Origin of the sequence: Lentibacillus salinarum, from assembly GCF_042679865.1 — a bacterium.
In the GTDB taxonomy this organism is placed as follows: domain Bacteria; phylum Bacillota; class Bacilli; order Bacillales; family Amphibacillaceae; genus Lentibacillus; species Lentibacillus salinarum.
In genome coordinates, this window is the sequence record NZ_JBHTNH010000024.1 from 57,672 (window position 1) to 115,342 (window position 57,671).

At 44.9% G+C, this 57,671-nt stretch carries 55 protein-coding genes and 1 other annotated feature (1 of these 56 only partly in view); of the genes, 15 read left to right on the forward strand and 40 right to left on the reverse strand.

The window, feature by feature from the left end; genetic code table 11:
* Positions 1-351: 351 nt before the first annotated feature.
* The 8 genes from coaE to citZ all read right to left on the reverse strand — a co-directional run bounded on the left by coaE (position 352) and on the right by citZ (position 10,477).
* Entirely contained in the window at positions 352-951 is a 600-nt protein-coding gene (gene coaE / locus ACFQ4A_RS11140; protein WP_382400570.1) for a dephospho-CoA kinase, read from the reverse strand.
* 9 nt (positions 952-960) lie between these two features.
* Positions 961-1,791 carry a DNA-formamidopyrimidine glycosylase gene (mutM, locus tag ACFQ4A_RS11145; protein ID WP_382400572.1) on the reverse strand — a complete coding sequence of 277 codons (831 nt, stop codon included), beginning with the start codon at positions 1,789-1,791 and terminating at the stop codon, positions 961-963.
* A gap of 12 nt (positions 1,792-1,803) precedes the next feature.
* Positions 1,804-4,443 carry a DNA polymerase I gene (polA, locus tag ACFQ4A_RS11150; protein ID WP_382400574.1) on the reverse strand — a complete coding sequence of 880 codons (2,640 nt, stop codon included), beginning with the start codon at positions 4,441-4,443 and terminating at the stop codon, positions 1,804-1,806.
* Positions 4,444-4,509: 66 nt separating this feature from the next.
* Positions 4,510-5,892, reverse strand: a complete 1,383-nt coding sequence (gene pnpS, locus ACFQ4A_RS11155) for a two-component system histidine kinase PnpS (RefSeq protein WP_382400729.1) — start codon at positions 5,890-5,892, stop codon at positions 4,510-4,512.
* Complete coding sequence (locus tag ACFQ4A_RS11160; RefSeq protein WP_382400576.1) at positions 5,892-6,584, reverse strand: response regulator transcription factor; 693 nt, start codon at positions 6,582-6,584, stop codon at positions 5,892-5,894. The genes pnpS and ACFQ4A_RS11160 overlap by 1 nt, the downstream gene beginning before the upstream one ends.
* 448 nt (positions 6,585-7,032) lie before the next feature.
* Positions 7,033-7,971 (reverse strand): malate dehydrogenase, encoded by a 939-nt coding sequence (gene mdh / locus ACFQ4A_RS11165; RefSeq protein WP_382400578.1) that lies wholly within the window; start codon positions 7,969-7,971, stop codon positions 7,033-7,035.
* A gap of 21 nt (positions 7,972-7,992) precedes the next feature.
* Positions 7,993-9,264 carry an NADP-dependent isocitrate dehydrogenase gene (icd, locus tag ACFQ4A_RS11170; protein ID WP_382400580.1) on the reverse strand — a complete coding sequence of 424 codons (1,272 nt, stop codon included), beginning with the start codon at positions 9,262-9,264 and terminating at the stop codon, positions 7,993-7,995.
* Between the two features lie 97 nt (positions 9,265-9,361).
* The gene (citZ, locus tag ACFQ4A_RS11175) at positions 9,362-10,477 is read right to left on the reverse strand and encodes a citrate synthase (RefSeq protein WP_382400582.1); all 1,116 of its coding nucleotides are present in this window, start codon (positions 10,475-10,477) and stop codon (positions 9,362-9,364) included.
* Positions 10,478-10,755: 278 nt separating this feature from the next.
* Between citZ and ytvI the strand changes: the two genes are divergently transcribed.
* Positions 10,756-11,865 carry a sporulation integral membrane protein YtvI gene (gene ytvI / locus ACFQ4A_RS11180; protein ID WP_382400584.1) on the forward strand — a complete coding sequence of 370 codons (1,110 nt, stop codon included), beginning with the start codon at positions 10,756-10,758 and terminating at the stop codon, positions 11,863-11,865.
* Between the two features lie 4 nt (positions 11,866-11,869).
* Here the strand turns inward: ytvI and ACFQ4A_RS11185 are convergent, their stop codons facing one another.
* From ACFQ4A_RS11185 to dnaE, 8 genes are all read right to left on the reverse strand, one after another.
* Positions 11,870-12,256: an FxsA family protein gene (locus tag ACFQ4A_RS11185; RefSeq protein ID WP_382400586.1), complete on the reverse strand. Its 387-nt coding sequence runs from the start codon at positions 12,254-12,256 to the stop codon at positions 11,870-11,872.
* A 101-nt stretch (positions 12,257-12,357) separates the two neighbouring features.
* A complete protein-coding gene (pyk, locus tag ACFQ4A_RS11190) occupies positions 12,358-14,118 on the reverse strand; it encodes a pyruvate kinase (RefSeq protein ID WP_382400588.1) in 1,761 nt (586 codons plus the stop codon).
* Between the two features lie 20 nt (positions 14,119-14,138).
* Positions 14,139-15,098 carry a 6-phosphofructokinase gene (gene pfkA / locus ACFQ4A_RS11195; RefSeq protein ID WP_382400590.1) on the reverse strand — a complete coding sequence of 320 codons (960 nt, stop codon included), beginning with the start codon at positions 15,096-15,098 and terminating at the stop codon, positions 14,139-14,141.
* 296 nt (positions 15,099-15,394) lie between these two features.
* Complete coding sequence (gene accA, locus ACFQ4A_RS11200) at positions 15,395-16,351, reverse strand: acetyl-CoA carboxylase carboxyl transferase subunit alpha (protein ID WP_382400592.1); 957 nt, start codon at positions 16,349-16,351, stop codon at positions 15,395-15,397.
* Positions 16,348-17,208, reverse strand: a complete 861-nt coding sequence (gene accD, locus ACFQ4A_RS11205; RefSeq protein WP_382400594.1) for an acetyl-CoA carboxylase, carboxyltransferase subunit beta — start codon at positions 17,206-17,208, stop codon at positions 16,348-16,350. Before accD ends, accA begins: the two co-directional genes overlap by 4 nt.
* A 97-nt stretch (positions 17,209-17,305) precedes the next feature.
* Positions 17,306-18,004, reverse strand: a complete 699-nt coding sequence (locus ACFQ4A_RS11210; RefSeq protein WP_382400596.1) for a FadR/GntR family transcriptional regulator — start codon at positions 18,002-18,004, stop codon at positions 17,306-17,308.
* A 50-nt stretch (positions 18,005-18,054) separates the two neighbouring features.
* The gene (locus tag ACFQ4A_RS11215) at positions 18,055-19,254 is read right to left on the reverse strand and encodes an NAD(P)-dependent malic enzyme (RefSeq protein WP_382400731.1); all 1,200 of its coding nucleotides are present in this window, start codon (positions 19,252-19,254) and stop codon (positions 18,055-18,057) included.
* A 255-nt stretch (positions 19,255-19,509) separates the two neighbouring features.
* A complete protein-coding gene (gene dnaE / locus ACFQ4A_RS11220) occupies positions 19,510-22,893 on the reverse strand; it encodes a DNA polymerase III subunit alpha (RefSeq protein WP_382400598.1) in 3,384 nt (1,127 codons plus the stop codon).
* A gap of 137 nt (positions 22,894-23,030) precedes the next feature.
* Between dnaE and ACFQ4A_RS11225 the strand changes: the two genes are divergently transcribed.
* From ACFQ4A_RS11225 to ACFQ4A_RS11235, 3 genes are all read left to right on the forward strand, one after another.
* Positions 23,031-23,363, forward strand: coding sequence for a YtrH family sporulation protein (locus tag ACFQ4A_RS11225; protein ID WP_382400600.1), 333 nt, complete (start codon positions 23,031-23,033; stop codon positions 23,361-23,363).
* On the forward strand, positions 23,363-23,863 hold the full coding sequence (gene ytrI, locus ACFQ4A_RS11230) for a sporulation membrane protein YtrI (protein WP_382400602.1): 501 nt from the start codon (positions 23,363-23,365) through the stop codon (positions 23,861-23,863). Before ACFQ4A_RS11225 ends, ytrI begins: the two co-directional genes overlap by 1 nt.
* Before the next feature lie 104 nt (positions 23,864-23,967).
* Positions 23,968-24,165, forward strand: coding sequence for a hypothetical protein (locus ACFQ4A_RS11235; RefSeq protein ID WP_382400604.1), 198 nt, complete (start codon positions 23,968-23,970; stop codon positions 24,163-24,165).
* A 77-nt stretch (positions 24,166-24,242) separates the two neighbouring features.
* Here ACFQ4A_RS11235 and ACFQ4A_RS11240 read toward each other — a convergent pair whose 3' ends face one another.
* Positions 24,243-25,190, reverse strand: a complete 948-nt coding sequence (locus ACFQ4A_RS11240) for a DHH family phosphoesterase (protein WP_382400606.1) — start codon at positions 25,188-25,190, stop codon at positions 24,243-24,245.
* Positions 25,191-25,283: 93 nt separating this feature from the next.
* On the opposite strand from ACFQ4A_RS11240, the gene ACFQ4A_RS11245 reads away from it, so the two are divergent.
* On the forward strand, positions 25,284-25,574 hold the full coding sequence (locus ACFQ4A_RS11245) for a YtpI family protein (protein ID WP_382400608.1): 291 nt from the start codon (positions 25,284-25,286) through the stop codon (positions 25,572-25,574).
* Between the two features lie 64 nt (positions 25,575-25,638).
* Here ACFQ4A_RS11245 and ACFQ4A_RS11250 read toward each other — a convergent pair whose 3' ends face one another.
* From ACFQ4A_RS11250 to ACFQ4A_RS11265, 4 genes are all read right to left on the reverse strand, one after another.
* The gene (locus ACFQ4A_RS11250) at positions 25,639-26,946 is read right to left on the reverse strand and encodes a DRTGG domain-containing protein (RefSeq protein WP_382400610.1); all 1,308 of its coding nucleotides are present in this window, start codon (positions 26,944-26,946) and stop codon (positions 25,639-25,641) included.
* A 78-nt stretch (positions 26,947-27,024) separates the two neighbouring features.
* A complete protein-coding gene (locus tag ACFQ4A_RS11255; RefSeq protein WP_382400612.1) occupies positions 27,025-27,246 on the reverse strand; it encodes a hypothetical protein in 222 nt (73 codons plus the stop codon).
* Positions 27,247-27,317: 71 nt separating this feature from the next.
* Positions 27,318-28,073: a prepilin peptidase gene (locus ACFQ4A_RS11260; RefSeq protein WP_382400614.1), complete on the reverse strand. Its 756-nt coding sequence runs from the start codon at positions 28,071-28,073 to the stop codon at positions 27,318-27,320.
* A 401-nt stretch (positions 28,074-28,474) separates the two neighbouring features.
* Positions 28,475-29,155, reverse strand: coding sequence for a metal-dependent hydrolase (locus ACFQ4A_RS11265; protein ID WP_382400616.1), 681 nt, complete (start codon positions 29,153-29,155; stop codon positions 28,475-28,477).
* A 178-nt stretch (positions 29,156-29,333) separates the two neighbouring features.
* Between ACFQ4A_RS11265 and ACFQ4A_RS11270 the strand changes: the two genes are divergently transcribed.
* On the forward strand, positions 29,334-30,431 hold the full coding sequence (locus tag ACFQ4A_RS11270) for a M24 family metallopeptidase (protein WP_382400618.1): 1,098 nt from the start codon (positions 29,334-29,336) through the stop codon (positions 30,429-30,431).
* Positions 30,432-30,523: 92 nt separating this feature from the next.
* On the opposite strand, the gene ald is transcribed toward ACFQ4A_RS11270, so the two are convergent.
* The 3 genes from ald to ACFQ4A_RS11285 form a co-directional block, all read right to left on the reverse strand.
* On the reverse strand, positions 30,524-31,642 hold the full coding sequence (gene ald, locus ACFQ4A_RS11275) for an alanine dehydrogenase (RefSeq protein ID WP_382400620.1): 1,119 nt from the start codon (positions 31,640-31,642) through the stop codon (positions 30,524-30,526).
* Between the two features lie 81 nt (positions 31,643-31,723).
* On the reverse strand, positions 31,724-32,482 hold the full coding sequence (locus tag ACFQ4A_RS11280) for an SDR family oxidoreductase (RefSeq protein WP_382400622.1): 759 nt from the start codon (positions 32,480-32,482) through the stop codon (positions 31,724-31,726).
* A gap of 118 nt (positions 32,483-32,600) precedes the next feature.
* Positions 32,601-32,753, reverse strand: coding sequence for a hypothetical protein (locus ACFQ4A_RS11285; protein WP_382400624.1), 153 nt, complete (start codon positions 32,751-32,753; stop codon positions 32,601-32,603).
* 131 nt (positions 32,754-32,884) lie between these two features.
* Here ACFQ4A_RS11285 and ACFQ4A_RS11290 point away from each other — a divergent pair, with 131 nt between their 5' ends.
* Positions 32,885-33,319, forward strand: a complete 435-nt coding sequence (locus ACFQ4A_RS11290; RefSeq protein ID WP_382400626.1) for a universal stress protein — start codon at positions 32,885-32,887, stop codon at positions 33,317-33,319.
* 88 nt (positions 33,320-33,407) lie between these two features.
* Here ACFQ4A_RS11290 and ACFQ4A_RS11295 read toward each other — a convergent pair whose 3' ends face one another.
* The 6 genes from ACFQ4A_RS11295 to ACFQ4A_RS11320 form a co-directional block, all read right to left on the reverse strand.
* Positions 33,408-33,923, reverse strand: coding sequence for a MogA/MoaB family molybdenum cofactor biosynthesis protein (locus tag ACFQ4A_RS11295; protein WP_382400628.1), 516 nt, complete (start codon positions 33,921-33,923; stop codon positions 33,408-33,410).
* Between the two features lie 12 nt (positions 33,924-33,935).
* The gene (locus ACFQ4A_RS11300; protein WP_382400630.1) at positions 33,936-35,123 is read right to left on the reverse strand and encodes an acetate kinase; all 1,188 of its coding nucleotides are present in this window, start codon (positions 35,121-35,123) and stop codon (positions 33,936-33,938) included.
* 24 nt (positions 35,124-35,147) lie between these two features.
* Positions 35,148-36,122, reverse strand: a complete 975-nt coding sequence (locus ACFQ4A_RS11305) for a class I SAM-dependent methyltransferase (RefSeq protein WP_382400632.1) — start codon at positions 36,120-36,122, stop codon at positions 35,148-35,150.
* A 117-nt stretch (positions 36,123-36,239) separates the two neighbouring features.
* On the reverse strand, positions 36,240-36,740 hold the full coding sequence (gene tpx / locus ACFQ4A_RS11310; protein WP_382400634.1) for a thiol peroxidase: 501 nt from the start codon (positions 36,738-36,740) through the stop codon (positions 36,240-36,242).
* A gap of 106 nt (positions 36,741-36,846) precedes the next feature.
* The gene (gene ytfJ / locus ACFQ4A_RS11315; protein WP_382400636.1) at positions 36,847-37,389 is read right to left on the reverse strand and encodes a GerW family sporulation protein; all 543 of its coding nucleotides are present in this window, start codon (positions 37,387-37,389) and stop codon (positions 36,847-36,849) included.
* Positions 37,390-37,401: 12 nt separating this feature from the next.
* Positions 37,402-37,977: a DUF2953 domain-containing protein gene (locus ACFQ4A_RS11320; RefSeq protein ID WP_382400638.1), complete on the reverse strand. Its 576-nt coding sequence runs from the start codon at positions 37,975-37,977 to the stop codon at positions 37,402-37,404.
* A 121-nt stretch (positions 37,978-38,098) separates the two neighbouring features.
* Here ACFQ4A_RS11320 and ACFQ4A_RS11325 point away from each other — a divergent pair, with 121 nt between their 5' ends.
* Positions 38,099-38,899, forward strand: coding sequence for an NAD kinase (locus tag ACFQ4A_RS11325; protein ID WP_382400640.1), 801 nt, complete (start codon positions 38,099-38,101; stop codon positions 38,897-38,899).
* A gap of 57 nt (positions 38,900-38,956) precedes the next feature.
* On the opposite strand, the gene ACFQ4A_RS11330 is transcribed toward ACFQ4A_RS11325, so the two are convergent.
* The 6 genes from ACFQ4A_RS11330 to refZ all read right to left on the reverse strand — a co-directional run bounded on the left by ACFQ4A_RS11330 (position 38,957) and on the right by refZ (position 44,564).
* A complete protein-coding gene (locus tag ACFQ4A_RS11330) occupies positions 38,957-39,160 on the reverse strand; it encodes a small, acid-soluble spore protein, alpha/beta type (protein ID WP_382400642.1) in 204 nt (67 codons plus the stop codon).
* A 78-nt stretch (positions 39,161-39,238) separates the two neighbouring features.
* Entirely contained in the window at positions 39,239-40,441 is a 1,203-nt protein-coding gene (thiI, locus tag ACFQ4A_RS11335; RefSeq protein WP_382400644.1) for a tRNA uracil 4-sulfurtransferase ThiI, read from the reverse strand.
* A 6-nt stretch (positions 40,442-40,447) separates the two neighbouring features.
* Positions 40,448-41,587 (reverse strand): cysteine desulfurase family protein, encoded by a 1,140-nt coding sequence (locus tag ACFQ4A_RS11340; RefSeq protein WP_382400646.1) that lies wholly within the window; start codon positions 41,585-41,587, stop codon positions 40,448-40,450.
* A gap of 162 nt (positions 41,588-41,749) precedes the next feature.
* Positions 41,750-42,028, reverse strand: a complete 279-nt coding sequence (locus ACFQ4A_RS11345; RefSeq protein ID WP_382400648.1) for a hypothetical protein — start codon at positions 42,026-42,028, stop codon at positions 41,750-41,752.
* Positions 42,029-42,041: 13 nt separating this feature from the next.
* Positions 42,042-43,736, reverse strand: coding sequence for a septation ring formation regulator EzrA (ezrA, locus tag ACFQ4A_RS11350; protein WP_382400650.1), 1,695 nt, complete (start codon positions 43,734-43,736; stop codon positions 42,042-42,044).
* 204 nt (positions 43,737-43,940) lie between these two features.
* Complete coding sequence (gene refZ, locus ACFQ4A_RS11355) at positions 43,941-44,564, reverse strand: forespore capture DNA-binding protein RefZ (protein WP_382400652.1); 624 nt, start codon at positions 44,562-44,564, stop codon at positions 43,941-43,943.
* Positions 44,565-44,685: 121 nt separating this feature from the next.
* Between refZ and ACFQ4A_RS11360 the strand changes: the two genes are divergently transcribed.
* The 3 genes from ACFQ4A_RS11360 (at position 44,686) to ACFQ4A_RS11370 (ending at position 48,125) form a co-directional block, all read left to right on the forward strand.
* Complete coding sequence (locus ACFQ4A_RS11360; protein ID WP_382400654.1) at positions 44,686-45,171, forward strand: GAF domain-containing protein; 486 nt, start codon at positions 44,686-44,688, stop codon at positions 45,169-45,171.
* A 403-nt stretch (positions 45,172-45,574) separates the two neighbouring features.
* Positions 45,575-46,177, forward strand: coding sequence for a 30S ribosomal protein S4 (gene rpsD / locus ACFQ4A_RS11365; protein WP_382400657.1), 603 nt, complete (start codon positions 45,575-45,577; stop codon positions 46,175-46,177).
* 508 nt (positions 46,178-46,685) lie between these two features.
* The gene (locus ACFQ4A_RS11370; RefSeq protein ID WP_382400659.1) at positions 46,686-48,125 is read left to right on the forward strand and encodes a carbon starvation CstA family protein; all 1,440 of its coding nucleotides are present in this window, start codon (positions 46,686-46,688) and stop codon (positions 48,123-48,125) included.
* Between the two features lie 200 nt (positions 48,126-48,325).
* Here ACFQ4A_RS11370 and tyrS read toward each other — a convergent pair whose 3' ends face one another.
* Complete coding sequence (gene tyrS, locus ACFQ4A_RS11375) at positions 48,326-49,597, reverse strand: tyrosine--tRNA ligase (RefSeq protein WP_382400661.1); 1,272 nt, start codon at positions 49,595-49,597, stop codon at positions 48,326-48,328.
* 66 nt (positions 49,598-49,663) lie between these two features.
* Positions 49,664-49,888: a binding site (T-box leader), on the reverse strand.
* 122 nt (positions 49,889-50,010) lie between these two features.
* Here tyrS and ACFQ4A_RS11380 point away from each other — a divergent pair.
* From ACFQ4A_RS11380 to ACFQ4A_RS11395, 4 genes are all read left to right on the forward strand, one after another.
* Positions 50,011-53,040 (forward strand): transglycosylase domain-containing protein, encoded by a 3,030-nt coding sequence (locus ACFQ4A_RS11380; RefSeq protein WP_382400663.1) that lies wholly within the window; start codon positions 50,011-50,013, stop codon positions 53,038-53,040.
* 148 nt (positions 53,041-53,188) lie between these two features.
* On the forward strand, positions 53,189-53,842 hold the full coding sequence (locus tag ACFQ4A_RS11385) for a GNAT family N-acetyltransferase (RefSeq protein WP_382400665.1): 654 nt from the start codon (positions 53,189-53,191) through the stop codon (positions 53,840-53,842).
* Positions 53,843-54,490 carry an acetoin utilization AcuB family protein gene (locus tag ACFQ4A_RS11390; RefSeq protein ID WP_382400667.1) on the forward strand — a complete coding sequence of 216 codons (648 nt, stop codon included), beginning with the start codon at positions 53,843-53,845 and terminating at the stop codon, positions 54,488-54,490. It begins immediately after the preceding gene.
* Entirely contained in the window at positions 54,487-55,653 is a 1,167-nt protein-coding gene (locus ACFQ4A_RS11395; RefSeq protein ID WP_382400669.1) for an acetoin utilization protein AcuC, read from the forward strand. Before ACFQ4A_RS11390 ends, ACFQ4A_RS11395 begins: the two co-directional genes overlap by 4 nt.
* Before the next feature lie 80 nt (positions 55,654-55,733).
* Here ACFQ4A_RS11395 and motS read toward each other — a convergent pair whose 3' ends face one another.
* From motS to ccpA, 3 genes are all read right to left on the reverse strand, one after another.
* A complete protein-coding gene (motS, locus tag ACFQ4A_RS11400; RefSeq protein ID WP_382400671.1) occupies positions 55,734-56,528 on the reverse strand; it encodes a flagellar motor protein MotS in 795 nt (264 codons plus the stop codon).
* Positions 56,518-57,336 (reverse strand): flagellar motor protein MotP, encoded by an 819-nt coding sequence (gene motP, locus ACFQ4A_RS11405; RefSeq protein ID WP_382400673.1) that lies wholly within the window; start codon positions 57,334-57,336, stop codon positions 56,518-56,520. Before motP ends, motS begins: the two co-directional genes overlap by 11 nt.
* Before the next feature lie 117 nt (positions 57,337-57,453).
* Positions 57,454-57,671 carry the 3' portion of a catabolite control protein A gene (gene ccpA, locus ACFQ4A_RS11410; RefSeq protein ID WP_382400675.1) on the reverse strand. The gene runs 778 nt beyond the window's last position, so only the last 218 of its 996 coding nucleotides appear in the window; the start codon falls outside the window, past its right edge; the stop codon is at positions 57,454-57,456.

A 57,671-nucleotide genomic window follows, 5' to 3' on the forward strand; every position in this document is an offset into this window, starting at 1 on the left:
TAAAATGAGAATGTGACATTTTTTATGGAAAAAATCTTCTATGATTTATAAGATGTGATATGAAACACATCGCTACAGGGGGGCGCAACCTTACGCATTGACCAAGGAACAGATTTGTCAAGGGGCATCGGAGCAGTGGGATTCTATGCAGGTAGGCAATCGCCTGGGAATCCCTTTCTATGAATCACGGGGATTTGTGTACCAGCATAGAAGGACTGCCGTGACGGAAACCGGCGAGGAGCAGGTATCACTGCGCTTTGTAAGGCAGCTTAGTTAATGGCTTCTCCTGATAATCTGACAATAATAAAAACGGCTAATCCAGAGGGATAATTTCTGAACCAGCCGTTTTATTTACACAACATCCCACTCCCGCAGCAACGATTCCAGCTGCTGATAGGCATCATGCTTTGACCCATTATTATCAATGACCGCATCAGCCAGTTCAGCTTTTTCTTTGACTGGCATCTGTGCGTGAATCCGCTGATAGGCCTCTTTTTCTGAATAACCGTCACGTTCCATAAGTCGACTCAGCTGCACTTGTTCATCAACGTAGACTACGACAGTCTTATCCACAAAGTTCGTTAGTTGACTTTCAAATAACAATGGAATGTCCAGTACAACGCTTTTGACACCAGATTCGACATAACCATTCCGTCGTTCAACCATTCTCTCGCGGACTGCAGGGTGCACAATGCTATTTAATGTCCTGCGTTTTTTGTCGTCTTCGAACACAACCGCCCCGAGTTTCTTCCGGTTGATTGATTGATCATCCCGCAAAATTGATTCACCGAATGTGTCAACAATCTGTTTGTACGCTTTTTCGCCGGGCATGACGACTTCTCGCGATATTTTATCCGCATCAATTACTGGGATACCGAAATCATCGAACATTAATGATACGGTGCTTTTACCGCTTGCAATGCTCCCGGTCAGTCCGATAACACGTGTCATTTACAATCCTCACTTCATTTTTTGACATGAAACACAAACGTGTGTCCCACGTCCGCCGATTTTCATTTTCACGACTGGTTTACCGCATTCTTTGCATGGTTCGTTTTCCTGTCCATAGACGAACAGCTCCTGTTGAAACATGCCCATATCACCCTGGGAGTTCACATACGAACGGATGGTAGTTCCTCCCAGGGCAACTGCCTCTCTCAATGTAACGATCGCGGCTTCCCAAATGGCTTCAGCTTCTTTTTTCTTCAGTTTGTTCGCCTTTTTTAATGGATGAGTTTTCGCTTTAAATAATGTTTCATCAACGTAAATGTTGCCAAGGCCGGCGACAACCGTCTGATCCAGCAGCACCGATTTGATCACACGATCGGTTTTTTTCAGCTTCTGATAGAGATAATCAACCGTGAATGCGTCGTCAAACGGGTCAGGGCCCAGTTGATTTAATGGTTTACGATTCAGTTCATTACCTTTTTCAAACACATGCATCGTGCCAAATTTACGCACGTCATTGTAACGAAGTTCTTCACCGTTACTGAACTTAAAAATGACGTGTGTATGTTTTTTGACCGGTTCTTCTGACGGATGGACATTGTACTTGCCTTCCATTCGCAAATGGGATACCAGGATAGCATCATCCAGTTCAAATAACAGGAATTTGCCTTTACGGTTGATGGCCTGAATCGTCTGTCCCGTTAAAAGGTGCTTAAACTGTTCTATATCATCCGGCCGTTTAATGATGTTTGGCCAAAATACTGATACGTCAATAATGGTTTTATCAAGTACAAATCGTTTGAGTGTGTTTTTTATCGTTTCAACTTCTGGCAGTTCCGGCATGTCATCTTCCCCTTACTTTGCATCAAACCAGCTGGCACCATATTCATAGTCGACTTTCAGTGGCACATCCAGATCCACGGTATTCTCCATCGTCGCTGGCACAATGTCTTTCAGCTGTTCGATTTCCTCTTTTGGTGCTTCCAGAATCAACTCGTCGTGAACCTGCAAAAGCATCCGTGCTTCTAGTTTTTCTTCCTTCAATGTTTCGTGTAAGTCGATCATGGCTTTTTTAATGATATCGGCGGCACTACCTTGAATCGGCGTATTCATCGCCGTTCGCTCAGCAAATGACCGCTGATTGAAATTCCGGCTTGTGATCTCCGGCAAGTAGCGCCTACGTTTCATTAATGTTGTCACATAGCCCTGATGCTTCGCTTCCTGAACAATATCATCCATATACGCTTTAACATCAGGATAACTTTCAAAATAACGTTCAATGAATTGTTTGGCTTCTTTACGTGTGATGCCGAGACTTTGCGATAGCCCGAAATCACTGATGCCATAAACAATCCCGAAGTTTACCGCCTTGGCCTGACGGCGCATATTGGCTGTGACATCGTCCCGGTCAACATGGAACACATCCATCGCTGTCCGGGTATGGATATCCAGATTGTTCGTAAATGCTTCCACCAGTTTTTCATCGCCCGCAATATGTGCGAGCACCCGCAACTCAATCTGTGAATAGTCTGCTGCAAACATGATCCAATCATTTTGCGACGGTACGAAAGCCTGGCGAATTTTGCGCCCTTCCTCAAGCCGTATCGGGATATTCTGTAAATTGGGTTCAACTGAGCTTAGCCGTCCGGTCTGAGTTAGTGCCTGATTAAAGCGTGTATGGATTTTATGTGTATCTTTGTCCACGACTTTCTGCAAACCGGCGATGTAGGTTGACTGCAGTTTGCCGAGCTGTCTGTACAACAGCAATTTCGGTATGATGTCATGCTCATTTTGCAGCTGCTCCAAAACACCTGCTGCTGTAGAATACCCGGTTTTCGTCTTTTTGATGACAGGCAGACCGAGCTTTTCGAACAAAATCGGGCCAAGCTGCTTCGGCGAATTTAAATTAAACGCCTCACCGGCCAATTCATATATTTCTTGCTCAAGATCATGCAGACGCTGCTTCAGATCGTCCCCCATTTCCTTAATGCGATCCATGTCAACCAGCACACCGGTATGCTCCATTTTGCCTAAAATGAGTGCAAGCGGCATTTCCAGTTCTTTGAGCAGTTCATATTGCTCATTCGTTTTCAGCTGCTCTTTCATTTTGTCTTTTATCTGAAAAAGGACGCTTGTTTTCCGGACAACATGTTCACTGAGACTATCTTGTTTCGGAACCTTCATTTTCGCCCCTTTTCCAAATATTTCTTCATCAAACAATACATCCGTCTCACCCATTCGATGGGCTATAGCCGGGATATCATGGTTGTTTTCGGCCGGATTGAGCAAATAGGAGCCCAGCAGCATGTCGAACGTGATGCCCTTGATGTGAATCCCCTGATTCAACAGAGCAACAAGTGTTTTCTTGGCATCAAACACAATTTTCGAGTTACTGCTGTCCGTCGCCCAAGTGGCAAATACTTCGGAAGCAACAGCTGTTTCTGTCGGAATGAAGTAGGCACTGGACTGATTAACCACACCGATCCCTTCAATTTTCCCATAATGGTAATTGTCATCAAGCATCTCCAGCACTAGTGCCGCTTCATCACCCAGCATATCTTCGGTTACCTCATTGGTGATGGTAAAATCGATATCGCTCAGTTCTTCACGCTCTCCAGTGGCTTCTTCCGCTTCATCACCAATCCGGTTCAGAAGGGACTGGAAGCCCAAATCCTTGAAAATGGCACTGACCTCTGTCTGCGGATACCCCGCATATGTCATGTCAGCCAGTGACACCTCAATCGGCGAATCACGGTCAATAATGACAAGTCGCTTGCTCATAAAGGCTTCTTCTTTATGGTTTTCTAGTTTCTCTTGTAGCTTTTTGCCGCTCACATCATCAAGATGTTCATACACATTATCAACGGTGTCAAATTGTTTCAGCAGTTTGGTGGCCGTTTTCTCACCAACACCCGGAACGCCGGGGATGTTGTCCGAGCTGTCACCCATTAATGCTTTCAGATCAATAATCTGTTCAGGCGCAATCGCCATTTTTTCCTGCATGAAAGCTGGTGTATAGGCTTCAATGTCACTGATGCCTTTTTTTGTCAAATTGACAGTAACCTTGTCCGACACAAGCTGAAGCAAGTCTTTATCACCGGAAATAACGGTGACGTCCCAATCTTTTTCCTGGGCCTGCCTCGAAAGGGTGCCAATGATATCGTCCGCCTCATATAAATCAAGCTGATAATGGGCGATCCGGAACGCATCGAGCACTTCTTTCAAAAGTGGAATCTGTTCTGATAATTCCGGCGGTGTCTTTTGCCGCCCGCCTTTATAGTCTTGGTAAGTTTCATGACGAAACGTCGTTTTACCGGCATCAAACGCGACGAGCATATGCGTCGGCTTTTCGTCCTCAAGAATTTTCAGCAGCATGTTCGTAAAGCCGTAAACGGCATTGGTGTAGACACCTTTATCATTATTCAATAATGGCAGGGCAAAAAAAGCCCGATAAATCACACTGTTTCCGTCAATCAGCACTAGCTTATCGCTCATAGCATGTTCCTCCGATCCTACCGTTATCATCATTATTTTAACATAGTATAACAAAAAGCACCCCCATTAAGAGAGTGCCGGATCGTATTTTGGCAAATAAACATGAAAGACAGACCCTTTTTCAGGTTCACTTTCCACGTTAATACAGCCGTCATGTACTTCAATAATATGTTTAACAATCGCCAGTCCTAATCCTGTACCACCAGTGTTGCGGCTGCGGGCCTTATCCACCCGGTAAAATCGTTCAAATATCCTTGGGACGGCTTTTTCCGGGATGCCGATGCCATTATCTGATACTTGAATGTGAACGGTGTCACCTTCATCTGTAATGGACAAATTCACATCGCCATCTTTTAAGGTGTAACTGATGGCGTTTGTCAGTAAGTTAATCATAACCTGTTTGATACGTTCGGCATCCGCTTGGATTGTTATGCTATCATCCACATGCGTCGTTAAAGTGATCCCTTTTTGTTCGGCCCGCTGATCAACGACCGGTAAGATTTCCTGGACTAGTTGAGTCATATCAACAACTGTCCGGGTTATTTCAAATTCATCTTTTTCCAGCTTGGACAATGTCAGTAAGTCCTCAATTAAGCCTTGCATACGGGTGCTCTCGTCATAAATGATCGTCAAAAACCTGTCAAGGGAGGCCGGGTCATTTTTAGCCCCGTTCTTCAGTGTTTCAGCAAACCCGGTAATGGAGGTGATCGGCGTTTTCAGTTCATGTGAGACGTTAGCCACAAAATCTTTACGCATCAGCTCAAGCTTTTTCAAATGCGTAATATCATACATTAACAGGACAGCACCTTTAAGTATATTCCGCTCATTAAATATCGGCGCACCGACGATTTCAATGTACTTTTTCTCCACGCCAATAATCTGGGTGAATGAATATGTCATATTTTTTTCATACAAAAACGTATCCTGAACGGTTTCATGGATGGTCTCATTGGCCAGCACATCATAATATAAAAAACCCTGATAGTCGTGCGCGTTTCCGCCAAACATCGTGAGAAATTTCCGATTGACCAAGTGGATATAGCCTTTTTCATCGACCAGCACCAAACCGCTTTGCGTATTATCAATTAATGTCGATAACTGTTCTTCCTGTACCTTCTCCTGGATTTGAAATTCACTGAGATTCCGGGCAAGGACATTTAGTTTATTATTCAGCTCACCTATGCTGCCGCCCGCCGAATGATGAACTCTTGCCCGATAATTTCCCTTGACCAGTTCATCAACGGTTTGTGATGTTTTTCTGATAGGCTTCATATATTTATCATAGACATGCAGCAAAATAATTAGCAGAATAACATATTCCACCACCAGAATCGAAATAAGAATAATATACTCATCCACTAATGTACTTAATGCAAATCCTGTTAAGGTCATGAGCAAAAACAGGCTGGCGTGATATGGTAATAATGGTTTTGTCAATAGTGGCTTCATCATGTTGGATGCTCCAATTTATAGCCAAGCCCCCTGACTGTTTTAATATAAGCCGGCTTTTTCGTATTTGGTTCTATTTTTTCACGCAGATGGCTGATATGGACATCCACAATCCGGGTATCCCCGGCAAAATCATAATGCCATACCGCGCTTAAAAGCTGATCTCTTGATAGAACTTTTCCTTTGTGCGAAGCAAGATAGTATAAGAGCTCAAATTCTTTCCGTGTGAATGTCAGGATTCCACCATTCATTTCAGCCTCATAGCGATCGGGATAGATCGTTAAATCAGCGATTTGCATTGACATGTTGGTCTGTGCCTCTGTCTTTTGGCTCCGCCGCAAAATTGCCTTAACCCGGGCAAGGACTTCTTTAGGGCTGAACGGTTTGGTCAAATAGTCATCGGCTCCAAGCTCCAGTCCCAAAATTTTATCAGACTCTTCATCTTTAGCTGTCAGCATTAATATCGGTGTATCAATTCGGATTGACCGGAGATGCCTGCACACGTCCATGCCGTCCATTTCCGGCAGCATCAGATCAAGAATGATCAAATCGTATGCCGTGCTTTCCGCTTTATCGACAGCCTCTGCCCCATCATATGCGCTATCCGTATGGAAACCAGCCTGCTCCAGATTGAAAGTTAACAGCGTCACGATCGACGTTTCATCATCCACTATCAAAATGCGCTTTCCCATTCACAACCCCCATTTCATGGAAATCTTTGCTGTCTTTATCTTACAATGTATGCTGGGAAATGTGAACAGAAGAAAGTGTAAAGATTCATTTACACTGTTTGATAACCGCGTTTATTTAATAGCCAAGTTTTCGCTTTTTGTCGAGCACAAGATCATACCTCGATTAATGTAAGCGCTTTATATATTATATCAGAAAATAAGCGCTGTTGCTAATCCATACGCAAAAAAACTGCATTACCATGTGCTTGATGCTGATATTCAACGGGACCACATGGGTATCATTCCGGCTCGGCAATATAAGAAAAACGCTGACGCGTCTTTTCAAATGCCAATCAGAAGTCGGATTGGAAGAAATCGACGAAGTAGCCGATTTCGGTATTAAAAACGTCGTCCAACATTCCATTTAAAAAAGCTTCTTTTCACCAACAGGTAAAAAGAAGCTTCTTGTTTATTCTAATATTTTCAGGACGTTTTTCACGGAATCGGCTGATTGATCCAATTGGGCTTTTTCATCCTCGGTCAGGTCAAGCTCAATGATTTCTTCCAGACCATTGCCGCCGATGACAGTCGGTACACCAAGATAAATATCATGATAACCATATTCACCTTCCAGATAGGCGATAGATGGAAGCACACGGCGCTGATCTTTCAAGATTGCTTCCGCCATAACGGTCAGTGAAGCAGCCGGTGCATAATAAGCACTACCGTTACCGAGCAGGCCAACGATTTCCCCGCCGCCTTTGCGGGTACGCTCAATGATCTCGTTAAGACGATCCCTGGAAATCAGCTTCTCAAGTGGGATGCCGCCTGCATACGAATAACGGATCAATGGCACCATATCATCGCCGTGGCCGCCGAGTACGAATCCGGTAATGTCCTTGACGGAAAGGTTTAGTTCCTCCGCTACGAACGTACGGAAACGGGCCGTATCTAGAACACCGGATTGGCCGATGACCCGTTCTTTAGGGAAACCGGATTCCTTGAACACAGAATAGGTCATGGCGTCAACCGGGTTGGTTAGAACGATGATCGTTGTCTCCGGTGAATATGTCACGATATCCCGGGTGACGGTTTTCATGATTTTTGCGTTTGTGTTAACAAGATCATCACGGCTCATGCCTGGCTTGCGGGCGATACCGGCTGTAATGATCACGAGGTCGGAATCTTTTGTGTCTTCATAATTGGCAGTGCCGACGATATTAGCATCAAAACCCTGGACAGGACTTGCCTCTTTCATATCCAATGCCTTGCCTTTTGTCGGGTTTTCCTTGTCCGGAACATCAACGAGGACGACATCCCCTAGTTCTTTTTGGGCGATCATTAAAGCAGCCGTCGCGCCAGTAAAACCGGAGCCAATAACGGATATCTTTTTACGTTTGCTACCCATGCCAATTCTCCTTCCGTGCGATTAGTCCATATTTTTAATAAGTTCATCACCGAATTCGCTTGTTTTCACCTCAGTGGCACCGTCCATCATGCGGGCAAAGTCATATGTGACCACTTTGGAAGCAATCGTTTTATCCATTGCTTTGGTGATCAGGTTGGCAGCTTCTCGCCATTCAAGATGTTCCAGCATCAGGACAGCAGAAAGAATGACCGAAGACGGGTTAACTTTATCCATACCGGCATATTTCGGTGCTGTGCCATGTGTTGCTTCAAAAATCGCATGGCCTGTATCATAGTTGATATTCGCTCCCGGTGCGATACCGATACCGCCGACCTGTGCTGCCAGTGCATCGGAAATATAGTCACCATTCAGGTTCATTGTCGCAACAACATCAAATTCTTTCGGACGGGTCAAAATCTGTTGCAGGAAGATATCGGCAATGGCATCCTTGACAAGAAGTTTGCCAGCAGCCACGGCTTCATCCTGTGCTTTATTGGCCGCTTCTTTGCCTTCTTTTTCAACGATACGGTCATATTCAGCCCATGTGAATACTTTGTCACCGTACTCCTGTTCAGCTACTTCATAGCCCCAATTCTTGAAGGAGCCTTCGGTGAATTTCATGATGTTACCTTTATGTACTAAAGTAACACTTTGACGACCTTCATTAAGTGCATAGTTGATTGCAGCTCGTACCAGACGTTTCGTTCCTTCCTCAGATACCGGTTTGACACCGATTCCGGATGTTTCAGGGAAACGAATATTATTGACGCCCATGTCATTTTGCAGGAAGTTGATGACTTTTTTAACATCGTCCGAACCTTCTTGCCATTCGATTCCGGCATAAATATCTTCTGTATTTTCACGGAAAATCGCCATATCCACATCTTCCGGACGCTTAACAGGGGACGGTACACCACTGAAGTAACGGACCGGTCGCAAGCACGTGAATAAATCCAATTCCTGGCGCAACGCAACATTCAGGGAACGAATTCCGCCACCAATTGGCGTTGTAAGAGGGCCTTTGATGGCAATTTTATATTCGTCGATTGTTTTTAGCGTGTCATCCGGAAGCCATTCACCGGTTTTGTCATAGGCTTTTTGCCCGGCATAGACTTCTGTCCATTCAATCTGCTTTTCACCATTATAGGCTTTTTCAACAGCTGCTTCGATTACCCGGCGTGCTGCAGCCCAAATATCCGGCCCGGTTCCATCACCTTCAATGAAAGGAACAATCGGATGATTTGGAACATTCATCCTACCGTTTTCGACAGTAATTTTTTCACCTTTTGTCATAAAAAAATACCTCCAATTCATCTTCATTCATAATCAGTTTATCATAAAGTGAAACTTCATTCAGCTGGGTGTACTTCCCCCACTGGGTGTACGATATTCAACGGTTTTCAATCGCTGTATATTCCCGCGTTTTCGGTCCGACATATTCGGCGCGCGGGCGGATGAGGCGGTTGTTATCATATTGTTCAAGGATATGTGCCAGCCAGCCGGATACACGGCTTGTTGCAAAGATTGGTGTGAACAGGTCATGATCAATGCCAAGACTGTGGTAAACAGAAGCTGAATAAAAATCCACATTGGCCGGCAGACCCTTTTCCTCTTTTATAAACGCTTCAATCTTCACGGACATATTATACCATTTTGACTGTCCGGTAATTTTCGTCAATTCTTTAGACATATCTCTCAGATATTTGGCACGCGGATCACCATTTTTGTAGACACGGTGCCCCATACCCATAATTTTTTCCTTGTTGGCAAATTTTTCTTTAATATACGGAATGGCATTTTCTTCGTCTCCAATTTCAGTAAGCATAGCCATTACCCGCTCATTCGCGCCACCGTGAAGTGGTCCTTTTAACGCACCGATTGCCGCGGTGACGCCGGAATAAATATCTGACAGTGTCGCAACACAAACACGTGCTGTAAATGTTGATGCGTTCAGCTCATGATCGGCATGAAGAATAAGTGCTTTGTTGATGGCTTCTTCTTCAATATCTTTCGGCTCCTCATCATTCAGCATATACAAGAAGTTAGCTGCAAACCCCAGGTTCCTTTTCGGTTTAACCGGTTCCTGACCTTTACGGATACGGGCAAACGCCGCTACAATCGTAGCAATTTTGGCCTGGAGCCGGACAGCTTTACGTTTATTAGCCACTTCATCCATCACGTCAGCTTCTTCATCATATAAGCCTAAAATAGATACAGCAGAGCGCAACGCCGCCATCGGATGGACAGTTGATAAATCATACGACCGTAAATGCTCGATAATGGCTTCGGGTAATTCCATATTGGCAGCCAAATCAGTCTTAAGTTCATCCAATTCTGATTGTGTCGGTAACTTTAAATTCCATAATAAATAAATGACTTCTTCAAAGCTGGAATTTTCCGCCAGCTCATCAATTGTATACCCGACGTAAGTCAGCTGGTCATCGATAATGGAACTGATGGATGATTGTGTTGCAACAATCCCTTCCAGCCCTTTTGCTGATGCCATAACAAACCCTCTCCTTTTCTATGAATTGTCCGTTAACTTAGGATTAAGTAATCAGTTATTACATTTGACAATATTTTTACAGATAACATTGCCATCCCCATCGCCAATTATAAAGTATATTTTGCCTAATGTGAATTGAAACCGATTAAAATCAACAACATTTTTGCTTGATTAACCCTCACGATGCATTTTCAAACCTAAAATAACTGTACTGAGTCTATTTTATCGTTGTCTATCATAAATAAGATAGTGCAGGATCATGATCAGGAGGGGTCCAATTGTACAAGCAAAGGGTGTACCAGATATTAAGATGCTGTGTTGTTATAACAGCTGCTATCGCTTCATACTTCCTTATATACTATGTTCTGCCATATGTTTACCCTTTTTTTCTGGCCGTCATTCTTTCATTTGTTTTGAATCCTGTCGTTACATTTTTGCAAAATACGCTGAAAATGCCGCGTGGTCTCGCTGTATTTAGTGTACTGTCAATGACCATTTCCGGCATTATCGGGTTAATCATCCTGTTCATTTCCGAACTGATTCATGGAACGGCCTATTTAGCCGATTTCATCCCGGCACATTTCCGCTCATTCGTATTTTTAGTGGAAGGGGTGATTAACGAACACCTCCTGCCACTATATCATAACCTTGCTTCTTTTTTTCATACGCTAAGCCCTGAGCAGCAGAACAGCATCAATGAAAGCATGCACCAGTTTATTCGCCAGTTTGCGTCTTTTGGTACGGATATGCTTAACTATCTGCTTCTACAGGTACAACAAACATTGACCATCCTACCAGGTTCCATCACGTTTTTTCTGTTTACGATTCTGGCAGCTTTTTTCATCATGAAAGATTGGAATCTGCTGGTTGAAAGCAGCAAAAAAATGATTCCAAAAACAGTGCTTGAGACAGGCAGCCGTGTTTGGAATCATTTACAAAAAGCATTTTCCGGCTATATAAAAGCACAGCTGCTGCTCATGTCCATAACTGCTGCAACCATTTTAACCGGCCTTGTGGTGCTGCAGATCAACCATGCGTTAACGATAACACTAATCGCCACATTAGCCGATCTATTGCCTTTCATTGGGACAGGCCTTATCTTTATTCCGTGGATCGTTTACCTGTTTTTGACAGCCGACTATTCCCTGACGATTGGTTTAGCGATTTTATATATGATTATCGTCATTCAGCGTCAATTACTGGAACCGAAACTTATCGCCAATGGTATAGGACTGTATCCACTCGTCACGTTGCTGGCCCTTTTTATTGGTATTCAAATATGGGGAGTGCTCGGGGTATTAATAGGGCCTTTTCTCATTATTATTGGAAATGCCCTTTATCAGGCGGGCGTTTTCCACCAGGCATGGCGGTTTATCAAAGGGGCCTGATTTATCATCTCCGATAAATAATGGTCCCTTTGGCCGCCCGGTCCCGCAGAAACCTTTCCAGCATTCGTTGAAAAGGACCACGGGTGAAGGGAAGTACTAACATAAAACCGGCTATATCGGTAACAAACCCTGGGGAAAACAGGAAAATCCCACCGACAAAAATGCAGATGCCATCAACTATGGCTCGACCCGGTGGCTGGCCATTGTTAACCGCCATCTGGGCTCTTCGCCACGCTTCGAAGCCTTCTTTCCGGGCAAGTGCTACGCCGGCAACCCCGGTGAAAATAATCAACGCCACGACCCACCATGGGCCAATGATGCCGCCAGCCCAGATGAATACGCCAATTTCAATTGCAGGTAGGATGATTAACGCCAGAAGTAACCACCGCATGTTTGCTCCCCCTTTTATCCGGTTTTGGAATCGGCTGTTCCGCCGGTCCCATCCCTTTTCACTTCTTTTTGACACATTGAAAAGCCCGTGGAAGCCAGATCTTATAATACCCTGGCATGTCCTTCGTAAATATCGCCTTTTGCACCGTCAATCGTAATATCTTCCCCGTCCTGAATTTTATCGAAAACATCTTTAACACCAACAATGACCGGTATGCCAAGACTCAATCCGACAACAGCAGCATGAGAGGTCAGACCACCTTCTACCGTCACGATTCCACCTGCTTTTTCGACGGCTTCCATCATATCACGGTCCGTTCCATAAGTGACCAGGATATCATTATCCGACACTTTTTCGATGGCTTCGGCCGCACTTCCAGCAATAACAGCTTTTCCGTAAGCACTGCCGCGTCCGATGCCCTGCCCTTTTGCCATGACATCACCAATCACGTGAATTTTCATTAAGTTGGTCGTGCCGCTTTCACCAATCGGAACGCCAGCGGTTATGATCACTCTGCTTCCCCGTTCGAATAGGTTGGTGCTCAGTCCCTGGTCAATCGCAATGTCCATCATGTCATCGGTGGAATCCGCTTTGCTGCCCATGACGGCATGAACTCCCCACACGAGTGCCAATTGGCGGTTGACACTTTCATGAAACGTAACGGCAATAATCGGGGCTTCCGGCCGATATTTTGTAATCATTCTGGCCGTATGACCGCTCTCCGTCGGGGTAATGATGGCGCTGACCGACAAATTCATGGCCGTATGTGTTACCGATTGGCTGATGGCGTCTGTAATTGTCATATCAACCGATTTGGACCGGTCTTCAAGAATCAGCTTATGATCCAGTGCGGTTTCCGCCTTTAACGCTATGCTGCTCATCGTCTGCACCGATTCAACCGGATAGTCGCCTGCAGCCGTTTCACCCGATAACATAATGGCATCTGTCCCGTCAAAAATCGCATTGGCCACGTCGGATGCCTCAGCCCTTGTTGGTCTCGGATTCCGCTGCATGGAATCAAGCATTTGGGTTGCTGTAATAACCGGTTTTCCGGCTGTGTTGCATTTGGCAATCAGCTCTTTCTGGACAAGCGGCACATCTTCTGCCGGCGTTTCCACACCAAGATCGCCACGTGCTACCATCAGGCCGTTGCTCACTTCCAGGATTGACTCAATATTATCAATCCCTTCCTGATTCTCGATTTTCGGAATAACTTTAATGTGTGTGGCATCATGTTCTTCAAGCAATTCCTGTATTTCCAGTATGTCTGATGGGCGGCGAACAAAAGATGCCGCAATAAAATCAACGCCCTGTTCAATGCCAAACTCGATATCCCGGGCATCCTTTCCAGTAATGCCGGGTAAATTGACACGGACATTCGGTACATTGACACCTTTCTTATTTTTGATGATACCTGAGTTCAATGCTTTTGTTTTCACTTCTTTACTTTCCTGGTCAACATCAAGTACTTCCAGTTCAATCAACCCGTCATCAAGCAATATCTTAGAACCGGTATGTACATCATCAGCCAACCCCTTATAAGTGACCGAGAAGCGTTCAGCTGTACCTTCCACATCATCCATCGTCACATGCACCGTGCTGTCTTTCTCAATCTCCGCCTTACCGTTTTGAAATGTTCCCGTCCTGATTTCCGGTCCTTTTGTATCAAGAAGAATCGCGATTGTTTTCCCTGTTTTAGCTGCTGCCTCCCGAATGTTTTGAATCCGGCTAGCATGTTCTGCAAAATCACCATGGGAAAAATTCAAACGAGCGACGTTCATGCCGGCCTCAATCAGCTTTGTCAATGTATCGACCGATTCCGATGCAGGCCCGATCGTGCACACAATTTTTGTTTTTCGCATTCCAGCGCCTCCTTTACAACTTATATCGACAGTTCCTTGGAAAGTTGATACATCTCCATATCAATCATGTGTTTTTCTGCTAAAACTTCCGATATATCATGGTGAACCAATCGATTATTTTGAATCCCTGCTATTCTTCCCGCCTCACCGCTCAAAAGCAGGTCAACGGCTTGTGCACCGAGACGGCTTGCCAGCACACGGTCAGATGCTGTTGGCGATCCGCCGCGCTGAATATGACCCAATACCGTCACGCGTGTCTCCAAATCAGCTGATTCCTTGATTTTTTCCGCATAGTCAAAGGCACTGCCGACACCTTCTGCGAGAATGATGATACTATGTTTCTTGCCGCGTTCCTGACCACGTCTGAGGCGGTTGATAACCTCCTGCAGCTCATCCTTTTTTTCAGGGATAAGAATGCTTTCCGCACCGTCAGCAAGTCCGGCCCAGAGTGCGAGATCACCTGCATCCCTGCCCATTACCTCAATGATAAATGTCCGTTCATGGGATGAAGCGGTATCGCGTATTTTGTCAATTGCCTCAATGACGGTATTCAGTGCCGTATCAAACCCGACGGTAAAATCAGTCCCAGCAATGTCATTGTCAATGGTTCCGGGGATGCCAATACATGGATAGCCTTTTTCGGTCAGTTTTTGGGCGCCGCGAAAACTCCCGTCACCGCCGATAACAATCAGACCTTCAATGCCATGCTTTTTCATCTGCTCAATTCCTTTGTTTTGCCCGTCATCCGTCTCGAATTCCTGGCACCTAGCAGAACGCAATATGGTCCCGCCGCGCTGAATGATATCGCCGACAGACCCAATATCCATCTTTTCAATATTGCCATCGATGAGACCCTGAAAGCCATTTTTAATCCCGTATATGTCGATCTGGTGATAAATTGCTTTTCTTACAACCGCTCGTATTGCGGCATTCATCCCCGGCGCATCACCGCCGCTTGTCAAAACGCCAATTTTATTCATACTGTCACCTCATGTCTTTCGTTCGTTGGCCTATAGAATATTTTAGCATTTCCAATAGGCATAAGTGCAACGAAGGCTTTAGCCACATAGACCTGGCGATAAGCCATCTTTTTTCTTAATCACTATATCCAAGATAATTGTAAACAGCAAAAATATCAATTATTTTACTATGTGGTTAAGGGTGGTCAAACCATTGCCGTAACAGAACGGAGCAATCAAGTCTGTTTTTCACCATACGTTTTGGACACGCACTTTAAGTGGAAAAGAGGTTGACGCATGTCAACCTCTTTAACCTGCTAAAGCTGTTTATACTCACCTATTTTTTGATATTTTTCCCATCTATTTTCAAGTAATTCACCTGGAGAAAAGTCTGTCAACTGTTGTAATGATTTCGCCAGAACGGCTTCAATGTATTCAGCCTGTACTGTGATATCACGATGGGCACCACCTCTGGGCTCCGGAATAATCTCGTCAACCACATCAAGCTCCTTTAAATCATACGACGTGATTTTCATGTTTTCCGCTGCCTGCTGTGCCAGGCCGGAATCCTTCCAAAGTAAAGCAGCTGCCCCTTCCGGTGAAATAACCGAGTACGTCGAATTCTCCAGCATATGGATATGGTCCCCGACACCCAATCCGAGGGCGCCGCCGCTTCCGCCTTCACCAATAACAATGCATATAATCGGGACCTTGAGACCGGCCATTTCCATCAGATTTCGCGCAATGGCTTCACTCTGACCGCGTTCTTCGGCGGCTTTCCCCGGGTAAGCACCTTTCGTATCAATAAAACTAATAATCGGCCGGTTAAACTTTTCAGCCTGATGCATATGTCGCAATGCTTTCCGGTACCCTTCCGGATGCGGCATACCGAAGTTGCGGCGAATATTTTCTTTTGTATCACGGCCGCGCTGATGACCAATCACTGTAATCGGCTTGCCCTGGTACAAAGCTACCCCTGATACAATCGCCTCGTCATCCCCATATAAACGGTCACCATGGAACTCAATAAAATTCGTGAATAATTCACCTATGTAATCCAACGTCGTCGGACGTTCCTGGTGCCGTGCCATCTGGACACGCTGCCATGGCTGCAGGTTACCGTAAATATCGTTTTCCAGCACTTCCAGACGCTTTTCCAGTGTGCTGATTTCTTTTGACAGGTCGATGTCACTATCAGTCGTAAAGGATTTCAGCTCAGCAATCTTTTCTCTGAGATTCACAATCGGTTTTTCAAAGTCCAGCGCATATTTCATACATTTTCCCCGCCTTTCCGGTGTATGGAAAGCAACGTTGTCAAAAGGGGCTTCATTTCATGACGGTGGACAACTTTGTCAAGCTGGCCGTGATTTAATAAAAATTCGGCTGTCTGGAAATCATCCGGCAACTTCTCATTAATCGTCTGTTCGATAATACGCTGTCCGGCAAAACCAATCAGGGCACCGGGTTCGGCAATATTATAATCCCCGATTGAGGCAAAACTGGCCGATACGCCACCTGTCGTCGGATGGGTCATAACCGAAATCATCAAACCGCCTGCTTCAGAAAAACGCTTGACAGCAACAGAGGTTTTCGCCATTTGCATGAGACTTAAAACGCCTTCCTGCATTCTCGCACCACCGGAAGCAGTAAAAATAATGAACGGTAGTGAGGCATCGTTGGCCCTCTCAATCGCACGGGCGATTTTTTCACCAACGGCTGACCCCATGCTTCCCATCCGAAAACCGGCATCCATGACCGTGAAAGCGGCGGGTTGTCCGTCAATTGATCCTTTACCGGTTACCACGCTTTCATTCAGACCGGTTTTATCACGATCTTTCGCAATTTTTTCCTCATATCCGGGGAATTCTAGCGGGTTGGTCGATGTCAGGTCACTGTCCCATTCCGTAAATGTCCCTTCATCAAGTATACTGTAAATTCGCTCCCAAGCTGTCAACGGATGGTGATAATCACAGTTTGGGCAGACGTTGTTGTTTTTGTTCATTTCTTTTCGATAATAGATTTTATGACAGTTCGTACACTTTTTCATTAAACCTTCCGGAATATCGAGCTTGCTTTGTTCGCTCGGAATGGTCGCATATTTCTTTTTCTTGCCAAAAAAATCCTTAAGCAAGGGAATTCCTCCTTTGGTCACAACAGGACGAGCAAAACACTTCGTTTACTATACTAAACAGCCAGCAAAAAGGATGTCACAAACTGTCAACCGACATTCATTTTTTTTCAGTTGGCAATCTATAAAATAATTCCTCTATCTTGTCATAATGTCGGGTTTGATAAAGTTTTATAAGTTCTAGATAGAATGATGGTTCATAGGCGAGACTGGAAATAGCATAGGAAAATTCATCCATTAGCTGCCAAACCTTCGCAAGTAACAAGTTTTCCGTTTTATAAAATAAATATTGGAAAAAAGCCGCATGTCTTTCATTGCTGCGTAATGTGGTGTCATGGATAATGCCATGCAATTGCTCAATATCCGCTTCATGAATATAATCATAAGCAATTCTGGCTGCCTCTTTTTCGATAATCTTTTTGGCAAACAACAGATCATGCCGTGTATTCGTCTCCTGCAGAATAAATGACGACAGCACCTCGACTGAGTGATACGGCCGGTACTGGCTTATAAATGTACCTTCTCCATGTCTTGTTTCAACTAATCCTAGCAACTCCATGGCCCTTAGTGCTTCACGGACGGAAGATCTTCCTGCCTGCAACGTTTCGGACAGCTCACGCTCAGACGGAATTTTATCGCCCGGCCTCAAATCATGCGCGTCAATATACTTGCGGAGTTCCTGTAAAACACCCTGATAAACCTTTTGCTTCGGTGACATGGACACAGCCGGCGTCACTCCTTTTAAAGGTTGTTCAAAAATACGAAAAAGCGCCCTCTCTTGAGAAGGTCGGATCGGCATTTAGCCGATCGGTCCTCCTGCAAATGTTTGACCAGTTTGATAACAGGGCATTATGCCTTATCTATATGTGTCAGCTTCCGTGTTTTCTCGGCTACGTCTTCCGGATTGACATCGATTCTTGCCACACCGGATTCCATGGCTGCCTGCGCAACACGTGATGCAACCAGTGGTGCAACTCTCGAATCAAAGGGCTCTGGTATAACATAATCCTCTGATAACATGTCTTCCGGTATCAGGGAGGCAATGGCTTCAGCTGCAGCCACTTTCATTTTTTCATTGATCCGGGTTGCCTGGACATCTAGCGCACCCCGGAAAATACCAGGAAATGCGAGGACATTATTAACCTGGTTCGGAAAATCGGAGCGGCCGGTGCCGATAACCTTTACACCAACTTCTTTGGCGTCATCCGGCATAATTTCGGGTTCGGGATTGGCCATAGCAAAAATAATCGGATCATCTTTCATTTTCCGGACCATATCCTGGGACAACAGCCCGCCAACCGATACACCGATGAACACATCTGCGTCTTCCAATATTTCTTCGAGCGAGCCTTCCTGCTTATCTTTGTTCGTCATTTTGGCGACTTCTTCCTTGACTTCATTCATGCCGTATGGTCGGGTTTCATAAATCGCACCTTTGGAATCGCACATGATCATGTCCCGCACACCAAAGTGATATAACAATTTAATAATAGCGATTCCCGCAGCGCCTGCTCCATTTGCGACGACTTTTATATCAGAAAATGACTTGCCTGCCAATTTCAGCGCATTGATCAGTCCAGCAACTGTCACAATGGCTGTTCCATGCTGATCATCGTGAAAAATTGGGATATTCGTTTCTTTTTTCAGCCGTTCTTCGATAATGAAGCAATTCGGTGCTGCAATATCCTCGAGGTTGACACCGCCAAAAGTCGGCTCCATCAGCTTCACGGTCTCAACGATTTTTTCAACCTCATGGGTGTCCAGACAAATCGGAAACGAATCCACGCCGGCAAAACTTTTGAACAGAACAGATTTTCCTTCCATGACAGGCATTGCCGCTTCAGCCCCAATATTGCCAAGACCAAGGACAGCAGATCCGTCACTTACAACCGCAACCATATTGCCTTTCATCGTGTAATCGTAAACGGCATCTTTATGGTCATAGATCTCCTTACACGGTTCGGCCACACCTGGCGAATAGGCTAAGCTTAAATCCCGTGCATTCCGAACGGGCACTTTCGCTTCGGTTGAAAGTTTACCTTTATTCATCTTATGAATGTGCAATGCTTCATCTCTTAAATTTGGCACATGGCTCACTCCTTTATAGGTTGTCCAAGACAGGCAGGATGTCATCCGCATCAAGCAAGTTATATAAAAAAACTCACTTTAAAACAGACAGGGTGGTCTGACCACTTAATGATTTCATTATAACAGATGACTTCCCTGTGTAAAGAAGAAAGAAAGCTTCTCATACACTTTCTTACCTCATCGTCTTTAACATCTTTAAACCATCACATCGTCTGTTCAGGGTCCTGGTGAATGGTTATGATCGCTGGCATTATCCAATACCACATTGTCCATTCCAAAACGGTTTTGCAACGATTCAAGACATGCCTTATCAGGCTGCAATAAATAAGCGTGGGATAATTGATAAGTAGTACGCTCATGCTGATTATAGATTATAACAGGTGTTCTGCCAGGATATTTGCCGGCTACCGTTCGAATGGCTGCTAACGCATTATTCCCATTATCTTCCGTTATTTTAATAAATAAACGCTGATTCTGATTGATTTTCCAATCCGCTTCCCTAAAAACATCCAAACGGGTTAAGATCCATTGCAATTGGTTATTCCGGCTTTCAACCGTACCGGCAAACGTCACGAGCATGTCTTCAGAAAGCCAACGATGAATCTCCCTGTACAGATCCGGAAAGACGACCGCCTCCATGTCGCCTGTCTCATCACCAATCGTCAAAAATGCCATCGGGTCCCCCCGTCTGGTACGGATTGGTTTGATGGTTTGAACGATTCCGGCACTTTTCACATTTCGTTTTCCGGTTAAATTTGGCGCATCTTCCATCGTGGTATAACCAGTTTTCTTCAATATAGCCCGGTATTGGGTAAACGGATGACTGGAAACATACAGGCCGAGCAGCTCCTTTTCATCACGCAGTTTCTTCATCAGACTGAACTCTTCTATCGCCACATAACGTTCTTCCAGATCAAGTTTGTCCTGAAATAGGCTTGATTGACCGCTGAATTCCTTGAACAGCTCGCCCTGTTCCATAGCCTGATCAAGTGATGCTAACAAACTGGCACGATTGGCATAAAGGTCATCAAAGGCACCAGCCATAATGAGCGTTTCCATTGTTCTGCGGTTGATTACTGTCAGCGACACACGCAAACAAAAATCAAACAAACTTTTAAAGACGCCTTCCCGCCGCACCTGGATAATTTCGTTAATCACCTGACGACCAATCCCTTTAATAGCCATAAAACCCATACGGATTTGCCGATTTTCCACGGAATATTTGCCAAAACTTTTGTTGATCGAGGGGGGGACCAATCCCAACCCCAATTCTGTTAATTCTTTGATATATAGCGTCAACTTATCCTGCTGCCCCCCTGCTGAACTCAGCAATTCCGCGAAAAAGGCAGCAGGATAATGGGTCTTCAAGTAGGCAAGCTGATAAGCGATTTTACTATAAGCAACCGCATGACTCCTATTAAACCCATAATTGGAAAATTTGACAATCCATTGAAATATTTCCTCGGCAATACGTTCACTGTAGCCATTAGCCAAACAGCCCTCAATAAAGGCAGCCTGTTGTTCATCCATCACTCGCTGGTCTTTTTTACTCACCGCCCGGCGCAAAATATCAGCCTGGCCCAGTGAAAACCCGGCGATTTGATGCGCGATTTGCATAATTTGTTCCTGATAAATCAGAACACCATATGTTTTCTTTAAAATCGGTTCCAGGTCAGGGTGCGGATAGTCGACCGCTTCTCTGCCATGTTTCCGATCAATGTAAACCGGTATATTTTCCATCGGGCCCGGCCGGAACAAAGCATTGACGGCCACGATATCTTCAAACGTTGTTGGCTTTAGTCGGTTCAGCAGTTGCTTCATGCCCTGAGACTCCAATTGAAAAACACCATTCGTCCTGCCTTTTTGCAGCAAATCATAAGTTGGGCCATCTTCATCCGGGATATCCGCTAACGTCATGGTGCGGTTTTCAGTATAACGGATGGTCTGCAGAATACGTTCCAAGAGTGTTAAATTGCGCAGTCCGAGAAAATCCATTTTCAACAAGCCGATTGCTTCAAGATCATTCATAGCAAACTGGGTCAAATGTGTTTCATGGGTCCCGACTGTTAACGGGACATGATTAACGAGCGGCTCTTCACTGATCACGACACCAGCGGCATGGGTAGACATATGTCTCGGAAGTCCCTCCAGTTTCGCTGCGACCGTAAATAACACCTTCAGTTTGTCCGATTGCCTGATATATTGCTGCAATTCGTCAGATTCCCTGATATATGACGCGATTGGCTGTTTCGCCTGGACAGGAATGTTTTTTAAAATAAAGGAAGCATCTTCCTGTTCAATAGCCATCGTTTTCATCAGTTCCCTTAGCAGCGATCTTGCCGCAAACGTACCAAACGTGATGATTTGTGCAACATGGTCCTCGCCATACGTTTCGCGAACATAATCGATTACCTCATCCCGTCTGTGATCCGAAAAGTCAATATCGATATCCGGCATCGTAATCCGCTCAGGGTTGAGGAAACGCTCAAACAGCAAATCATGTTCAACTGGATCAATTTCAGTTATCCCGAGTACGTACGCAACGAGCGATCCGGCAGCTGATCCACGCCCAGGGCCCACTAAAATATTCCGGTTTTTGGCATAAGCGATAAAATCCCAGACAATTAAAAAATAATCACTGAACTGCATCGACTGGATAATCTGCAGTTCATATTTAAGACGATCTTTAATTTCTTTAGTAAGCACAGCATATGTTTGTTTCGCGTTTTCCCAGCATATCATTTCAAGGTATGCAGACGCATCCATCTGTTTCGGGACAGGATAGGATGGAAGCATCGTCTGATCAAAATCCAAAGTAACATCACATGTGTCAGCAATCATTTCAGTTTCACGAATGGCAGCCGGCCAGTCGCCTTCATACAGCTGCTTCATCTCGTCAGCCGAGCGCAAGTGACGCTGTTTTACACTGGTATCTGTAATCCTCAATGGCCATTTTTTGTCATGTTTCATGGCACGTAAACAGTCATAGGCGATATCATCCTTTTCATCCAGATACCGGACATCGTTCAGCAATACAGCCTTGATCTGATACGTCTCCTGGAAAGCTTTTACGGCTTGATTGATAAACCGTTCATTTCGGAGACCATGATCCTGAACGCCAAGATAAAAATGATCCCTATCAAACATATGCCAGGTCGTATCTAGGTATTCTTTTACCCTATCAAATGATTCCGCAGGCAATATTGATCCCAGTTTCGAATCGGCGGTCACGACAATACATATCAAATCATCACTGTAGGATGCCATCTCTGAGTGACTGATACGGTCTTTTTGGGATAATTGGATGTGCGTGCTCAGCCTGATCAGATTCCGGTACCCGTGGTTATTTTTAGCCAGCAGAACACACGTATCCGATTCGTCGTCGTCGGTGGCCATCTTAACGTGCATCCCGATGATTGGCTTAATCCCATTCTGCTGACATGCTTTATAAAATGGGATAGCACCATATAATACATGTTCATCCGTGAGTGCCAGCGCATTGAATTGCCGTTCCCGTGCTTTGGAAGCCAGTTTATCAATGGTAATCGTGCTGTTCATAAAACTGTACCCGCTGCGAACCAGTAAATGGGTAAATGACATGCTATCCCCCCTCTCTTAAGTATCTTTATTATAGCTATTCCTATAAAAAGCTGCATGTTAGCCATTTTCCGCGTCCTGGCATATCTTGTCCAGCCGCATCATAAAATGAATCAGTATATTGACAAGGAGCCTAGATGATGGAGGAACGGTTTATAGCTCAACTCATTCATTGTTTTTTTATTGCCTTCGGTGTCATTATTGGCGGTGCCATTATCGGTAGTATCGGGGCGTTTGCCACCGGAGACGCGCCATTTACCCAAATCACCCGGATTGCAGACAGGTTACGAATTTGGGCAATTGTCGCCGCGATTGGCGGAACGTTTGATGCTATCGCCAATTTTGAAAAAGGTGTTTTGGACGGCTCAACCTTTGACCTGTTTAAACAAATCATGCTCATTTTGGCAGCCATGGGTGGTGTTAAAGCTGGGATAACCATTCTCAGCTGGCTGATTCAGGAGAGTGTTGGCTGATGCATATCCCACCATATCATAAAAAAGCCACATGGCAGCGCTTTTTGGTTGGGACATTTATCGGTGCTGTCATTGCTTATTGTTTATTTGTCTATATGCACGGAACAATGTATGGACAGCTTCTGGAGGAAAACCGTGATTTGAAATCAGAGGTGTCGGAATTAAAAAATCAAAACGAAGCACTGCTCGAAGATAATGAAAGCCTCGATGAACAATCAAAAGAGCCGATCAAAGTGGAAACGATCGAAATCACCATCACCAATGAAGAAGACCTGCCGGATAAACTCATTATACATGACCTTGAAGAATTAATGAAGGAAGAAATCGAGCATATCATCGGCAAAGACCTTTCCATCATTTCGGAAAGTGATGGCCTATTGGAAGCCACAATCCAAAATAAAGTCTTTAAAGTTGATGATTTTGAATTCCAGTTCACTGTTGAAAAACTATACTTGACACCAACGGTAAAAATTTCAGTAGAAGCCAATATAGCAGATTAATGTGACCATTTCATGAAACATGAATAATATAATAGCAATCCATTTACTTATCGACTATAATAAAATGAGCGTTTAGCTTATTTTCTAAAAGGAGTTGGATTAATATGCTTATCATCAATGAGCGACGGTTACGCGATGACAAAATTGCCCAGCTAAAAAACGGATACACAGCTTATGCTGAATCTGCCGAGCTAATCCGACTAATTCGACGCGGGATTGAGCGGGAAAATCTCCACGTACATTATGACCAGACAAATGCAGGGTGCTGGTTTATCCCGGCCCTCGTCCGAAAAAGCTCCTAGACTAGTCAGTCCTTCTCAGTAAACAGCTTTCCACTATTATGCAGAGCTATCTCCACTTTGGAAATAGCTCTTTACGTCTATCCTTTATAAAAGCTGCAGGCGGCATCCAGATCTTTCACCACAGCATCCGTTTCATCCCATGTGGCCACAGTTGCGCCGGACGCCATCGGATGCCCGCCGCCATTGTACTTGGCAGCAATCTCATTAATGACCGGGCCTTTTGAACGGAGGCGCACCCTGATCAAATTGTCTTCCTCAATAAACAGCACCCATGCTTTTATTCCTGCTATATCACCCAGAACTCCGACAAGCTGACCGGTCTCCATCGGACTGACACCATATTCATCCAGAATAGCTTTTGTCAATTTAACCGAGCTCAAGCCGGATTCAGAAAGCTCGAAATGCTGCAGGATATAGCCCCTTAGTCTGGCAATATTGTGTCTGATACGGTATATGCCGTCATAAAGATTGGGGCGGTCAAAGTCATATGTCACCAGTTCCGCAGCATGCTGAAATGTTTTTTTGGTTGTACCTGGGAATAAAAACCTTCCTGTGTCGCCGACAATACCAGCATAAATCAGGCGGGCCGCTTCATCGTTTAATGTAAAGCCATCATCCCGGGCAGTCAGATAGAAGTCATAAATCATTTCACTGGTCGAACTGGCCGCTGTATCCACCCATGTCACATCACCGTAATCGTCCACGACCGGGTGATGATCAATTTTAATCAGTTTATCGCCCAAATCATAGCGCTGGTCACTGATACGGGCAGCATTAGCCGTATCGCAAACAATGACAAGGGCGTTTTCATATGTATGATCAGGAATGTGATCCATCTTTGCCAAAAACGCTAGTGCCGGATCTTCCTCACCAGCTATGTACACGTTTTTTTCAGGGAAAGATTTGGCAATCATTTCCTTAAGGCCAGCCTGGGAACCGTACGCATCCGGATCAGGCCTTACATGCCGGTGAATGATAATTGTTTCATATGCTTTGATTGCTTCACTGATTGCTTGTATAGCCATTGTATTCTCCTAACTTTGTCACATATTTATACTTTCTTTCAACGTCAAAACAAGCTACAATAGTATCGACTTATGGTTACAGGAGCAGATGTTATGATTATTTTTCCAATTATTATTGTGCTTTCACTCGTTTTCTGGGTTTATTACAAAGTCGCTATCTTGAAAAGTGACGATGGGCTGACACAAGCTTATTTTAACGCAAAATCACGTGTTTGTCTTGGAAGTTTCATTTTCTTTTTTGCCATTAATCAGTATATATTCTACCAGACTAAGCTGGCATTATTAATCGGCGTTGTACTTCTACTTTTTGGGGTAATTCATGTGTACACGGGGATGAAAGAAGTAGGCCACTACCGGCGAGAGTGGCAGCGCCTGAATGCATAGCAGAGGTCAGAGGTCGGATGTCTGAAATGGTTGGAATCGGCAGGTAGCCGATTCCTCTCATATATCAGCGGTCGATTAATTGGGCCATCAGGAGACCTTTACCGACCATTTTCTTTCCACTGAACACTTCGACATCCATTTTAGCGTAAATCCGGCCGGCTTCAAGTATGTTCGGTTTAATCAGCAGCTGACTCTCAATAGAAACCGGCTTCAAGAAGTAAACGGTCAAATTTTCCACGACAAGGTCACCTTTTTTATAATAACGCAAGAGCCGACTACCGGCTTCAGTCATGAGTGCCGTAAACACACCATTGGAAAGCGTGCCGAGCTGGTTGGTCATTTGCGGTGTCACAAGGGCTTGAAAAACAGTCTGATCTTCTTCCACGGGAAGCAGATTGCTTGCCACAATATCATCGATTGTTTCCCCGATTTGCGGCTGCCGCTGAATTTGTTGTAAAGCTTTCAAAACATCCTGACGGGAAACAACTCCTTTCAGTCTGTTTGAAGGATCAACTACCGGCACGACTTCAATTCCTTCCCACACCATCATATGCGCAACATAAGCCAGCGACGTTTTCTCTTGGGCGGCGTTCGGGTTTTTGGTCATAATTTTATCAACACGCAAATTTTTATCTTTACCGATAATGTCTTTTGAGGTGATCATCCCGGCCACCCGCGCTTTGTCATCAACAACCGGGTACCGTGTATGTGCTGATTGCTCGTTTAATGTATACCAGCGTTCCAGTGTATCTTTCGTATATAGAAATAATGATTGATCGTACGGCGTATAGATGTCCCCGACAAAGACAATTTCCTTCTTAATCAGCTGGTCGTAAATGGCCCGATTGATCATGGCAGCCACAGTAAACGTATCATAGCTTGTTGACATGACCGGCAATTGTTTCTGATCCGCAAGTTGTTTAATATCCGCATTCGTATCAAATCCGCCCGTGATTAAAACAGCAGCGCCTTCATTTAATGCCAGCTCGTGTGCCTGTACCCGGTTACCCACAATTAATAGTGAGCCTGCTTCAGTATAGCGCATCATGGCATCCAGCTGCATCGCTCCGATAACAAATTTATTTAATGTTTTATGCAGTCCCTGACGGCCGCCTAGCACTTGTCCATCCACAATTTTAATAACCTCGGCAAACGTCAAGCGTTCAAAATTATCTTTCTTTTTCCGTTCAATCCGGATTGTCCCGACACGCTCGATTGTACTGACAATCCCCTGGTTTTCAGCTTCTTTAATCGCCCGGTAGGCGGTACCTTCACTGACATTCAGGGCTTTTGCGATCTGTCTGACAGAAATTTTATGGCCGATTTCCAGTGATAAAATATGCTGTAAAATTTGTTCATGTTTTGTTGCCATTTGGATCACCGACTTTCAACTGTACTAGTCTTTATACTTGCCTTTTATTATACAGTTGATACAGCCAAACGACAATGGTTACGCCCTTTCCTGGACTCGTTCTCTTTCCTGTTCCATTACCGGAGGCTCAGTCATTTGCAAAAGTGTTGCAAAGTTGGCTCCAACAACGAGTAGAAAGAATCCGAGCCATAATCCCCAAAATAAAATCGCTTCTTGAGTGACCACTTCGGGAATAACCGGCCAGGCAATATAAAGAAAGAATCCGGCTAACAGTAAACGCAATATTGCATAATGGCGCAAGTATATCGCCTCCTTTCATAGTAATCTATGATAGGAAAAGAAAGAGAAGAACTTGGGTTGTCGTATTCTTTTTAAAACAGGTTATGAAAATACCAGTTTAATAAAAAATCTCCCTGAAAGTAAGCGATTACCGCTGCAATAACAATATATGGACCGAATGGAACCGGCTGTTTTCGGTCAATCACCTCCAGCAAAAGCAATATGAGCCCGATAATTGCACCAATCACACAGGAAAGAAACAACGTCAGTAATGTTTTTTCAAACCCCAATACAATGCCTAATAGACCGAACAGTTTCATATCTCCTGCACCCATCCCACCACGGCTTATCACAATGATTATCGCAATAATCATGACGCCAGCCAGCATGCCGGTAATAGAAGACCACCATGGATCAAGTGGCCGAATGATACGAGCAATGACAAACAATGGAAAAAAGAATAGTAAGATGCGATTCGGAATAAGCATGAATTTGATATCCGAAACGAAGATAATGACGAGCAACGACACGAATAGCCAAGCCGTTACCAGTTCCAAGTCAAGCCCTGTCTTAACGTAACATAAGGCAAATATTAAGCCAGTTCCCAGCTCAACACTGGGGTATAAAGGTGATATAGTCATTTTGCAATTATGACATTTGCCCTGCTGAAAAATATAGGACAAAACCGGAATAAGTTCATACCACGACAGTTGTTGTTTACATTTCGGACAAATGGACCGGTTATACGTGAAGGATTGTTTGTGAGGGACCCGTAATCCAATGACATTGAAAAATGAGCCAAAAATCAAGCCCAGAAGGAAAAATAGAAGTGGGAATAAGTTATCCATGACTGCGCTCCTTAAAAAGAAATAAAGTAAACGGGACATAAGGGTCAACACCAAAATCAATGGTTGAAATATATGGATAAATATATTATAGACAACTAGCTAGCGGAGGGAAAACACGGAGACTCCTGTGGGAAAGCGCAGAGTAGACCTGAGCAGAAAAAAGCGAACTTCTTTTTTCGAGGAGGCTGAGCTCGGGGCCCACGGAAAGCGTAGTGTTTTTCCGTAGCGGTTGCCTTTATCAATTTAAATCCAGTTTGTCAAACATAGATTTTGGTGAAGAGCCGGAAATAAAAGGTAATCGTTGTGTTTTGGCTTATAATAACATGTATTGACAAGCATGGGTGATGTATTATTCAGATAATTTATATTAAGAAAACGTGAGCAAATGATCACTTTTTGGCTTACAAATCCACTGAGTCCCCGATTTTCATGGCAAGGCCTTTACCGGTTTTCACATTGGCGGCAAATTGATCCGCATCCTGTTCAATCACCGGGAATGTATTGTAATGCACAGGGACAACCGTTTTGGCACTGATCCAATCCGCTGCAATCAGGGCATCGTCAGGACCCATTGTGAAATTGTCACCAATCGGTACAAATGCGATGTCAATATCATTCATCTCACCGATCAACTTAAGATCACTGAACAAGCCAGTGTCACCAACATGGTAGATGGTTTTGCCACCAATCGTCAGCAGGATTCCGCCTGGCATACCTGTGTAAATAATGGTGCCGTCTTCTTCTGTGTAGGAGGAGCCGTGAAACGCTTGGGTGAATTTTACCTTTCCAAAATCAAATTCATGTGCCCCACCAATATGCATTGGGTGCGTGTTTAACCCTTTACCGCCTAAGTAATTAGCCAGTTCATTCGGTGCTACAACGAGCGCATCGTTCCGTTTGGCAATTTCCACCGTATCCCCGACATGGTCGTTATGCCCATGTGTCAGCAGGATGACATCTGTTTCGACTAACCCTGCATCAAGATCACACGCATCATTTTCTGAAATGAACGGGTCAATTAAGATCGTATGCTTATCTGTTTTGACATATACAACAGAATGGCCGTGATAAGATACTTGCATGAATATCGCTCCTTTTTACTGAAAATTGTCTGCACTCTCTATATTCGATAGAGGCCCTTGAAAATCCTTTCCCGTTTGTCTCGATTTTCATACATGCGGACGAACAAATGAGTGTGCCTGACAACTTCTTCCCCCATGTCTGTTATAATGAACCTATTATATAAAATGAGGTGTTACCATGACAGAAAGGCTCGACGCGCTGCTTGAAGAACTTGATAAACATCATCTTGACAGCTTGCTCATAACATCACCAGCTAATTTTTATTACTTGAGCAACTATTATACCGATCCGCACGAGCGTCTGATTGCTGTCTATGTCAGCCGGACGCACGATCCGTTAATGATCGTTCCCGCCATGGAAAAAGAAGATGCCAAAAATGCCGGATGGCAACATGCGATCATTACCTACCATGATCACGAAAACCCGTGGGAATTATTTCACCAGTTTTTAAAACGCCAAAGCCGTATGCCGCAATCCATCGCCCTTGAACGGAATCACATAACACTGGAGCGGTTTGAAAGCGCCCAGACCGTCTTTCCGGACGCTGTATTCAGCGATGCGCAGGAAATTCTGGCTGATTTACGCGTGATTAAAAGTAAACAGGAATATACCCTGCTTAAAGAAGCTGCGGAACTGGCTGATTTTGGTATTAAAACAGGTGTCAACGCTATCGCGGAAGGTGTCAGTGAGCTGGACATCATTGCCAAAATTGAATATGAACTGAAAAAACAGGGCGTCCGGCAAATGGCCTTTGCCACGATGGCCTTGTCAGGTGTCAAGACGGCATCGCCGCACGGGACACCTTCCATGAAACAAATCGAAACAGGTGACCTTGTTCTGTTTGACCTAGGTGTCATTTATGAAGGCTATTGTTCTGACATAACCCGAACCGTTGCGTACAAATCCATAACGCCTGAGCAAAAAACGATTTATCAGACGGTCCAGGAGGCGGAAACGAAAGCAATCGCGACTTCCAGGCAGAATACAGCTGTTAGGGACATTGACCTGACAGCGCGCCGACATATTGAACAAGCAGGGTTCGGTGATTATTTCACTCACCGGATCGGGCACGGGTTGGGCATCGAGACACATGAATATCCTTCAATGCACAACCGAAACGAGTTGCCGCTTCAGCCTGGGATGTGTTACACGATTGAACCGGGGATCTACGTGCCAGGAAAAGGTGGCGTGCGGATTGAAGATATGGTTTTCATGACACGTGAAGGTGCTGAAACATTAACCACTTTTTCGAAAGACCTACAAATTGTGGATTAATTCAGCCGCATGCCCCGGCTATCAACCGCGCAGGAACGTTTTCAGCCAAATGATTATAAAAGCGGCACCTGATTCAGGTACCGCTTTTACGATTATTCATCCAGTAAGTTATGCACGCTTGCAAAATCTAGACCATGGGCTTCGGCAACCGCTTTGTGTGTAACATAGCCATCCAATGTATTGATGCCTTTTAACAACGCTTCATTATCAAGGCAAGCCTTTTGATAGCCCTTGTTCGCTAATTGCAACGCATATGGAACCGTCACATTGGTCAGACCAATCGTGGCTGTGCGCGGCACTGCTCCAGGCATATTCGCCACAGCATAGTGCACAACACCATGCTTTTTATAGATCGGATCATCATGGGTGGTAATCCGGTCACTCGTTTCCACAATACCGCCCTGATCTATAGCAACATCAACGATAACCGAGTCTTCTGGCATGGCCTTGACCATTTCCTCTGTGACTAATGTCGGCGCTTTAGCTCCTGGAATCAAGACTGCGCCAATCACAAGATCCGATTCCGCGACCGAATCCGCGATATTTTTCGGATTGGACATCAATGTATTAATATCCGAACCAAACATATCATCCAGCTGCCGCAAACGCTCCGGATCCAAATCAATAATCGTCACGTCCGCTCCAAGCCCCATAGCGATACGGGCAGCGTTGGTCCCGACACCACCGCCACCGATGACAGTCACTTTTCCGCGTTTCACACCCGGAATACCGGCAAGCAGGACACCTTTTCCGCCTTTTGTTTTCTCAAGAAACTGGGCGCCTATTTGGGAAGCCATGCGACCGGCAACTTCACTCATCGGTGTCAAAAGCGGCAGCGTGCCATTGTTAAGCTGCACCGTTTCATAAGCGATCCCGATAACTTTTTTTTCAATCAGTGCTTTTGTGACATCCGGTTCTGCCGCCAAATGCAAGTATGTAAACAAGATCTGCCCCTCTTGAAAGTAGTCGTATTCTTCAGGCAGCGGCTCTTTGACCTTCATGATCATGTCATAGGACCAGGCCTCTTTTGCAGTTGAGACGATCGTCGCCCCTTCCCTGGCATAGGTTTCATCCGGAAAACCCGATCCTGACCCGGCACCAGTTTCCACATAAACCTCGTGACCGGCTTTTGTCAGTGAGACGACCCCCGCTGGTGTCATCGCAACACGGTTTTCATTGTTTTTGATCTCCTTCGGTACACCGATTCTCAAATCTATACCCCCTTCTGAATGATAATGGTTGAAAACACTTTCATTATAACAAAACACGGCAAGAATAGCATTCTTAAACGTTTATCGATACCGATTGATGACATCGATGCCGCCGGTTATTTCAAACACGGACCCGGTAATCATATCGGAGTCACGGTCACATAAATATAATATCGCACGGGCGATATCCTCTCCGGTTCCGGGCCTGCCAATCGGGGTTTTTTCGTCTTGAATTTGCCGGCTTTCTTCAATGTTGGCTTCTTTCATGTCCCCGACAATATTACCCGGACACACCATGTTGGATGTTATTTGATATTCCGCCTCTTCAAATGCAATGGTTTTCGTCAACGACGCAAGACCACTTTTGGCGGCAGCAAACGCGGAACGGTACAACCAGCCGGAAGCACTGTTTGCGCCCTGGTAACCGTAATTGATAATCCGTCCAAACCGTTGCTGTCGCATATGCGGGATCGTCTGTTTTAGCAAATAAAAAACGGCATCAAGATTGCCATTAATCATGTTATGCCACTCTTCATCAGAATAGTCCAACAGTTTCTTCCGCTCGAACACAAAGGGCCCGGCATTATTAATCAGATAATCAATACCGCCATGATGCTTAACGGCGCTATCCACCAAATGGGTTATATCTTGTTTATTCGTCACATCTACTTGTTCGATATGTAATGAAGGTGCATATGATCCCAGTTCTTCCTGAACACGACTGGCTTTGTCGGTATTGCTGTGATACGTGGCCGTGACATGGTGTCCGGCTTCCAAAAATTTTTGTACCACTTGCCTTCCCAACCCGGAAGTTCCGGCTGTTATCAGGGCATGTCCCATCGACTACTCCCCCTTTTCCAAATTCTGAAACCTTGTCATGACTGATATTATAACATAATATAATGTATCAGGTCAGTTGAACCAATCCACCCATTAATGGGCGGATTGGCGATGGCTTTTAATTTTTTTGATTATTATACGTGTGGATATTGCGGTTATTGGACAATTTGTCTTTGTCTTCAATAACGCCTTTCTGATAGCTTTCGAACAACTGGTTCTTGACAGCAGAAATCCCTTTTTTATCTTCAAAGAAATGGTCGTTTTTGGCCACTTTATCACCTCCATTCTTAGTATGTTCACATTAACGACACAAACAAGTACATTCTGTTTCCATTTTAGTAAAAGACGATTGTCAGTATGATATAAAGGGTATTAAACTAATAAAAAAGGGGGGAAGAAAAAATGGATTCAGAATACAAGCAAATTGTTGTGGCAGTGGATGGTTCAGAGGCTTCGGAAAAAGCATTCCGAAAAGCAGTGAATATTGTTAAGCGAAATGATGCGCGGATGATTCTAGCGCATGTAGTCGATTCAAGAACGTTTGCTACCGCTGAAGCCTACGACAGGACACTCGCGGAACGTGCAGAGGAATACGCGAAGGACCTGGTGGACAGTTACGCGGAAAATGCGAAAGTTTCCGGCATCACCAAAATGGAAAGGTCAATTGAATATGGGTCACCCAAAGTGAAAATTGCTAAGGATATTGCAGGAAGGTACAGCGCCGATTTGATTATTTGCGGTGCGACGGGCATGGGAGCTGTTGAACGTTTTCTGATTGGCAGTGTTTCAGAAAGCATCACACGCTATGCCAGCTGTGATGTTCTCGTTGTGCGGTGATTCATGGGCGCATTCTATTTCCGCATAAAGATAGCAGGGAAAGCACCATATGCCACACAACTGGGTACTACCCTGCTGTCCTTGCCGGTCAATGACAGCTATCTTTCCTTAATTCATGCACGACATGACTGATTTCCGGGATAATCAGCCTCTGCATAGCTAATTTAACCGCACCGGATGAGCCAGGCATAGCAAAAACGGCTGTATTGCCAATCACACCGGCAATGGCTCGTGATAAAATGGCTGCGGAGCCGATATCCTCCTGATAGCTGAGCATACGAAAGATCTCACCGAAACCGTTCATTTCTTTATCCAGCATGGGCTGAATCGTCTCAATTGTCACATCACGATGCGCTATGCCGGTGCCGCCATTCAGCAAAAGAATATCAACGCCGGCATTTTCACAGCCGGCTGACACGTCGTTCTGAATCACCCCAGCGTCATCGGCAATAATCTTCTTCAGAGCCATCACATGACCTGCTTCTTCCAGCATGGTCACAATCAGATCACCGCTTTTATCGGTTCCCGGTGTCCGTGTATCACTGATTGTCAGCACCATACAATGAGCTGACGTATCATGTTTTTTGTGCTGGTGGATTGACATACAGGTCCCCTCCTAGTGCTGCTCTGTAATTCGCACTGTATCCCGGGCAATCATGACTTCCTCATTTGTCGGGATCACCATCACTTTGACCGGTGAATGCGGATAGTTGATGAACGTCTCTTTCCCGCGAATTTGATTACGGGCAGGGTCCCAGTAGACACCCATAAATTCCAGCCCGGTCAGAACTTTCTCCCTGACAACATCACTGTTTTCCCCAACACCCGCGGTAAAGATAATCGCATCGACACCGGACATTCGTGCCGCATAGGATCCCAGATACTTATGAATTCGTGCTGCAAACACTTCCAGAGCCAGCTCTGCCCGTTCATTTTCATCGGCTTTTTGTTCAATGTCCCGTAAGTCACTGGAAAAGCCGGACAGAGCGAGCATACCACTTTTTTTGTTTAAAACGTTGATCACGTCATCTGCATCTTTACCTGTTTTTTCCATAATATACGGAATGAGAGCCGGGTCGATATTGCCTGATCGTGTTCCCATTGTCACACCCGCCAGAGGAGTGAATCCCATCGATGTGTCAATTGATTTGCCTTTATCGATGGCAGCAATGCTGGCGCCGTTACCTAAATGACACGAAATGAGACGCAGCTGATCAACCGGCAATCCGATCATTTCCGCCGCCCGTTGTGAAACATATTTATGGGATGTCCCGTGAAAACCGTATTTACGGATACCATAGTCCTTATAATACGCATAAGGTAAACTGTATAGATACGATTTTTCCGGCATTGTCTGGTGAAATGCTGTGTCAAATACCGCTACCATAGGCACATCAGGCAAAATGTCCCGGAACGCCCGAATCCCTGTCAGGTTGGCCGGGTTATGAAGTGGGGCCAGTTCAGATACGTCTTCGATCGTCTCAATAACGTCGTCCGTTATGAGAACCGAATCATTAAACTGCTCGCCGCCATGTACGATCCGATGTCCAACGGCATCAATTTCCGCCATCGACCGAATCACCCCGGAAGAAGCAAGCCTGTCCAAAAGCTGTTTGACCGCCACCTCATGATCCGGTATTTCCATGACGGCTTCATCCTTAGCATTGACTTCAATCATAAACACTGATTCAGGCAGACCAATCCGCTCGACAAGGCCCTTTGCCAGAACAGTTTCTTCAGGCATGCGGATCAACTGGAATTTTAATGAGGAACTGCCAGCATTGATCGCCAATACGTTTGACATGGTTTATAACTCCCTTCTTGTTGACTATTGCTTCATAGTGTCGGAAAACCAGGCATTCATTTGTGCTAAAATATCATTCATAGCGTCTGTATTTTTAAACGAAGGGACTTGAACGAGTAATGGCTGTTTAAGGCCAGTTGTGTCCGGCCCTTTCTTTTGCAGCATAAGAATACTTTTACGATTTTTGTCTGCTTTGAACGCTGATTCCGGCAACTGCAAAACGCCGATAATATGCGCCTGTTCCTGAAGGTAAGCATGCAGTTTATCGGACTGGTCACTGTCGAAAAGAAATTCAGGGATGACTAAGATCAAATAACCGCCGGGTTTTGTATAATTCATACTCTGTTCAATAAACAGATGGTGGGCATAGGAATGACCTTCTTCCGCCCGCAGTTCATAATCATTGGCCCGGATATCGTCAGGATAATAGCCAACCGGCAAATCACTGACAACGAGATCGACCGGATCCAGCAAAAATGGTCGCAGACTGTCCTGATGGAAAAACTCGATTTCTTTCTGTTGCAAGTTGGCGTTCAAAACAGCCAGCTTAATGAGTGTCGGATCAACTTCACCCGCAACTACATCCCCCAGCTTGTCAAGCTGCTCCGTAACGACCGTCAACAGGTTTCCCGTTCCACTCGCCGGATCAAATACGCGAATATTCTCCTGGTCACTTGTTACTTTTGAAGCCAAATAACCGACAAACAGAGCGACTGTTTCTGGTGTCATTAAATGCTGCTGCTGTGTGGCACCTTTCATGCCTTTTAAGATCGCCAGCTGTACGGCCTTTCGGATGTCCACGATGTCATAAGCTGACAGATCTGGTATGGACGGCAGATTTTGTTCAAAGTCACCCATTTCTTCAGGTGGATTTCCGTAAAAAACCGTCTCCAACGCGATGGTCAGGCTGTCCAAATAGGTTTCATTCATGTATTGTTGGACAGTTTCAGTCAGATTATCAATATGTTCAAACAAAGATTCTACGTTTGATTGTTCCATGCACAAATCCTCCGATTCCATTGTCTCAGAAGCGTCTCTATTGTACCAAAAGAGCAATCGTTCCTAAAACAAAAAGCTCTCCTGCTATTCACCGCTGCAGGAGAGCTTCGTGAGGATTTATTCCGCTTGCCGTGCCGCTTCAAGCGCCTTGTCATAATCGGGATGGTTGGTGACCTCACTTACATATTCCACGTAGGTGACATTATCATTGGAATCAACTACAAAAACTGACCTTGCCAGTAGGCGCAGTTCCTTGATCAACGCACCATATTTTTCACCGAAGTCTGCATCACGGTGATCGGATAATGTATCCAGATGCTTAATGCCATTTGCGGCACACCAGCGCTGTTGGGCGAACGGTAGATCCATGCTGATCGTCAAGACTTGTACATTATCCAATTTATCGGCTTCTTCATTAAAACGCCTTGTCTCTTCAGCACAGACACCGGTATCAACGGACGGTACAGCAGCAATTAATTTCACTTTCCCCTTATAATCATCCAGCGAGACTTCCTGAAGATCATTCGACAGAACCGTGAAATTCGGAGCCTTGTCCCCGACTGAGACCTCATCCCCCATAAGTGTGACCGGATCCTGGTTAAATGTCACATTAGCCATTGAATCATCCCTTCCCATAACATTGTCTATCTTCCATTTATATTATGAATGGATTTGTTAATGATGTCCAATGATTCGGTCTCTTTATTTCGGAAAATTATGTCAACTATATATCATAGTTTTGATCAAACGAATCGTCAAACTTCTTTTCGTCATCCTCCTGACCGCGTTCCTGTCGCTGTTTCTTATCCTGCTGCTGACCGCCTTGCTCTTCTTTACTCCGGCTCTTGCCTGCTTGCTGTTTCATCATATCCGGCAGACCCGATTCTTTCAGCAACTGCTGAATTTTCTCAACTGCTTTAGGTGCAAAATCCATCATTTTTTCGTATATGTGGGTACTTTCATCAAGATGGATCATCTTAATGCCTTTCGGGTTGACGATCAAAAATGCGACCGGTGTCACCGAGACACCACCGCCACTGCCACCGCCAAAAGGCAACGAATCACTTCCGCCGGATTCCTTGGAGCTGCTGCTGCCACTAAATTCACTCCCGCCGGCGGCAAATCCGAATCCCAGTTTCGACACCGGAATAATCACGCTACCATCCGGTGATTCGATAGGATCCCCAATGATTGTGTTAACGTCAATCATATCTTTTAAATTTTCCATTGCTGTTGTCATTAATCCTTGTATTGGATGTTCATCCATGACTGATCCTCCTTAAATGGCTGCTTCCCGTTTTGCAGGCAGTTTCCGTATAATTTTGAGTAATGCATAGATAGCTTGCCCCGCCCTTATCGATATCATGCAGTCAACGGCCGAATCGATTCGTTTTTGATTAAAAAAGGGGGTGACGACAATTGATGGCTGACATTTCAAGTGGCATTTAGCTGACAGGATTCCGACGGCTGCACCTTTGGCCCCCCATATCCCACCAGCTGCCATACCTGTTGTATGAGCTTTACCGGTGCCAATTTCCGTATGCCACGTAAGCTCGTGAACGTGCAGCCGCTCCAGAATAAGTGTTGATACCTCATGAAAACCGTTTATTTTTTGAACAAAATGCCGGCTAATGTTATGTATCATTGTCAACGTATCGTGAAATGAATGCGTCTGATCAGGTTCTTCGTTCATTAAATTGATGGACCTTTCCATCAAGCGGATATGACAAAAATAAACGGTAACTTCCATCGTTTGCTTTTGCTTGTTTATTGTAACCGAACCGGTCACGATGATTTTTGAATAGAGCAGGATGATACAAACGATCAGGAAACATATCAAAATTCCAATTGCCACGGGCTCACCCCTTTTTTCTTAGCTTCTGCCAATTTCCTTTTTTTACACATAATTAGGTTAAGACAGGTGAACATGGTAAAATAACGGTAAAATGGATCTTTATCTGTGGAGGGTTTATGATATGACAACGCGAAATAACCTGTATTTTTATTACCCGAACAATCCTGAACTTGAGGATAAACTAGACCCACTATTCAAACTGGCAACAGATAACGGGTTTCAGATTGTGGAAAATGCGGCGGATGCCAATGTCATCGTAAGTGTTGGCGGGGACGGTGCCTTTCTCCAGGCTGTCCGTCAAACCGGTTTTCGGCAGGACTGCTTGTACACCGGCATAACGCGAGCGAATGAATCCGGTTTGTATTGTGATTTTAATATGGACAACTTTGACGAAATGTTGCACACCATGGTTCATGAAGAAATGGAAGTACGCCGTTTTCCAGTTATCGACGTGGTTGTTAATGGCGAGTCTGCGTTTCATTGCCTGAATGAGGTGAGCATCCGCTCTACCATTATCAAATCGATTGTGATTGATGTCCATATTGATGACTTGCATTTTGAAACGTTCCGCGGTGATGGGCTAATTGTCGCCACGCCTACCGGAAGCACCGGCTATAATAAATCAACACAAGGTGCTGTCATCGACCCAAAGATTCCGGCATTTCAGGTATCCGAAATCGCCTCGCTCAATAACAATCGCTACCGTACACTGGGGTCATCGTTTGTTTTAAACAAAGACCGAACATTGACACTGAAAATTGTTCAGGACGGTAATGATCACCCTTTGATTGGCATGGATAATGAAGCTTTTTCAATCCGGAATATCCAGGATCTGACCGTTCGTTTGAGCGATAAAGTGGTCAAGACGGTGAAACTCAAACATAACACGTATTGGGATCGGGTAAAACGGACATTTTTATAACAATGAAAGGGGCTATCCATTTAAGGATAGCCCCTGGCCATTTCGTTTATCATGTTGTTATTGTGGGAAGTTGCCACTAAATTGTTGTTGAGCTGTTGAAACAAGCCGTTTTGTGATTTCCCCACCTACAGAACCGTTAGCACGGGACGTATTATCAGCACCAAGTTGAACACCAAATTCTTGTGCAATCTCAGTTTTCATTTGATCCAGTGCTTGTTCTGCACCAGGTACTACTAATTGATTTGAACTGTTGCTTGCCATGTTCAATCACCTCCTTGGTACCCTTATGGTGTGTACCAGGCTATGATTTTAAAACTGGTAGTTGTTGACAATAGTCGATTATAAAAGATCATCAAATTCTTTTTCGATAGCCGATGTACCGGTCAATGTCACCACTTCGATGCCGTTGACTGCCTCTTCAATCAGCTTGGAAAAGTCGGTCTGTGACTCAAATTCATTCACTTTTTCCCGTGTAGGTCTGGTCTTCGGGGACTTCGGTACAAAAATGGTACAGCAATCTTCGTATGGACGAATGGAAATAGCATAAGTATCAATTTGTTTTGAAATCCGGATAATATCGTCTTTATCCATAGCCACCAGTGGCCGGAGAATCGGATAATTCGTCACCTCGTTAATGGCATTCATGCTTTCCATTGTCTGGCTGGCAACCTGACCTAGACTTTCACCTGTCGTAATCGATAAAATGGATTCCTTCCGGCAGACCTGCTCACTTATCCGCATCATCATTCGACGCATAATGGTCATCGCATAATTTTCCGGCATCTCCCGGAAAATATGCTGCTGTACTTTGGTGAATGGAACCACATGGACACGAATCTTATTGCCATACTGGGTTAATGTTTCAGCCAAATCCAGTACCTTTTGCCTGGCCCGTTCGCTCGTAAACGGTGGTGAGTGAAAGTGAATCGCCTCGATTTGCACCCCGCGTTTCATCGCCAAAAACCCGGCAACCGGGCTGTCGATTCCCCCCGACAACATCAGAAGTGTTTTCCCTGAAGAACCAACCGGCAGTCCGCCAAGTGCTGGAACAACACTTGACATTATATACGTAGCTTCTGTCCGGATTTCCACCCTGAGCTCCAAATCAGGCTGGTGAACATCCACTGTATAACCGGTTGTATTGGATAACAAGTGCTTACCCAAAACCTGATTCATTTCCTGGGAGCGTACCGGAAATGTTTTGTCAATGCGCTTTACGGAAACTTTAAAAGTCCGAACGTTGGTACTATTCTCTAAAGCCCATAGTGTCGCACCCTTAATGTCAGTCTCATCATTTTGAACTTTTAAAGCCAGGCTAAGACTTTGGATACCGAATACATGACGGCATTTTGCCATAACCGGTTCCGGTTCATGGCCGTTCAGTAAAACGAACATACGCCCCTGGGTCCGCTTTATGGTCACCTCCGGAAAAGGCTTAAGCTGCTCTCTGAGATTGTTCTGCAGCTGTATAATAAAGCTTTTGCGGTTTTTACCTTTTAAGGCGATCTCGCCATAGCGAATTAATATATGGTCATATTGCATAGTTATCTACTCCATTACTGCTTTTAATTGATCAATGGCTTCTGCCAGCGCCTTAAGAAAAGCATGAATCTCATCTTGGCGCGTATCATAGGCCAAGCTAATACGGAGTGCGGAAGCCGAGCGATCCGAATCATGGCCGCACGCTGCAAGGACCTCGCTTTCATCCGTCTGTTTGGATGAGCAGGCTGATTTGGTTGATATATAAATCTCCCGTTCACCAAGCGCATGGATAATGACTTCCGGCTTCAAACCCGGGACTGACACATTCATAATATGCGGTGCTCCATCTTCAGGGGAGTTCACCTCAACGCCAGCCATTTCGGACAGCTTTTGCCGTAATATCTGCTGCAGCTCCCTCATATGCCTGATGGCAGCTGTTTCTCTTTCTTTGGCCAATCTTACGGCTTTAACCAGCGAAACAGCACCTGCAAGATTTTCCGTCCCTGAACGCAGAGCCTGTTCCTGGTTGCCACCATGGAACAGTGGGAATAGAGACGTGCCGTTTTTCACATATAATAAGCCGGTCCCTTTCAGCCCGTGAATTTTATGGCCGGAGAACGTACATAAATCAACGCCGCTGCCGGCAAGCTGTAACGGAACCTTTCCCATTCCCTGAACATCATCAACATGGAATAATAACTTCGGATGCTGTTTGGCTATCTCCCCGATCGCCTTAACTGGTTGAATCGAGCCAAGTTCATTATTCACATGCATAACACTGATCAATATCGTATCATCCCTGATCGCATCATTTATGTCGCTTACAGAAACAACCCCATTGTCGTCAACCGGTAAATAGGTCACGGCAAAACCCAGCCGCTCTAATCCTTTGAACGCCTCCGCCACCGAGGAATGCTCCACGGCTGTTGTAATGATATGACGACCGCGTTTCTGATGTTCCAATGCCACCCCTTTAATGGCAAGATTATTTCCTTCCGTTCCCCCGGAGGTGAAAATAATTTCATCATGGGTGACATTAAGCAGGTCAGCTGCCTGTTCCCTTGCCCGCACCAACAATTTCTCAGCTTCACCGCCGAGCTGATGAATACTTGAAGGATTAGCAAAAAAACGTTCCGAAGCCTGTTGAAAACTTTGCAATACGGCCGGATCAGGTTTTGTCGTTGCACTGTTATCCAAATAAATCATCGTCATTACTCCCCAAATCATATATCTAAACGGTCTAACAAAAAGAAAGGCTGACCATCTCTAAAAGGATTCATGTTTATCCTTTCCAACAAGGTAGCCTTTATCATCAATTTCGCACACCATAAACAGTGATCAAAAAGGCCAGTATTCCTCTTTGATCACTCACTCCAAATTCAATTCGTCCAGCAGAACGTCAATCGAAACTTTTCCTGACTGATTCACCATATCGGAAAGTTCCGCTGCCTGCAACACTTTTTGATTGTCATGGGCATATACCATGCCACTGTCACCTTCAAAGGCGACTTCTTTGGTTGCCGTCACACTGGTTTGTACGATGCCGTGCGGCTGTGCTGTAACCGGTGGGGGTTGATTGGAAACAATTAAAAGGATGACAGCCGACCAGACGCCAATAACACTTAAACCAAGAACCAGCATTAACACGCGTGACCACATCCTAGTTGGCTGCCTCTTGAAATTCCTCGATCTGTTTCAGAGCGCCTGGTTCAACTTCCTCAACGGCTTTGGCTGCATGTTCAAGTGACAACTCATATTCATATGACCGGAATAGGCGTTCCGCTTCCGCGAGCTTGGCGGCTAGTCCCGGGTTCTGACTGCGGTACCGGTTGGCATACTGAATCACCTGTTCAGTCAGATAAGCCTGGTCAAGCATTGTTTCCGTCTGTTCCATGATATCATGGACAGCTTCTTTCGCTTCTGATAATGCAAGCTTAACTTCCGACATGTTAAGTGGCTGTTTCTCCAACGACACAAAAACCTGATTATTTTTATTTGCTGTTTCATCCATTTTATTCCAAATAAAAGTCGGAACACCGGGGATATTGCTTTTGTTTAGCCTTCGATTAACTTGATCCAGCTGGTGTTTCATTTCCTTTAATTGTTCTTTCGCTTCGATTTCATCTTTCCGCAGGTTCTCAATCCGTTTCTTAAATGCATCGTGTTCTTTCTGTAACGCAGCCAGTTTTGAAAAAGCGTCTTCAAGTTCATCTCGTAAATCAGAATGGGCTGCCGTATGATCGTGTTCCAGCGCATACATGATAGTTTCCAGCTGTTTACTTAGCTGGGTGATGGATTTATCCAATGCGAGATATTTTTCCATATCACTGTCCTCAAAGTGGTAGGCTTGCTTCAACTTGTTCACTTCTTCTTTTGTTACATCAAATTTATCCACCAACGCATGGAATGAATCCTGGTAAGATGATATTTTCGTTTCCACATAATTACGGGCCAATGCTTCTTTTTCCAGTAGCTGGTACATCTCTTCCAGCCGTTCTTCCATCTCCGGGATGACAGCTTTAGCCTCTGATGTCTCCCCTTTTTCAAGGGCGTCCATACATTCGGCAAGCCGGCGCTGATAATCGTGTACTTCCTTTTCAAACCCGAGGTGCTCAATCCGGTAACCATCATCTTTCATGTCTCGCAGGCCTTTATATAATTCGTTCAACTTGTCGGGTAATTCACGTTTGCACGTTCGATAAATAGCAGGGAATGCATCGATTTCCTCTGAAAGAGTATCCATTTCCTGTTTAAGTGTATCGGCCAATTTACGGGCATCAGAATAATCGCCGGCATTCGCCAGTTCATGATATCGGGTCAATTCATCCGCCAGTCCGTCAAGCTCCTCCTCAAAGCGTAATCCAGCCTTGCCGAATTGGCCGCGGGTTTGGGATAGCTTCTTGCGCATAGCTTCTAGGCCAGGTTCAATCTTTTCGATTTCTTTACGGCTTGTTTCTTCTGACGCCATCAGTTGATCTAGTTCAGTCAGCATATCGTCAATTTTTTGTTCAATTGATTGCAGCGCCTGATTCGCCTTGCGTAATGTTTTTTTGGCACTGGGAAAACGATAGCGGTCGGCCGCTTCTTCCGCATCAAACAAGTATTCCTCAATATCGGGCAGCTCATTGGTCACGATAGCTTCCCATCGTTCTTTCCACGATTCAAATTTTTCCTGTGTCTCCCCGGACAGATTCAGCGCTTTAATACGTGAGAGTTCCCCCGTTATATTGCGGTTCATAATATCCATTTTCCAGGCTTCAAGGATATCCACTTCGTCATAAACCTTCTTACGCATAATAAGTCCGCTAATAATTAATGTGATCAGCACTAACACACTGCCAATTATGTATGCCATAAAATGCCTCCTAACTCCATTCCCATATAAGAGGTACTTCCTGAATGTATATGTATGACAGTAACTCCAATCATTCGATGGCTATACTACTAATAATACCACGTTATTGGCATTTTTGGCTAAGAAATTTCAAATAAATTCCCGTTTCGACAGATTTTTTCTCGCGTATTTGAACGACAATTTTTATATGGCCACACAACCGGCTTATCTCGTCATTTCACTGCTTTGTGCCACCACATAATCCAGCCAATTGTCAATCGTCTTCGTATATTTTTTGACAAATTGATGATGCGAAAACTCATCAACAATCTGATTTTTCCATTCATGCTGTATCATGTAAGGTGTAATCAGCATTCCTTTTAACTGCATCAGCAAAAACTGGTTATCCAAATGTTTCCTGATCCGTCCCGGAAAAATGGCATAGAAAGCATTGCTGATCACGTAATTTTCCTTCGCCAGATACGTTACCGCCATTTCACGGACAAATACCGAATCCAGCGACAGCTCCCGTTGAATAAAACACGACAATTGATGATTGTCCTGTTTGTACTGTATAATAGCTTCAATCATTTTTTTCAGCCGGTCCAATGGTGGCAATCCCTCATGCTCCTGCTCTGACGCTTCAATTGTTTCCAGATAGGCTTCATAATATTGAGTAACCGCATACTCAAGCAGGCCTTGCTTGCTTTTGAAATAATAACTAATCAAGGAAACATTGACAGTGGCTTTGTCAGCGATATCCCTGACGGATGTTCCATGGAACCCATTCTGAAAAAACAGGAATGATGCAGCATCAATGACTTTCTGTTTCGTTGGATTTTTTTTCATTTCGAACTCACGCCCCCCTTATGTTTCTTTTACGACAAAATGAGGAAAATCCCTTCATTTGTCGCTCGACAATTATCACAGGTTTTTGTCGAAATAAAAAATGAAAGGAATTGAATCGATAATGTTTCAGGCAACGGCTTATTCCGGAGATAAGGTGAAAGATTACGAACAATTATTAAAACAATTAACAGCCCTCTCCGAAGACGAGACAGATACGACAGCTATTTTATCGAATGCATCGGCTTTATTAAATCAATTTCTCGATAACGTCAATTGGGTCGGATTTTATTTATGGAAAGACAATGAATTGGTGCTCGGGCCTTTTCAGGGTCTGCCGGCATGCATCCGGATTGCGTATGGCAATGGTGTCTGCGGAACGGCTATTCGAGAAGGAACAACACAGCGGGTTGACGATGTACAGGCGTTCCCTGGCCACATTGCCTGTGACAGTGCCAGCAAATCGGAAATCGTCGTGCCGCTGTATACCAATGGTGCAATCTATGGCGTACTCGATATTGACAGTCCGATTAACGATCGCTTTGACGAAACAGACCAGATTTACCTGGAAAAATTCGCAAAAGAAATCGAGCGTCTGGTACATCTATGATCGCTCGCGGCTGGTAATGGCATCAGCCGCTTTTTTTATATAGATCAGGACCGGACTTTCTTGCTTGGGCAGCTTAATGGATACCTGACACGGATAAGATTAAGTAATTTTGTGACCACTTCAGCGAAATGAATAACCAATTGCCATCTCAACATAAGAAATGGTTGACTTACAGGTTCATAACTTATATACTATTCGTTGTGTAAAATAAAAAGGTAGCCTATGTGAACCGGCATTGAACCCATTTTGTTCCTCTAAAACAAAAGAATCCTTTCTTTTATAAAGAGGTGTATCGTGTAACTCTCTGCTGCTGGAGCGATGGTACATGAAAACAAAATGGACAATGATCAGGAACACGGTCGTTTATTTTATGCAAATAAACTAATAAAGGAGGAAATGTCCTATGGCACGATTTACCGGATCAGACTGGAAAAAATCACGCCGCCTCGGCATTTCACTAACCGGCACCGGTAAGGAACTGGATAGACGCCCTTACCCTCCAGGACAGCATGGACCTAATCAGCGTAAAAAAATGTCTGAATATGGTATGCAGCTGCAGGAAAAACAAAAACTCCGCTACATGTATGGATTGAACGAACGTCAATTCCTTAACTTGTTTAATGAAGCGGGCAAAATGAGAGGCGTCCATGGTGAGAACTTCTTGATCCTGCTTGAATCCCGCCTGGACAACATGGTTTATCGCCTTGGTCTGGCACGTACACGCCGCCAGGCACGCCAGCTGGTGAACCATGGTCACGTAACGGTCGACGGCGGACGCGTTGACATTCCGTCCTATCGTGTGAAACCGGGACAGGTCATCGGTTTGCGTGAAAGATCACAAAACCTTGACATCATTAAAGAGGCCATCGAAGTCAACAACTTCGTACCGGAATATGTCACATTTGATGAAGATAAGATGGAAGGAACGTATTCACGTTACCCTGAACGTTCCGAACTACCGGCTGAAATCAACGAAGCGCTTATCGTTGAGTACTACTCACGTTAATCAGGTGCTTTACAGGATAACCCCCAACCCCTTGTCATATAAAGGGTCTGGGGGTTTTTAATTTGTTGCAAGCTCCGAATGGGGGGGTGTATCGATTGCCTCCTTTCCGACTACGCTCTCCACAATGAACGTCCGAGCCTCCAGCATGTCTGACAAGACTGTCAACTCCATTCCAGTGTCGCAAATTCTACTATTGGGTCAACACCAAAATCTATGGTTGAAATGAATGAGTGAATATGGTAATAAAACTAGCTAGCGGAGGAAAAACACGGAGACTCCTGTGGGAATGCGCAGTGTGAAGACCCCGCAGAAAAAGCGACCTTCTTTTTCNTAGTGTTTTTCCGAAGCGACTGCTTATGTCAAAATGACATCTAATTTGTCAACCGTAGATTTTGGTGAACAGCCCTACTATTTTATGAAATTTAATTGAATTTTGTCGGTAAATGCTATATAATCTTTATGCAACCGTTTACATCACCCGGAATTGACACAGGAGGAGAAACACAATATGTTAACATTTTTTATCAGTATCACATTATTGGTTGTTGGTTATTTCACTTATGGCAAATTTGTCGAAAAAAGTTTTGGTATAGATGATTCGCGCAGCACCCCGGCAATTGCCAACCAGGATGGTGTTGACTTTGTACCGATGAAGAAACAGAAGAATGCGATGGTTCAATTGCTTAATATCGCTGGAACAGGCCCGATATATGGACCAATTATGGGTGCCTTATTTGGCCCTGTTGCATTTATTTGGATTGTGCTTGGTTCTATTTTTGCGGGTGCTGTTCACGACTATTTAACTGGTATGATATCCATTCGCAACAAAGGCGCGCACATACCGGAGCTTGCCGGTAAATTTTTGGGGAAATTTCCGCGTCATTTGGTCAATGCATTCGCATTACTTCTGCTTCTCTTGGTAGGAACGGTATTTGCCACAACATCCGGTTCGCTGCTTCATATTTTATTGGATGGTCATATAGCATTATGGATTATTTTAGGTATCATATTTCTTTATTTCTTATTATCGACGATGCTTCCGATTGATAAGATTATCGGCAGCATATACCCATTCCTTGGTGCTGTGCTTTTAATCGGCACAGTTGGGGTCGGCATTGCCATGTTTTCATCAGGGCACGGTCCGGCGATACCTGAGCTGACACTCGGAAACATGCACCCGGAAAATTTGCCCATATTTCCCATGTTATTTTTAACGATTACGTGTGGTGCACTGTCTGGATTCCATGCGACACAGTCGCCGCTCATTTCCCGTACGGTACAAAAAGAAAAACAAGGCCGTTATGTTTTTTACGGGATGATGATTGCGGAAGGTATTATCGCTATGATATGGGCAGCCGCAGCCATGAGTCTTTTCCACGGAGAAGCGTTAAATGCCCTGATTAATGCCGGCACAGCTTCTGCAGTCGTGAATGAGGCATCGACAACCCTTCTTGGCGCAGTCGGCGGAACCATTGCGGTATTAGGTGTTATCGTGCTTCCAATTACATCGGGTGACACGGCTTTTCGTGCAGCTCGTTCCGTGATTGCGGATTATATTAAATTGAGCCAGAAAAAAGTGACCAATCGTTTAGTCATTGCGGTCCCATTATTCATCGTTTCAATCATTTTAACGCAAATCGATTTTGATATTTTATGGCGGTATTTCTCCTGGGCAAACCAATCAACAGCAGCACTTGCCCTGTGGATTGCCACGATGTACATGCTTATTAAAGGGAAAAACTATTGGATATCGCTCGTCCCGGCATTATTCATTACCGACATGGTATTTGTTTATATATTGAATGCGCCGATCGGTTTTAATCTGTCACTTCAGATGTCACATATAGGCGGGGTTATCCTTACGATTGCCTTTGCCATGTGGTTCTTCCGGAAAGCGAAACAAAATAAATCGGACAGAATTGAAGCAGATTTGCAGAAGACTGCCTAATTGAATCAAGATAAGGGGGGATAACTTCCCTCCTTTCGTTTTGGCTTCCCGCTTTCCTAACACTATCTCGATAAACCCTCTTCTACTATTACAATCGAAACCAATTTAAAAAAAGGGGCATGAAAATAAAAATTATTTTCATGCCCCCAAATCCAAACTCATGTCGATGGTCGTTATGAAGATATCCTTAAATCCTTAGTTTAACTGAAGTGCACGAGGAAGTATTTCTTCTTCCCACGCCGGATGACGGTAAATTGATTGTCAATGCGATCTGCTTCATTCACAACGTATTGCAGATCCTGCTGGCGTTCACCGTTAATATAGATCGCGCCGTTTTGAATATCTTCTCTGGCCTGGCGTTTGGATGATGAAATGGACGCATTAACAAGTAAGTCAATTAGCCCTACGTCATCTTTAGAAGCTTCAAATGTCGGCACATCTTTAAATCCTTGTTCAATATCACCGGCGGACAAATCTTTCAAATCACCGCTGAACAAGGATGTTGTTATTTTCTGTGCTTGTTCCAGCGCTCCCTGACTATGCACCATAACCGTCATTTCTTCAGCCAGACGTTTTTGCGCAAGCCGTGTTTCCGGATGCTTGTCGAGCGCCGTTTGCAATTCAGCCAACTCATCTTCTTCAAGGAAGGTAAAGTAACGCAAGAATTTCATGACATCACGATCGTCGGTGTTGATCCAGAATTGGTAAAACTCATAAGGGGTTGTTTTTTCCGGATCAAGCCAAATGGCGCCGCCCGCTGTTTTGCCGAATTTACTGCCGTCTGCTTTCGTAATTAACGGAACCGTCAGCCCGAAAACATTGATGTCATCATCTTCGTTTTCCCGGGAACGGCGGATCAGTTCCATACCGGCTGTAATATTGCCCCACTGGTCACTGCCGCCAATCTGCAGAGTACAGTTTTCCTCTTCATAGAGTTTCATGAAGTCGAGTGACTGCAAAATCATGTAACTAAATTCGGTATATGAAATACCTTGCTCAATCCGGGTAGATACCGATTCTTTACCTAGCATATAGTTAATGCCAAAATGCTTACCCGCATCACGCAAAAAGTCAATCACCGTCATATGGCCCAACCAGTCATGATTGTTCCTGGCAACTGCTGCATTCGTACCATTGTCAAAGTCAACCAGCTTGGCCAGTTGCAGCTTGACCTGTTCACTGTATTCATGAACGACTGACGCTTCATTCAGGGACCGTTCAGTTGACCGACCGCTTGGGTCCCCGATCATGCCCGTGCCTCCGCCAATCAAGGCAATTGGTTTGTGTCCGGCCCGCTGAAACCGTTTCAGCATAATAATTGGCAGCAAGTGCCCGATATGCAGACTGTCAGCTGTCGGATCAAAACCGCAATATAATGTTACCTGATTGTCGTTCAAATGTTTTTGCAAAGCTTCCCTGTCGGTTGTCTGCTGAATCAAACCGCGATTTTCCAGGTCCTGTAAAATATCCATGTTCTTCACTCCATTTCAAAAATTATGCCTCACCAGCAGCAAACTAAAAAACCCGCCCCTTGAAAAATAAGGGACGAGTTTATACACGCGGTACCACCCTTGTTGCTCATATTGATGCCACTTGGGACTGTTAACGATTGATTAACCGTCTTCCTTTGCCTATTCAAATAATCCTGCAAAAGAAGATACTCCGGATTGTAATTCACCTGCAAATGTTTTCCGGCTTACACCATCCGCCGGCTCTCTGGCAAAGGGATTTGCAGAGCTACTATGATCCTTCAACGCATTTACGATATGATTATTCTCTATTCATACCATATTTGTAACACAAATGCAATATACGACTGGCAAATTTTAATTCAACCACCAGAGTTGCTGTGCTATAATGGATGTGATTCAGGGGAGGGGTAGGATTGGATCTAAAGCAATTATTCCATAAATATAAACACAAAGTGAAATCATTATGGGGAAGTGTCACGTCACACCGCTATACAAAGAAAGCCAAAGCCATATGGGAAAAAGGAAAAATCCAAAAATCGACACGTATCGGTTATGACGTCATCTGGAACATTGTATTATTTTTCCTCATCATCGGTACTATTGGTGCCTTCTTTGCTGGTGGAGTTGGCGCAGGTTACTTTGCTTCACTCGTCAAGGATGAACCGGTACGCGATTATGAAAGTATGCAGCAGGATATTTACAACTATGAAGAAACATCTTCCCTCTATTTTGCTGATGAAAAATACATTGGAGATATCCGGTCTGACATTTACCGCGAAGAAGCCGCACTGGAAAACGTGTCGGATGTGTTGAAAGATGCGGTCATTGCCACAGAGGATGAGTATTTCAACGAGCACGAAGGCATTGTACCAAAAGCAATCGTACGGGCGCTTGTACAACAGGTGAGCGCTTCTTCCGCGCAGTCTGGTGGGAGTACCCTGACGCAGCAGCTTGTTAAAAATCAGATGCTCACAAATGAAGTCTCGTTTGATCGGAAAGCAAAAGAAATCTTAATCGCCATGCGGCTGGAACGTTTTTTTGAAAAAGACGAAATACTGGAAGCTTACTTGAACATTGTCCCATTTGGCCGGGATGCCTCCGGTGGAAATATTGCCGGTGTCCAAACAGCAACGGAGGGCATTTTCGGTATTGATGCATCCGAGGTGAACCTTGCCCAGGCGGCCTATATCGCCGGTCTGCCACAGAGTCCTTCTACCTATACGCCGTTTAAAAATAATGGCGGCCTCAAGGATGAAGAGAGTCTTCAACCGGGTCTGAACCGGATGCAGTCTGTTTTAAACCGGATGTATGAATCGGACTACATCACGAAAGAACAATACGATGAAGCGTTAGACTATGACATAACAGCTGATTTTACTGAAGAATCACAGTCACCTGTTGAAAAATATCCGTACTTGACATATGAAGTTGAAGAACGTGCCAGCGACATAATTATGGAACACCTGGCTGAAGAGGACGGATACTCCACAGAAGACTTGAACAGCAATGATGATCTGAAAGACGAATACCGTATATTGGCTGAACGGGCACTACGCCAGAACGGCTATCAAATCCATACAACGATTGACAAAGAAACCCAGGATACCTTTATAGACATCACTCAAAACTATGACCATTACGGACCGGATTGGACTGGGCTTGTGGAAGACCCCGAAACGGGTGAACAGGTTGAAGAGACGCACCCAATACAAACAGGCGGTATTCTGATTGAAAATGCGACGGGCCGAATTATCGGCTTTGTCGGCGGGCGTGATCACAATGAGAATAGCCAGTTTAACTATGCCACACAAGCCAAACGGTCCAACGGCAGTACGATGAAACCAATTCTGGTATATGCGCCGGCCTTTGAAAAAGGGATTGTCCAGCCGGGCACACCGATTGCTGATGTGCCAAGAACTTACGGCGGTGGCTGGTCACCAGGCAACTATGGTGGCGGCTATCACGGGCTCGTCCCAGCTAGGAAGGCACTTTACAATTCGTATAATGTCCCGGCAGTCGATCTTTATAACCGGTTCAATGACCAGGACCCGGTCAGTGAATTCCTCGAACCCATGGGCATTACGACACTCAGGGAAAATGAGTATGCTAATCGCTCGCTAGGTATTGGCGGAACAACCGACGGGATCACTGTCGAAGAAAACGTGAATGCATTTGCCACCCTCGGTAATCATGGACAATTCGTCGACGGCCATATGATTGAAAAAATCACTGATCAGGATGGGACTATCGTCTTTGAACATGAGCCCGATCCTGTCGACGTCTTTTCACCAGAGACAGCGTACTTGACATTAGATATTATGCGCGATGTCATTGACCACGGAACCGGAGCATACTTGAATTCACAAATCAAGCATGGAAATGTGGACTGGGCCGGCAAGACCGGTACCTCTCAGGAGTACAAAGATGCCTGGTTTGTCGGTGTCAACCCCAATGTGTCGATGGGTGTCTGGATTGGTTACGAGGAAGGAAAAAGTATTCAGTGTCCATCATGCTCTCTGAGTTACAGTCAGCGAACCCAAAAATTATGGGCTGAACTGACCAACGCAGCGGCTGACATCAACCCGGAACTTGTGGCTCCCGAAAAAAACTTTGAACGGCCAGATGGTATTGTATCGCGAAGCTACTGTGCTATTTCCGGAATGCTGCCATCAGACTTGTGTGAAGAAGCGGGTTTGGTTCAAACGGATCTGTTTAACGCTAAACACGTACCGACTGAAGAAGATGACAGTCTAATCCGAGGGTCGTTTATGATGGTCGATGGTAAAGCGGTCAAGGCAGGCGATAATACACCGGAAGAGTTTGTGGAAGGTGATGGCCTCACATTTAATCCGGAATTTTTGAAACGGAATGGCTATGATAAACTGGGTGACCTTTCCATTCTGTTCCCGCAAACCAACCGCGACAAATGGGAGAAAATCGGTTTGCCGCAGTCAGATATCAGTGGTGCTGCGATTGAAGACGATGGGGAAGATCCGGCTGCCCCCGATTCTGTTTCATTGTCGGGAAGCAGCCTGTCCTGGAACCATTCAGACAGTAGCGATGTTGTCGGTTATCGTATTTACCGTGCCGACAGCCCGGATGGTTCCTTCAGCCTCGTCGGTAGCACAACAGGGACAAGCTTTACCGTTTCGGACAGTGCCGGTGTCTTTCACGTGAAAGCCGTCGACTATTTCGGATTGGAGTCATCAGCCTCTGATGAAGCAGGCTCCGGTAATTCTGATGACGACTCAGATTCAGACGAAGCTGATAATGACAGTGATCATGATTCAGATGAATCGGATAGCGGCAATGACCCTGACGACAGTGATGAAAACAGTGACAGCAGTGATAACGACAACGACGATAATGAAGGCGACGACGATCAAGGTGATGAAGAAGATGGCGGAGATGATGAGAATCGTGAGGACAGCGACGATGCGTAAAAATATGGGGACTCCCTCTTTTGGGGCCCCTTATTTTTTTAACCGGCTTTCACAACTCCCGCTGAAAAGTGAATGAATATCATGTATAATTAACGTAAAGAAAGCGTTCGAACCTTGCCTATACCGACACATAAAAGGTGGTGACACAATGAAACATACGAAAACCTGCCATGCAAAAACGCGTGATACACCGAATGGTTCCATTGTTATTGAAGGACCGCTTTCACCCCAGGAGCTAAAACAGTATCATTTTCATGAGCAGCTGACGGCTTTCCGACCAGCATCAAAACAATTCGAGGCCATTTTAAGCATTGCGGATTTTCCGGAAGGCCGTCTCGTTATTGCCAGAACAGAAGACACGATCATTGGCTATGTCACGTACCTGCATCCAGATCCAATGGAACGCTGGTCAAAATTTAATATGGAAGACCTAATGGAACTGGGGGCTGTCGAAGTCATTCCCGCTTACCGAGGTGCTAAAGTGGCCTCAGAATTGCTGAAAATCTCGATGCGAGATGATTACATGGAAAATTATATCATTATTTCAACAGAATACTATTGGCATTGGGACTTGGATGGAACACGTCTAAGTGTATGGGATTACCGGAAAGTGATGGAGAAAATGATGGCAGCAGGTGGTCTGCTCCCAGCCCCCACTGACGATCCCGAAATTATCTCACACCCGGCTAACTGTCTGATGGTCCGAATCGGCAGGAACGTACCAGAAGAATCTGTGAAGCAATTTGATCGACTGCGCTTTTTACAACGGGAACAATACCGTCATATGAGGGAGGGGTTATAAATGCTTGTGGAGGAAATCATGAAAACCGACGTCATCACATTGCCACCAACAGCAACGATTGCAGAAGCTCTAAAACTTCTCCAAGAAAATCATATTAGACATATACCCATCGTTGACAATGAAAATCATGTCATTGGCATTGTATCAGACCGTGATGTACGCGACGCTTCACCATCTATTTTTGATGAGCAGACAAAGCACCAGGCCTTTACAAATGAGATTCGATCAATCATGAGCTATCCAGTTGTAACCGTGCATCCAATCGATTTTGTTGAAGAAATAGCCCATGTGTTTTATGATGAGGAATTCGCCTGCTTGCCTGTCATCAGTGAAGACACATTAATTGGCATCGTTACGGAAAAAGACATGCTGAACACCTTAATTCAATTAACCGGGACCAATGTCCAGAGTTCCCGGATCGAAATTAAAGTCCCCCACAAACCTGGCATTTTGCCTGAAGTGGCTGCCGTCTTTGGAAAACGCCAAACGAACATAACGTCTGTGCTGATATATCCATATAATGATCCGAATTACAAGATTCTTGTTTTCCGCATTCAAACGATGAATCCCCTCCCTGTCATACAGGATTTGCGTGACGCCGGGTATGAGTTGATGTGGCCAAATAACCTGACGGAGCCAAAAATATGACGTGCGATGCAGCGTTTGTATATTCGAATAAGTTTCTAGACTATCATTTTCATCCGGATCATCCATTTAACCAGAAGCGCGTTATATTAGCAAAGGATTTATTAGAAAAAAGCAATCAGCTAACAGATATGGATTTAATAGCGCCACGGATGGTTACGGAAGAGGAACTGGCCCTCGTCCATCATAAGGCTTATATAAATGCCGTTAAAAAGGCAGGCAACGGTCATTTAACCGTAGACGAGAGAATGGAATACGGCCTTGGCACAGAAGATACACCGGTATTTACCAATATGCATGAAGCATCAAGTTATCTTGTCGGGGGCACCCTCACGGCCGTTGATGCTGTCTTGCAAGAAAAAACAGCACATGCCCTGAACCTTGGTGGGGGGCTGCACCACGGTTTCAGACGGAAAGCAAGCGGATTCTGTATTTATAATGACGGGGCCATTGCGATCAAATATATTCGGGATAAATATGATTTAAAAGTGTTGTATGTGGACACCGATGCACATCATGGTGACGGCGTCCAATGGGCGTTTTATGATGACCCCAACGTGTGCACCCTGTCCATCCATGAAACTGGCCGCTACCTGTTCCCGGGAACCGGCCATATCAATGAACGAGGTATCAAGGAAGGTCATGGCTATGCATTTAATTTGCCAATCGATGCCTTCACGGAAGATGAGTCTTTTTTACACGTTTATGACACCGCCTTCAGGGAGATAGCCGCATTTTTTCGTCCGGATGTTATTGTAACCCAAAATGGGGCAGATGCTCATATGCATGATCCGCTGACCCATTTATGTGCCTCAATGGAAACGTATGAACGAATCCCGCTGCTCGCACATGAACTGGCCCACGACTATTGCGATGGCCGGTGGATTGCCCTTGGCGGTGGTGGCTATGATATGTGGCGAGTCGTCCCTCGTGCCTGGGCCCAAATTTGGAATGTGATGAAAACCGGTGACATCCAGCGGGGTTCACTTCCCTCGGAATGGCAATCGGCCTGGCAGCCGGAAGCACCGATCACACTGCCTGACACTTGGCATGATGATAAGCGCATCGTACCAACGATTCCTAGAAAACCTGATATCACGGAAAAAAACGATAAAATCCTACAAAGCGCGCTTAAATATGCACAGCCCAAACAAGGACACACTTAGGAAAGACGATCATCATTCATAGGAGATTATTTTTACAGCATGATGAAGAGGGGGGATGGCAACTGCATCCCCCCTCTTCATCATGCCTGTTCTTCATGTTGTTGATTCATTTCCATTATAACGATTTCAACCCGTCGATTCTGACGCCAGTTTGCTTCAGATGTATTCGGCACAGCCGGTCTTGTATCACCATAACCGACTGACGAAAAGCGTGATTCATCAAAGTCATTGTCATTGATTAAATAACGGATGACACTGCTCGCCCTTGCACTGGACAACTCCCAGTTGGATGGATATTGATAACTGGATATCGGCCGATCATCTGTGTGGCCTTCAACACTAACATGGTTCGGTAGATTCGTGAACAATGTGCCGATTTTGTCCAGAAACGGCTTACCTGAATCGAGAATGTCTGCTTCACCTGTTTCAAACAATAGACTTTCCTGCAGTACAAGCACGACCCCGCGATCAGTCCGGCTGGCAGATATGACATCATTTAAATTGTGCTGCTGCAAATATTCCTCAACTTGTTCCATCAAATCATCAAGCGTGTCCTGTTCATCACCCGACTGATCATCCCTGTCATTAATATTTTCAAGCTGTGTTGGATCTTCAAACTCATTGGTATCTTGGCCGCTTTCTTCATCCCGCGTATGTTCAGTTGGGTTCTCCATTGGCACAGGTGATGGGTAAAAGTCAAAAATCATCCGGTTTCTGAATGACTCCGAAATGGCGTCAAACTTAACCATATCAATTTGCGACATGGAAAATAGCAATATAAAAAAAACAAGAATCAATGTGACCAAATCCGAGTACGTCACCATCCATTTCGGTGCACCTGAGCTGTCATTCTGTCTGAGCCGCCTACGTTTCATTGATGCTCTCCCCGGCAAAAGCAGCCTCTTCTTCCTCATTTTCCTTTCCATCATGCGGCAAAAATGCACTCAATTTTTCTTCCAGAATACGCGGGTTCTGACCAGACTGGACACCAATAACACCTTCAATGACAATCTGTTTAATAAACATTTCGTCTTCTGTCTTCGCCGCCAGTTTATTAGCCATCGGGATGAATACTAGATTGGCCATAACGGTACCGTATAACGTCGTTAGCAGGGCAACTGCCATGTTGGGACCTAATGTTGCCGGATCGGTCAGACTGTTCAGCATCAGAACAAGTCCGACCAGGGTTCCGATCATCCCCCAGGCAGGGGCGTATTCGCCGGCTTTCTCTAGAATAACCCGTCCTTTATAATGGCGTTCTTCCATTGCCGTGATTTCAGCATTCATAATATCCGTGATGACGTCAGGCTCAATACCATCAACCGCCAACAGCACGCCTTTTTTTACGAACGGATCGTCAGCTTCTTCCATCTCATTTTCCAAAGCCAGAATCCCTTCTCTGCGTGCACGCTCCGCCAGTCGGATAAACATGTCAATCAGTTCCTTAAGACCGTGATCCTTTTTATGAAAAACCTCTTTAATTACTGTTCCGGTAAGCTTTATTTGCTCCATTTTAAAATTGATCAGTAGCGATGCCACCAAACCACCGAGCACGACAAATATTGAGGCAATATCCAGGAATGACCTGACCTCCTGCGTGCCCCCTTTGGAAAGAATAGCCAGCATGATCATGATAAATCCCAGTGTGATGCCGATTGGTGTTAAGATGTCTCGTTTTCTCATAATCCCGCTCCCCCAAAGATAGGTTGTTCAAAAAGGTCCGAGTAACCGTCTTTTTGAACCCACAGCCAATGTAAAGCTTGCTGAAAAAATAAGTCACCTTTTATATCGGCTTATAGGCTATTTTGTTGAAGCCCGCTCAACAATTCGATGGGGCAGGACAACTTTTTTCTCTTCCACTTCTTCTTTGTTCATATATTTCGTCAATAAACGCATCGCAACGGCTCCGATATCATACATCGGTTGCACGATGGTTGACAGCGTCGGACGTACCATTGTGGCCAGTCTTGTATTATCAAAGCCAAACACCTCAAAATCATCCGGCACCTGATAACCAT

Bases quoted from the DNA above. Each gene is read 5' to 3' on its own strand.
- ACFQ4A_RS11235 (WP_382400604.1), top strand. From the start codon at position 23,968: ATGCTTATCATCAATGAGCGACGGTTACGCGATGACAAAATTGCCCAG.
- ACFQ4A_RS11360 (WP_382400654.1), top strand. From the start codon at position 44,686: ATGTTTCAGGCAACGGCTTATTCCGGAGATAAGGTGAAAGATTACGAA.
- pfkA (WP_382400590.1), bottom strand. From the start codon at position 15,098: ATGAATAAAATTGGCGTTTTGACAAGCGGCGGTGATGCGCCGGGGATG.
- ACFQ4A_RS11225 (WP_382400600.1), top strand. From the start codon at position 23,031: ATGGAGGAACGGTTTATAGCTCAACTCATTCATTGTTTTTTTATTGCC.
- ACFQ4A_RS11215 (WP_382400731.1), bottom strand. From the start codon at position 19,254: ATGAATAAAGGTAAACTTTCAACCGAAGCGAAAGTGCCCGTTCGGAAT.
- icd (WP_382400580.1), bottom strand. From the start codon at position 9,264: ATGACAAAAGGTGAAAAAATTACTGTCGAAAACGGTAGGATGAATGTT.
- ACFQ4A_RS11250 (WP_382400610.1), bottom strand. From the start codon at position 26,946: ATGGCAACAAAACATGAACAAATTTTACAGCATATTTTATCACTGGAA.
- polA (WP_382400574.1), bottom strand. From the start codon at position 4,443: ATGAGCGATAAGCTAGTGCTGATTGACGGAAACAGTGTGATTTATCGG.
- ACFQ4A_RS11325 (WP_382400640.1), top strand. From the start codon at position 38,099: ATGACAACGCGAAATAACCTGTATTTTTATTACCCGAACAATCCTGAA.
- pnpS (WP_382400729.1), bottom strand. From the start codon at position 5,892: ATGAAGCCACTATTGACAAAACCATTATTACCATATCACGCCAGCCTG.
- refZ (WP_382400652.1), bottom strand. From the start codon at position 44,564: ATGAAAAAAAATCCAACGAAACAGAAAGTCATTGATGCTGCATCATTC.
- rpsD (WP_382400657.1), top strand. From the start codon at position 45,575: ATGGCACGATTTACCGGATCAGACTGGAAAAAATCACGCCGCCTCGGC.
- ACFQ4A_RS11295 (WP_382400628.1), bottom strand. From the start codon at position 33,923: ATGTCAATCCACCAGCACAAAAAACATGATACGTCAGCTCATTGTATG.
- ACFQ4A_RS11390 (WP_382400667.1), top strand. From the start codon at position 53,843: ATGCTTGTGGAGGAAATCATGAAAACCGACGTCATCACATTGCCACCA.
- ACFQ4A_RS11240 (WP_382400606.1), bottom strand. From the start codon at position 25,190: ATGGCTATACAAGCAATCAGTGAAGCAATCAAAGCATATGAAACAATT.
- motS (WP_382400671.1), bottom strand. From the start codon at position 56,528: ATGAAACGTAGGCGGCTCAGACAGAATGACAGCTCAGGTGCACCGAAA.
- ACFQ4A_RS11290 (WP_382400626.1), top strand. From the start codon at position 32,885: ATGGATTCAGAATACAAGCAAATTGTTGTGGCAGTGGATGGTTCAGAG.
- mdh (WP_382400578.1), bottom strand. From the start codon at position 7,971: ATGGGTAGCAAACGTAAAAAGATATCCGTTATTGGCTCCGGTTTTACT.
- ACFQ4A_RS11385 (WP_382400665.1), top strand. From the start codon at position 53,189: ATGAAACATACGAAAACCTGCCATGCAAAAACGCGTGATACACCGAAT.
- ACFQ4A_RS11265 (WP_382400616.1), bottom strand. From the start codon at position 29,155: ATGCAAGTATCTTATCACGGCCATTCTGTTGTATATGTCAAAACAGAT.
- accA (WP_382400592.1), bottom strand. From the start codon at position 16,351: ATGAAATATGCGCTGGACTTTGAAAAACCGATTGTGAATCTCAGAGAA.
- ACFQ4A_RS11160 (WP_382400576.1), bottom strand. From the start codon at position 6,584: ATGGGAAAGCGCATTTTGATAGTGGATGATGAAACGTCGATCGTGACG.
- ytfJ (WP_382400636.1), bottom strand. From the start codon at position 37,389: ATGGATGAACATCCAATACAAGGATTAATGACAACAGCAATGGAAAAT.
- ACFQ4A_RS11305 (WP_382400632.1), bottom strand. From the start codon at position 36,122: ATGGAACAATCAAACGTAGAATCTTTGTTTGAACATATTGATAATCTG.
- tyrS (WP_382400661.1), bottom strand. From the start codon at position 49,597: ATGGATATTTTACAGGACCTGGAAAATCGCGGTTTGATTCAGCAGACA.
- ACFQ4A_RS11270 (WP_382400618.1), top strand. From the start codon at position 29,334: ATGACAGAAAGGCTCGACGCGCTGCTTGAAGAACTTGATAAACATCAT.
- ACFQ4A_RS11300 (WP_382400630.1), bottom strand. From the start codon at position 35,123: ATGTCAAACGTATTGGCGATCAATGCTGGCAGTTCCTCATTAAAATTC.
- mutM (WP_382400572.1), bottom strand. From the start codon at position 1,791: ATGCCGGAACTGCCAGAAGTTGAAACGATAAAAAACACACTCAAACGA.
- ACFQ4A_RS11370 (WP_382400659.1), top strand. From the start codon at position 46,686: ATGTTAACATTTTTTATCAGTATCACATTATTGGTTGTTGGTTATTTC.
- motP (WP_382400673.1), bottom strand. From the start codon at position 57,336: ATGAGAAAACGAGACATCTTAACACCAATCGGCATCACACTGGGATTT.
- ACFQ4A_RS11340 (WP_382400646.1), bottom strand. From the start codon at position 41,587: ATGATTTATTTGGATAACAGTGCAACGACAAAACCTGATCCGGCCGTA.
- thiI (WP_382400644.1), bottom strand. From the start codon at position 40,441: ATGCAATATGACCATATATTAATTCGCTATGGCGAGATCGCCTTAAAA.
- ACFQ4A_RS11245 (WP_382400608.1), top strand. From the start codon at position 25,284: ATGATTATTTTTCCAATTATTATTGTGCTTTCACTCGTTTTCTGGGTT.
- pyk (WP_382400588.1), bottom strand. From the start codon at position 14,118: ATGCGAAAAACAAAAATTGTGTGCACGATCGGGCCTGCATCGGAATCG.
- ACFQ4A_RS11330 (WP_382400642.1), bottom strand. From the start codon at position 39,160: ATGGCAAGCAACAGTTCAAATCAATTAGTAGTACCTGGTGCAGAACAA.
- ezrA (WP_382400650.1), bottom strand. From the start codon at position 43,736: ATGGCATACATAATTGGCAGTGTGTTAGTGCTGATCACATTAATTATT.
- tpx (WP_382400634.1), bottom strand. From the start codon at position 36,740: ATGGCTAATGTGACATTTAACCAGGATCCGGTCACACTTATGGGGGAT.
- ACFQ4A_RS11395 (WP_382400669.1), top strand. From the start codon at position 54,487: ATGACGTGCGATGCAGCGTTTGTATATTCGAATAAGTTTCTAGACTAT.
- ACFQ4A_RS11260 (WP_382400614.1), bottom strand. From the start codon at position 28,073: ATGGATAACTTATTCCCACTTCTATTTTTCCTTCTGGGCTTGATTTTT.
- ACFQ4A_RS11185 (WP_382400586.1), bottom strand. From the start codon at position 12,256: ATGCGGTGGTTACTTCTGGCGTTAATCATCCTACCTGCAATTGAAATT.
- citZ (WP_382400582.1), bottom strand. From the start codon at position 10,477: ATGGCATCAGCAAAAGGGCTGGAAGGGATTGTTGCAACACAATCATCC.
- ytrI (WP_382400602.1), top strand. From the start codon at position 23,363: ATGCATATCCCACCATATCATAAAAAAGCCACATGGCAGCGCTTTTTG.
- dnaE (WP_382400598.1), bottom strand. From the start codon at position 22,893: ATGTCATTTACCCATTTACTGGTTCGCAGCGGGTACAGTTTTATGAAC.
- ACFQ4A_RS11280 (WP_382400622.1), bottom strand. From the start codon at position 32,482: ATGGGACATGCCCTGATAACAGCCGGAACTTCCGGGTTGGGAAGGCAA.
- ACFQ4A_RS11210 (WP_382400596.1), bottom strand. From the start codon at position 18,004: ATGCCGATCCGACCTTCTCAAGAGAGGGCGCTTTTTCGTATTTTTGAA.
- coaE (WP_382400570.1), bottom strand. From the start codon at position 951: ATGACACGTGTTATCGGACTGACCGGGAGCATTGCAAGCGGTAAAAGC.